This is a genomic window from Kocuria sp. CPCC 205235, assembly GCF_040980905.1.
Taxonomy (GTDB): domain Bacteria; phylum Actinomycetota; class Actinomycetes; order Actinomycetales; family Micrococcaceae; genus Kocuria; species Kocuria carniphila.
This window is the reverse complement of record NZ_JAVKPR010000006.1, coordinates 1-57,671: the sequence shown is the minus strand read 5'-3', so window position 1 is coordinate 57,671 and position 57,671 is coordinate 1. Positions and strand designations below refer to the sequence as shown.

Here is a 57,671-nt window from a genome sequence, read left to right as displayed (position 1 = left end):
TCCGGCTGTCGATCGTGGCGACCAACGCGGAGGCCGCGGAAGGGTTTTGGCGCCGGCTCGGATACGAACCCACGCGTGAGGCCAAGGAATGGGTGCGTGAGGACGGCGTGATCACCACCGCCCACATCTATGAAAAGGCGGTGTGACTCGACCCGGCCATGATCAAACCGCTACGAAGATTCCGTACCAGTCGGCACCAGTTCGTCGATCAAGTGCTCGACCCGTGCCCGGATCTCATCACGAATGGGCCGGACGGCGTTGATGCCCTGACCTGCGGGATCGTCGAGCTGCCAGTCCTCATAGCGTTTGCCGGGGAAGATCGGGCAGGCATCTCCGCAGCCCATGGTGATGACCACGTCGGACTCCTTGACGGCTTCCGTGGTGAGGATTTTCGGCTGAGCCGCGCTCATGTCGATGCCTTCTTCCGCCATGGCGTCGACGGCAACAGGATTGACCGAATCTCCCGGTGCTGATCCGGCGGAGCGAACCTCCACTCTGCCTTGAGAGAGGTGTGACAGGTACGCGGCCGCCATCTGGGAGCGACCCGCGTTGTGGACGCACACGAACAGGACGCTGGGTTTCGAGGATTCAGTGCTCACGATCCCGAGATTACGGATCACATCGACACTCGTCAATGTAAGATGAACGAATGACCGCCACATCAGAGCCCTTGGACGTCGCCTCCTCTGCGTGCTGCACACCCACCCCGGAGAGCAGCGAATGCTGCTCGCTGTCCCAGGGCGTTTTGAGCGCCCAGGATGCTCAGCGAGTGGCCGGGGTGCTCAAGGCGCTCGCGGATCCCATGCGTTTGCGGCTGCTGTCCCACATGGCGGCGCAGGGTTGCGACAGCGTGTGCTCGTGCAACTTCACGGATGAGCTGGGCATCAGCCAGCCCACGGTCAGTCACCACATGAAAAAACTCGTGGACGCGGGGTTGATCACGCGCGAGCAACGGGGGAAATGGGCGCATTACAGTGTGGTCCCGCAAGCGTTTGCGGAGGTTCGCACGCTGCTCGACCTGCGCTGAGCCACGGTGCGTGGCGTTTCCCGTGATACGCCGCGCAAGCGCCTGAACACTGGCACAATGGCGGCGTGAGCACCGAAAACGCATCTGCCACTCCGCTGATCGAAGCGCTTGAGCAGACCCGAGACCTGTTGAGCTCCACCACGTTGCCCCTCGCCACGGCCAGTGCGCCGCAGCAGCGCGAGACCGTCGGCCGGGCCGTTGCCCAGCTTGACGACTACGTGCTGCCGCGCGTTCGTTCCCTGGACGCCCCGCTGCTCGCGGTGGTCGGCGGCTCCACCGGCGCGGGTAAATCCACGCTGGTCAACGCACTCGTGGGGCACCCGGTGACCCGTTCCGGTGCCATCCGCCCCACCACGCGCCGACCGCTCCTGATCCATCATCCCAACGACGCCGCTGCGTTCACTTCCCAGCGCGTCCTCCCGCACCTGGCGCGCGTCCGCGGCAAGCTCATGGATCCCACCGTCACGGCTCCTGCCCCCAACGACGGCGATCGTCCGGTCGAGGACACCGGCTCCCTGGTGTTGCTCGCCGACGAGAAGATCCCGCAGGGCCTCGCGGTGCTCGATGCTCCGGACGTCGACTCCGTCTCGGACGACAACCGGGCGCTTGCCGCTCAACTGCTCTCCGCGGCTGACCTGTGGCTGTTCGTCACGACCGCCAATCGCTATGCGGATGCGGTGCCGTGGCAATTGCTGCGCAATGCGGCCGGCCGCGACATCACCGTGGCCGTGGTGCTGGATCGTGTGCAGGCGGCGTCGGCGGTGGAAATCCAGGATGACCTGCGCCGGATGCTGAACCAGGAAGGCCTGTCGCACGCGCCCATTTTCGTGGTGGAGGAATCTCCGCTCAACGAACTGGGCATGCTGCCGCCACACGTGGTGGCACCGTTGCGGGGCTGGCTCGAAGAGCTCGGGGCCGACGCCCAAGCACGCTCGGATATTGCGGCGCGCACCCTGGGCGGAGCCGTGCGCGAACTCGCGGACACCACCGATCGCACCGCGGACGCGGTGGAGGGCCAACAGCGCACGGAGGATCATTTGCGCCGTGAGGTGACCACCGCCTTCGATGACGCGCTGGAGGCCATTATCGACTCGACCCGTGACGGCACTCTGCTGCGCGGGGAGGTGCTCGCGCGCTGGCAGGACTTCGTGGGAACCGGTGAGTTCTTCCGAAACCTGGAGGCCGGGATCGGGCGGGTGCGCGACCGGATCACCGCGTTCTTCAAGGGCGAGCCCGCCCCGGAGGTTCAGGTCGAAGAAGCCATTGAAACCGGACTCCAGGCGGTGATCGTCGAGCATACGGCCCGGGCATCGGAGCTGGCCGAGCGGCGCTGGCGTGATGAAACCTCGGGGCAGGTTTTGCTTGCGGGTCGCGACTTGTCCGCACTGCCGGAGAACTATCCCGAGACCGCGGCCGAACACATCCGCGCGTGGCAGTCGGATGTCATGCTCATGATCCAGCAAGAAGGTGCGGGTAAGCGCACGCAGGCCCGCGCCATGTCCCTGGGCGTCAACGCGCTGGCCGTGATCCTGATGATCGGCGTGTTCTCCATGACGGGTGGCCTCACGGGCCTGGAAGTCGGCATTGCCGGTGGCTCCGGCGTGGTCGGCACCAAGCTGCTCGAGGCGGTTTTCGGCGAGGACGCCGTACGACGCATGAGCCAGAAGGCCCGCGAGAACCTGGAAACCCGCATCAAGCACCTGTTGGATCAGCGGGCCAAAGCGTTCCTGGACCGCGTGGACGAACTGGGCGAACACCCCACCGCGGGCGAGTTGCGCTCCGCTGCCCAGCACATTCGCACGGCCGGTGAAGCCCTGTGAAACTTCGCAACAAACAACCCGAGATCACACTGTCCGACCGGATCAAGGGTCTCGCGGAAGCCACGGAATTGGCCGGGGGTCGCCTCGATCAGGATGCCGTGACGGCAGCCCGTGACGCACTGGATCGTGCGGGGGAGCGGCGGGCCCTGTCCGCCGATCACACCGTGGTCGGTTTCTTCGGGGCCACCGGTTCCGGCAAATCCACGCTGTTCAACGCGGTGGTTGGACAGGAGTTGGCGCGCACCGCTGCGCGCCGGCCGACGACCTCTCAACCGCTCGCCGCCATTTGGGGTGACGAGGGTAGCGAAGCCCTGCTCGACTGGTTGGACGTCAGCGATCGCCACGTCGTGGGGCCGGCGCTGAGCATCAGCACCGGTAAGGGTCGCAAGGCCAGCACCACGAGTGGCGGACTGGTCCTGCTGGATCTGCCCGACTTCGACTCGGTCACTCGAGAACATCGGGAGATCGTGGACCGCATGGTCGGCCTGGTCGATGTGGTCGTCTGGGTGGTCGACCCGCAGAAGTACGCGGACGCCGTACTGCACCAGGATTTCGTGCAACCGCTGTCCCGCCACGGAGCGGTGACCATGGTGGTGCTCAACCAAGCCGACCGTTTGGCGCCGTCGGACCTGCCCAACGTGTTGGCCTCGCTGCGAGAACTGCTCGCCCAGGACGGACTGCCCACCTCGGGGCCCAGCACCCCGGTGGCCGTGTCCGCACTGGCCGGTGACGGTGTTCCCGAATTGCGTGAGCGCATCCACGGGATCGCCGCGCACCGGGCGGCCGCGGGACAGCGGCTCGAAGCGGACGTGGTTCACGCCGGGCAAATGCTCGCGCAAGCAGCCGGTGAAGGCGATCCGCGTGGCATCACGCGCGAGGCGAGTGAGCGTTTAACCGCGGGCCTCGTTCGGGCCGCCGGCGTGGACCTCATTGCCGACGCCGCCGCACGCTCCTATCGCTTGCGCGCGGGCAAACACACCGGCTGGATCGCCACGCGCTGGCTCGCGAAGTTCCGCAAGGACCCGCTCAAGCGGCTGCACATCGAAAGCCATGACAAGGGCTCGGACCCCTCGGTCCACCGCACCTCACTGCCTCCCATGAACGCCGCGCAGAAGGCCGCAGCGGATTCGGCGGTCCGTAACTACGCGGACGCCGTGTCCGAGGGCGCCGGGGCACCGTGGCGACGCAGCGTGCGCGTGGCCGCCCGCTCCCACGAATCGCGTCTTCCGGATGCGCTCGACCAGGCTGTGGCCCGCACCAAGTTCTCCGCACGCTCCGCGTCCTGGTGGTGGATCATTTTCGACGTGCTGCAGTGGATTGCGATGGCGATGACCGTTCTGGGACTGCTCTGGCTGCTGGGCCTGTTCGCCGCCGAATATTTCCAGATTCCGCTGCCCCCGCCACCCACGGTCGAAGGCTTCCCGCTTCCGGTGCCCACGCTCATGGTCATCACGGGCGTGGTGGTTGCGATCTTCTTGGCCATCACGGGCGGGGTGGTCGCCTCGATCGCCTCCCGCATGCGGGCCTCCCGACTACGACGCCGCCTGGGCGAGTCGGTGCGCGAGACCGCGCGCGAGCTCGTGGAGACCCCGGTGGAACGCGAACTCGAAGCGCATCGCCGCTTTGGAGACTCACTGGCCACGACCACGAGTCCCGTGGCCTAGGTGCTCATCGGAGAGGGGGACCGAGGCAGTCACTCGTCTCCGCCGTGCACTGGCCTGGCGTTCTCTGGAGGCTCTCCGACCTCGTGGACGGCATGGCCATTGCTGGCCGTCTTGGTGACGCTTGCCCGTTCGATGCGTGATACGGCGAACCATCGCATCGCGTCGCGCAAACGGCACCACCCGACCAGGTACCACCTCCCACTCGCCGAAGCGAACAGCACCGGCTCGACGTCACGAATCGTCGTGTTGCCGTCTCGTGATGTGTAGCGGATACGAATCACCCGTTGCTCGGCCATCGCCTCCTCCACTGCTGACCTGACGGCGCGAGAGGAGGCGGGAAGCGCGTCGACCCAGATTCGGTTGGCCAGCTCGTATGCATGCGCTCGGGTCCTGGAGTCGAGGACGTCCATGATCTTCCGGATGCCGGCCGCAGCCAGATCCGCGTAGGGAGCGTCGGGCGCGGCAGACACAGCCGCCATGAGCGCCACGGCCTGAGACGAGGACAGGGTGACGGGAGGCAGCGACCCGCTTTTGGCCAGCCCATACCCACCGCCCGGGCCCGGACGAGACCAGATCGGCTCACCACTGTTCTCCAGGGCACTGAGGTCTCGTTTGACAGTCCGCACCGACACCTCGAACTCTCGCGCCAACCGCTCAGCGGTGACGCCCCGCGCGCCGCTGCGACGCAACATCTCGGACAGGGCATGAAGACGTTCGGATCGCCTCACAGCTCAGGCCTTGGCCAATTCATGCCATAAATAGTGACACACTCTTGTCCATCTGGGCTGGGAGGGTAGCCACATGACAACTACTAAGAGCAGTCCAACCATCGTTCTCATCGCCGGCCATTGGCTGGGAGCGTGGGCATGGGACGAAACCCTTGAACACCTCGAAGCCGCCGACATTCGTGCAGTCGCGATGACTCTGCCTGGTCTCGACGGAGACGACAACAACCGTGCGGCTAAGACTCTCGACGACCAAGCAGCAGCGATCCGGGACGTCATCACTCGGCGAGGCGATCAGCCTGCGATTCTCGTCGCTCACAGCGGCGCCAACGCCCCCGTCAGCCTCGTCCTTGACCGGCACCCCGAGCTCGTCGCCCGGGTGATGTGGGTTGATTCCGGCCCCGTGGCGGACGGCACCGTCTTTGCCCCTGACTTCCCGGCTGAGCTCGATGAGCTACCTCTGCCGTCGTTCGATGCCCTCGGACAGCAGGCGAGTCTCGAAGGCTTGAGCGCCGAGGACCTTGAGCGATTCCGGACGAGGGCTGTCCCGGAGCCTGCCTCAGTGCTCCGTCAACCCGTCGAGCTGGTGAACGAGTCCCGCCACGGCGTCCCGACGACCTTAGTGTGCTGCTCAATCTCGGGCGAGCAGGTAACGGAACTGGTCCAGGCAGGTCACCCCATGTTTGCCGAGGTCGCGAATCTCGAACACGTCGACATCATCGACCTCCCCACGGGACACTGGCCCATGTGGAGCCGACCGCGCGACCTCGCCGAAATCATCCGATCCGCGGCATCGCAGACCAGCTGAATTGCACTCGCGACCTGATGGGACCAGCCGATTCGGCTGGTCCCTTTTCGTTTCGAGGCCGAGCGCCGCGGTGAACTCGAGGGGCGGCTGCACTATGACAACCATCACCACCGCGATACTGCCTGCGAGAATCTGCCGCCGTACTCACGATTGACCAAAGCGTCCGGTGAGTACACCTAGGCGGCGCTCACCCGCACCGCCTCGGTTAGCTGACGGGCGGCCTGCACGACTACTTCCGCGTGCTTCTGTCCAGGCTGCTTGGACAGCCGTTCAATGGGACCGGAAATCGACACGGCCGCGATGACCCGCCCGGAAGGCCCGCGCACCGGCGCCGAGACCGAGGCGATGCCCGGCTCGCGCTCGCCGATCGACTGGGCCCAGCCGCGGCGTCGTACGCCGGCCAAGGTGGTGGCCGAGAAGCGAGCGTGCGCGAGGCCCTCGATCAATCGGGCGTGGTCCTCCCATGCGATCAGAACCTGCGCGGCGGAACCGGCCTTCATGGACAGTTGAGTGCCCACAGGAATCGTGTCGCGCAGGCCGATGGGGCGTTCGGCGGAGGCCACGCACACGCGCCATTCACCCTGACGACGGAACACCTGCGACGACTCCCCGGTGGCATCGCGCAGTTGGAGCAACACCGGTGCCGAGGCGGAGATGAGACGGTCCTCGCCCGCGGCCGATGCAAGCTCGACGACGCGCGAGCCCAGGACGAACCGGCCTTGGACATCACGTCCGACGAATCGGTGATGGGCCAAGGCCACCGCCAGTCGATGCACGGTGGGGCGGGCCAGACCCGTGGCCTCCACGAGATCCGCGAGCGAAGCGGGTCCGGCTTCGAGCGCGTCCAGAATGAGAGACGCCTTGTCGATGACACCCACCCCCGACGGCGAGAAGGACGACTCCACGGGCATGCCCGCACCCGTGCCCCGTCCGCCGAGCGGAGTTCCGAGGAGTGCGCCGGTGGGATCCATCGCATCAAGATTGTCCATGCTCTAAGACTGCCGTCTCACAATGCGAGAAGCAAGCGAGTACACTGGAACTGCTCGGCGTGTCCCGTGGACCATAGAGAAAACACGGTGCCGAGCGATCCACGCGAGGTACCCCGCGACCGGTTCACCGGCGCAGCCATGATCAGGAGAGGTTTAGATGTCAGAAACCACCGGAGCCCGCACCACTGCGCAGGATTCCAGCGCCACTCCGCGCACGCTCGCCGAGAAGGTCTGGACGGATCACCTGGTGCGCCAGGGCGAGAACGGCCAGCCCGACCTGATCTACATCGATCTTCACCTCGTCCACGAGGTCACCAGCCCCCAGGCCTTCGAGGGTCTGCGCCTGGCCGGCCGTGGCCTGCGTCGCCCCGATCTGACGATTGCAACCGAGGACCACAACACGCCCACCGAAGATATTTTCTCGACCATCAAGGACGAGACTTCCCGCAAGCAGATCGACACCCTGCGTGCCAACTGTGAAGAATTCGGTGTTCGACTGCACTCCCTGGGAGACGCGGAACAGGGCATCGTGCACGTGGTGGGACCGCAGCTGGGTCTGACCCAACCGGGCATGACCGTGGTGTGCGGTGACTCCCACACCTCGACCCACGGTGCGTTCGGCGCGCTGGCTTTCGGTATCGGCACCTCCGAGGTCGAGCACGTCATGGCCACCCAGACTCTGTCGTTGGCTCCGTTCAAGACCATGGCCATCACGGTGGAAGGCACGCTCAAGCCGGGCGTGACCTCCAAGGACATCATCCTGGCGGTGATTGCCAAGATCGGCACCGGTGGTGGTCAGGGTTACGTGCTGGAATTCCGGGGCTCGGCCATTCGGTCGCTGTCGATGGAAGCCCGCATGACCATTTGCAACATGTCGATCGAGGCCGGTGCCCGCGCGGGCATGATCGCTCCGGACCAGACCACGTTCGATTACGTCCAGGGCCGACCGCATGCGCCGCAGGGCGAGGACTGGGATGCCGCGGTCGAGTACTGGAAGACCCTGCACACCGATGAGGGCGCCGAGTTCGACAACGAGGTGTTCATCGACGCGGACGAGCTGGAACCGTTCGTCACGTGGGGCACCAACCCCGGCCAGGGTGTGCCGCTGTCCGAGCCCGTGCCCAACCCGGAGGACGCGGGGGACGACAACGCCAAGGACGCCGCCCGCCGCGCCCTGGAGTACATGGGCCTGGAAGCCGGGACTCCGATGAAGGAGATCCCCGTGGACACCGTATTCCTGGGGTCGTGCACCAACTCACGCATCGAGGACCTGCGGATCGCCGCGGACATTGTGAAGGGCCGGACCAAGGCCGAGAACGTGCGCATGATGGTGGTCCCCGGTTCCGCCAAGGTCCGCTTGCAGGCCGAGGCCGAGGGCCTGGATCAGGTGTTCAAGGACTTCGGTGCGGACTGGCGCTTTGCTGGTTGCTCCATGTGCCTGGGCATGAACCCGGATCAGCTGGCACCGGGGGAGCGCTGCGCCTCGACCTCCAACCGCAACTTCGAAGGACGCCAGGGTAAGGGTGGTCGCACCCACTTGGTCTCGCCCGTGGTCGCCGCCGCGACCGCCGTGCGCGGAACCCTCAGCGCGCCGTCGGACCTGGAATCCGTGCCCGCCGTCTAAATCGATTCTCGGCGCCCGGCCGGACCGGCAGGCGGCCCAGTAACTGTAGTAAGGACCTCACCATGGAGAAATTCATTACCCACCGCGGCACGGGTGTGCCGCTCAAGCAGTCGAACGTGGACACGGACCAGATCATCCCGGCCGTCTACCTCAAGCGCATCACCAAGACCGGCTTCGACGACGCGCTCTTCGCCGGTTGGCGGAAGAACCCTGACTTCGTGCTCAACCAGGACGTCTACAAGGACGGTTCCGTGCTGGTCGCTGGGTCTGACTTCGGCACGGGTTCCTCCCGTGAGCACGCCGTGTGGGCGCTGCGCGACTACGGCTTCAACGTGGTGATTTCCTCCCGTTTCGCCGACATTTTCCGCGGTAACTCCGGCAAGCAGGGTCTGCTGGCGGCGCAGGTGGACCAGTCGGACGTGGAACTGCTGTGGAAGCTCATGGACGAACAGCCCGGCATCGAGATCGAGGTGGACCTCGAGTCCAAAACCATCACGTGCGACACCGTCACGGTCCCGTTCCAGATCGACGACTACACCCGGTGGCGTCTGATGGAAGGACTGGATGACATTGGTCTCACTCTTCAGCATGACGAAGACGTCAAGGCCTACGAAGACGGCCGACCGGCGTTCAAGCCCGTCACGCTCCCGGCAAAAAGCTGAGAACTCAGTGCGCTGATAAGTCTGTCGACTCGTTAGAATAGCCAGGTTCCGTACTGCGCTATGCGATGGAATGTTAGCTTCCCCCGAGATCGGTAGGTCATGAGTTCTTTACGAATCACCGGCGGAGTTCCGCTGTCAGGTCAGGTAACCGTCCGCGGAGCCAAGAACCTGGTTCCCAAGGCCATGGTCGCTGCGCTGCTCGGTTCCACACCGTCAGTTCTCGGCAACGTCCCCGAGATCAAGGACGTGTCCGTGGTGACCAACCTCCTTGGTCTGCACGGGGTCTCGGTCACTCGTGATGGCGCCGACGGCGTTCTCACCCTCGATCCGTCCAACGTCACCCAGGCGCGCCACGCGGACATCGACGCGCACGCGGGGGATTCTCGAATCCCGATCCTTTTGTGCGGCCCGCTGCTGCACGCGTTGGGTGAGGCGTTCATTCCCGACCTGGGTGGCTGCCGCATCGGTGACCGACCCATCAACTACCACCTGGAAGTGCTGCGCAACTTCGGTGCGCGTGTCGAGAAGCTGGAATCCGGCATCCGCATGAGTGCACCACACGGGTTGCAGGGCGCCAAGATCGATCTGCCCTACCCGTCCGTGGGCGCCACCGAACAGGTCCTGCTCACCGCGACCCGCGCCGAGGGTCACACCGAACTGCGGGGGGCCGCGACCGAACCCGAGATCATGGACCTGATCGCCATTCTGCAGAAGATGGGCGCGATCATCACGGTCCAGACCGACCGCGTGATCCGCATCGAGGGTGTTCCTGAGCTGCGCGGCTACAAGCACCGTGCCCTGCCGGACCGTATCGAGGCGGCGTCGTGGGGTTCCGCGGCACTGTCCACCGGCGGTGACATCTTTGTGGCCGGGGCCAAGCAGGCGGACATGATGGCCTTCCTCAACACCTACCGCAAGCTCGGTGGCGGCCTGGACATACAGGACGAGGGCATCCGCTTCTACCACCCGGGTGGCGATCTGAACCCGCTCATCGTGGAAACCAACGTGCACCCCGGATTCATGACCGACTGGCAGCAGCCCCTGGTGGTCGCTCTGACCCAGGCCAAGGGCGTGTCGATCGTGCACGAGACGGTCTACGAGAATCGTTTCGGTTTCACCCGCGCGCTCAACCGCATGGGTGCCGGAATCCAACTGCACCGCGAGTGCCTGGGGTCCGTGCCGTGCCGCTTCGGTCAACGCAACTTCCTGCACTCCGCCGTAATTTCCGGCCCCACGCCTCTGAAGGCCACGGACATCAACATCCCCGACCTGCGCGGTGGCTTCTCGCACCTGATCGCGGCCATGGCGGCGGACGGCGTTTCACACGTGACCGGTATCGAACTGATCAAACGAGGCTACGAGCACTTCACCGATAAGCTGGCGGGACTGGGCGCGGACTTCGATCTCGAAGAACGCTGAGCACCTGTCGGCCCAGCGAGTGTCTGTCACGAGCGGTGTAGGGAGAGAATGCTCGAGTGAGTAGAACGTCGCAGCGGTCCACGTACCGGGTCTTGGCGGGGATTGCCATTCCCCTCTACCGTTTGGTCGCCAAGATCTCCTGGAGGGGGACCGAGAACTTTCCGGACTCCGGGGGGTTCGTGGTCGCGGCCAATCACCTCACCGAGATCGACCCCATCACGGTGGCGTACCCGGTCTACAAGTCGGGCATCATGCCCAGGTTTCTGGCCAAGGAGTCCTTGTTCCGGGTCCCCGTCATTGGTCGGCTGCTCACCCACATCGGCATGGTTCCCGTGTATCGCGGGACCACGCGCGCCAAGGATTCGTTGGAAGCCGCGTTCATTGAGCTCAATGACGGTGGTGCCATCCTGGTGTATCCGGAAGGCACCGTGACTCGTGACCCCCGCATGTGGCCCATGCGCGCCCACACGGGAGCGTCGCGGCTGTCGCTGCAGGGCCAAGTTCCCGTGGTGCCCATGGCCCACTGGGGCGACCAGGAGGTGCTGTACCGGGACCCGCAGGGGAAACGGACCTTCAACCTGTTCCCGCCCAAGAAGGTCCGCGTGCTCATTGGGGAACCCCTCCTTCCGCAGGACCTCATGCGTCCCGGGAAACACTCCACGGATCAACCCACCGCGGATGACCTCAATTACGCGACCACCGTGATCATGGATCGCATCACCGATCTCCTGGCCGAGTTGCGTGCTGAAGTAGCGCCCGCGGACCGCTTCAACCCTCGCGTTCGCAAGGAATCCCGATGAACGCCTCTGCCGGCCGCCCGATCGACCGCGAGGCACCCCCGGAAGCCGCCGCGGCGTCGTCGTTGATCGCCCTGGCCGAGGAACCCAACGGGCCGAGCAAAGTCGCCGTGCTGGGCGCGGGTTCGTGGGGCACCACGTTCGCCAAGGTCCTCGCCGACGCCGCTCGCGACGCCGGTGCCGAACGCACCGTCCACTTGTGGGGCCGCAATCCCGAATCGATGGAGCGGATCCGCGAGACCGGCCGCAACGAGCGCTACGTGCCCGACATCCATCTGCCGAACCAGATTCATTTCTCCTCCGATCTGCGCGACACCCTGAGCGGGGCGCGTTTGGTCGTGGCCGCGATCCCGGCGCAGTCACTGCGCGCGCAACTGGCTGCGGTGGCCGAGCTGATCGACCCGGACGCTGTGGTGTTGTCACTGGCCAAGGGCCTGGAATCCGCGACCGGACTGCGCATGACCGAGGTGATTGCGCAGGCTCTGGCCGAGCACACCGAGAGCAGTCATGACGATTGGGCGCGCCGCTCGTGCGTGCTCTCGGGTCCGAACCTGGCCATGGAAATCGCGCGGGAAGAGCCCACCGCATCCGTGGTGGCGGCCCCGGAACTGACCACCGCCGCGTGGGTGGCCCGTTGCTGCGCCGCCCCGTACTTCCGTCCGTACACGAATACCGATGTCACCGGCACAGAGATCGGCGGCCTGGTGAAGAACGTGATCGCCCTGTGCGTCGGCATCTGTGACGGCCGCGGCTACGGCGACAATTCCAAGGCCTCCGTGATGACCCGTGGGCTGGCCGAAACCACCCGCCTGGCCCTGGCGCTGGGCGGTGACCTGACCACGCTGTCCGGGCTGTCCGGCATGGGAGACCTGGTCGCCACGTGTTCGTCTTCGCTGTCCAGGAACCACACGGCGGGTAAGCTGCTGGGTTCGGGACTGAGTATCGCTCAGGTCCAGGACGCCATGACCCAAACCGCGGAGGCCATCAGGTCGGCCCCCGCCGTGTTGGCTCTGGCCCAAGAACACGACGTGGAAATGCCCATCACGGAGGCTGTGGTGGGTGTGCTGCGCGGCGACATTCCGGTAGATCAGCTGGCACCCAAGCTGCTCGGCCGCGATCTCAAATCCGAAGGGAACAGCGCATGATGAACAGTGCGGACAACGCTCAAGCGACCGCGGAGGGGGCCGGTTCGGCCACGAAACCCTGCGTCGCCGTGGTGTTCGGGGGCCGTTCCTCCGAGCACTCGGTGTCCTTGATCACCGCGCGTTCGGTGCTGCGTGCCATTAACCGCGACCGGTGGGACGTGGTGAGCGTGGGCATCTCCACGGACGGCGCCTGGTTCCTGTACTCCCAGGACGAGTTGGAAGCACTTCTGGATCATCAGCCCCTGGCCACGTTGCCCGTGGGTGATCAGCGCGTCACCTTGCCGCTGCAGGTGGGGGAGAACGAGCTACTCGTCCACGACCTCAATTCCGAAGGCGGCACCATCACCCGGGGCCGCCACATCGACGCCGTGTTCCCGCTGCTGCACGGGCCCTTCGGTGAGGACGGAACCCTGCAGGGTCTGTTGGAGTTGGCCGACCTGCCGTACGTGGGCTGCGGTGTCTCGGCCTCTGCCATTGGCATGGACAAGCACTTCATGAAGGTCGCCTTCGAGGCCGCCGGACTGGAGGTCGGCCCGTACACGGTGGTGCACAACCGCGACTGGCTGACCAACTCGGAGCAGGTCCGGGAGAACGTGGCCGCGCTCGGGTTCCCGGTGTTCGTCAAACCCGCCCGCGCGGGTTCATCGTTCGGAATCACCCGCGTCGACAGGGCAGAGGACCTCGACGTCGCCATCGAGACAGCCCGCGAGCACGACCTCAAGCTCGTGATCGAGGCGGGGATCGAGGGCCGCGAAATCGAGTGTGCCGTGCTGGGCGGCCATGAGTGGTCCGCGCCGCGCGCGTCCCTGCCCGGCGAGATCGAGGTCCAGGGCCACGACTTCTACGACTTCGAGGCCAAGTACGTCGAGGACGACGGCGCTCGGCTGTCCTGCCCCGCGAATCTCCCGGGCGACGTGATCGAGACTCTGCGGGAGAAGGCCGTTCAGGCGTTCGATGCCATCGACGGTGAAGGTCTGTCGCGCTGCGATTTCTTCGTGACGCCCGATCACAGGGTGGTTATCAACGAGATCAACACTATGCCCGGCTTCACGCCCATTTCCATGTACCCGCGGATGTGGGCGGCGTCCGGACTGGAGTACCCGGACCTGATCGACGAGCTGATTTCGCTGGCTCTCGAACGTCCCGTGGGACTGCGCTAACTAGTCGTCGATTCGAACACCCCCTGGCCCGACTCGGGTTAGGGGGTGTTCTGCAAGTCCAGAGTGTCGGAGACGGACAGGCACGTGCTCTCCTGCGGGATCTGTGCCACGGCGCTGCCGGCCTCCACGATTGCGGTGGATGAGGGGACGCGACCGGTGTCGAAGAGCATTTCCACCGCGGGGGAGCGACCGTAACTGACGGCTCGCCACTGGTTTTCCTGGCCCTCGACCTCGGAGATGAGCCAGTCGACGCCGTTGACGTTGGTGCACGGGTCGGTGGTGGGTGCGGGCGGTTCCACACCGCAGCGCACGATCACGCCCGAGGGTTCGCCGTAGGCGGTGGTGCCCTGGCTCGTGGTGGCCCGCTGATCCAGGTCACCCATGGTCTCGGGCATGGCCAGCATGGCGGACGCGCACGCGGGGTCCGTATTGTGCGGTGCGCCTTCGACCGAGACGGGGGAGCCGCAACCGGTGAGCAACAATCCGCTCAGTGCCATGGTCGCCAGGGCCGCGCGGCGGGTGGAGATGTGGAGTCCGTGAGATCCGTCCTGGGAGCGCGCGCGGGAGAAGAACATGACCTCCACTGTAGACGTGCTGACCGGGTGGCTTCTGCGAACCAGGGTGTGCCGCTCGTTACGCTGAACCCATGACCGTTTCCCCCACACCGACCCCCGCAGCCACGGTGGAGCAGGTCTCCGAATCCGAGCTGCTGTCAGTGTTCCTGCCGCTGTCCAAAACCGCGTCCTCGTATGTCGAGGTGGGGCCTGGGGACGATTGCGCTGTGGTGGCGGTTCCGCAAGGGCGAGTCGTCATCACGACCGACACACAAGTGGTTGACCAGGATTTCCGGGTGCGCTGGCCCAACGGCTACGAAACCACGGGAGCGGATACCGCCCACAAATGCGCGGCGCAAAACCTTGCGGACATCGCCGCGATGGGCGCGGTTCCAACCTCCATGGTCGTGTCGATGACCTTGCCCGGGAACACCCCGGTGCAGTGGGTGCAGGACTTCGCCACCGGGCTGGCAGAAGCGTTCGACAGACTCGGTGCCACCGATTGTGCCCTGGTGGGCGGTGATTTGGGTCGCGGCCGTGAGTTGTCCGTGACCGCAACGGTGCTGGGCGTCATGGAGGATGGAAACCCAGTGCTGCGGTCGGGGGCCGGTGCCGGTGGGACGTTGGTGCACGTCGGCGCTCTCGGACTTGCTGCCGCGGGGCTCAGCGCTCTGGAGGCCCCGCCCGGCAGCGGCTGGGACCGGGTACCCGAGCACAATCGACGAGAACTCGAGCGCGCACAGTTGCGTCCCCTTGCACCGATTCTTACTGGGCCGAAAGCTGCCCGCGCCGGCGTGAGCGCCATGATCGACATCTCGGACGGACTGTTACGTGATGCGGGCCGTGTGGCGCGAGCGAGCGGCGTCGTCGTCGACCTGGACCCGGCTGCCCTGGAAGAGGCCGTGGCGCAGCTGGCGGAGGCCGGCAATGCCGCCGGTGTGGACCCGTGGCGCTGGGTGCTGACCGGGGGAGAGGACCACGGTTTGCTCGCTGTGCTTCCGCCCGGTGTTCAGGTTCCCCCGGGGATGCGTGCGATAGGCTCGTGTGCGCCGGCAGACCGCCGACCGGCGGATATCGGGGACACCGCCGTCACCATTGCCGGGCAGGATCCGGGCCAATGGCTCGGCTACGACGTGGGTGAAGGATGGGATCATTTTGAGCCATAAAGGAGGCTCTACGGTATCGGCCGTGCGCGATTGGTTGGACTGCGCGCACCGTGCTCTGGTCGAGCACACGGACGTCCTCAATGATCTCAATGTCTTTCCCGTGGCCGATTCCGATACCGGCGTCAATCTCAGCACCACGGTGGGCTACGCGACCGAGGCGGCCCAGCTGATCGAGGGCAACGACATTGGCGAGCTGCTGCAGCATGCCGGCCGTGCCGCCCTGGAACAGGCTCGAGGGAACTCCGGTGTGCTCGTGGCCCTGACGCTCACCGCCATGGGAACATCGCTCGAAGGTTCCACGCGCATGACGGCCGGTGAACTCCGAGATGCGTTTTCCGCCGCGCAGGTGCGTTGTTGGTCGGCACTCACCGATCCGGTGGACGGCACGTTGATTTCCGTCCTTGAGGCCGTGAGCAAGGTGTCTCTCCCGGAGAATTCCCAGGACGGCTCCAACCAACAACTCTCCGACTGGATGGACCTGGTCATCGCCCGCGGCAGCCACGCCGTGATCGAGACCGTGGACCAACTTCCGGTACTGCACGAACGCGGCACCGTGGATTCGGGTGCGCTCGGCATGTTGATCGTACTGGTCGAACTCAGGGCGGCCCTGACCGGTGACCTGACCCGGCACAATCCGGTCCCGGACATCATTCGCGACTACTCCGACCACACCGGGCACAAGGACAAACACGATTCCGTTGGCTTCGAGGTCATGTGCACGGTGGAGCTTTCCGCCCTGGACGCCGCCGAACTGCGCCACGAACTGGACAGTGCCGGGGACAGCGTCTTGGTCAGTGCAGTGAGTGAAACGGACAACGGCTACACGTGGCGCGTGCACGTGCACGTGGAAGATCCCGAGGAAGCACTGGAACTCATGCGCGCACGCGGCCAGGCGGTCAACGTGAGCGTGACGTCACTCGGTTCTGACGAGCCCCAGGTTTCTCCGTGACCACCGCGGCTCAGCCGGTCTCGGCCTTCGCCGGACTTCTGGACCAGCCACTGACCCGTTACATCCCGGGTAATTCCCCCACGAGCACGGTCAAGCTGCTCGAGAAGGATCTGGGCGTCACCACGGTGGGCGAGTTATTGGACTACGCGCCGCGCCGCTACATCCGTCGCGGCCACCTGCAACTGCTGGGCGACCTGGTCGCCGGGGAGCGCACGTCGTTCGTGGCCCGCGTGGAATCTTCGTCCACGCGGCGCATGCAGCGAGATCCGCGCCGCAGCCTGACGGACGTGATCGTTTCGGACGGCACCGGAGCCAGCCTCAAGATCACGTTCTTCAACGCGTACACGGCGCAAAAGGAACTGCCCGTGGGCACGCACGCCCTGTTCACCGGAAAACCCGAGCTCTACCGCGGGAACCTGTCCATGACGGGTGCAGACTACGCGGTGGTGGACACCCCGGACTCCGTCACGGACTTCACGTCCCAGTCCGGCGAGGTCTATCCGATCCCGGTGTATCCGGAGAGCGGCAAGCTCACCACCCCGCGCATCACGCGCGCCGTCCAGCAACTGCTGCTGACCGCGGATCTGGACTCACTGACCGATCCGATCCCGCACCACATCCTGGAACGCGAAAAACTCGTTGGCCTCGCACAGGCTTATCGTGACCTGCACCGCCCGGAGTCAGTGGACGCGTTCCAAAAGGCACAGGAGCGGTTCCGCTACCAAGAGGCCTTCGTACTCCAAACGGAACTCGCGCGGCGTCGTCATGAACACGCATCCCAACCCGTCGAGGAGCGCCCCGCCCGCGCGGACGGCCTGCTGTCCCGCTACGACGCCGCCCTGCCGTTCACCCTGACGGACGGCCAGCGAACGGTGGGCGAGCAGATCCAGGCCGAGCTGGCAGGCACCGCGCCCATGAACCGGCTGCTCCAGGGCGACGTGGGTTCCGGTAAGACCGTGGTGGCCCTGCGTGCGATGCTGCAGATCGTGGATACTGGCGGACAGGCGGCCATGCTGGCGCCCACCGAGGTGCTCGCCCAGCAGCACTACGACAAGATCGTGGCCTCACTCGGCCCTCTCGCCCGACCCGATCAGCTGGACGGCGATCCGGACGGCACCAAGGTCGTGTTGCTGACCGGCTCACTGCCCACCGCGGCCAAACGCGCCGCGTTGTTGGACATCGCGAGCGGTGCTGCCGGCATCGTGGTGGGCACACACGCGCTGATTCAGGAGAAGGTCCAGTTCGCCGATCTCGGCCTGGCGGTCGTGGACGAACAGCACCGTTTTGGCGTGGAACAGCGCGACGCCCTGCGTGACAAGGCAGGACACACGCCCCACACCCTGGTCATGACCGCGACGCCCATCCCGCGCACGGTGGCCATGACGGTCTTCGGCGACCTGGACGTCAGCACCCTGCGCGAGCTGCCCGGCGGCCGCCGCCCCATCCACACGCACGTGGTGGGCCTGGCCGAACACGGTCCCTCCTGGGAACGGCGCGTGTGGGCGCTCGCGGGCGAGCACATTTCGCGCGGCCGTCAGGTCTACGTGGTGGCGCCCAAGATCGGCGACGACGCCGCCCTCCCGCCCTTCGATTCCCTGCGAGACTCGTTGCTCGCGGCCCAGGAACAAGGCGCTGACGGGGACGGCCCCGAGCCGGCCACGGTCCAGTGGCTCGAGCGCCTGATCAGTGCGCAACCGGAGCTGCGGGATGCTCGGATCGCCGTGCTGCATGGCCGACAGGATCCGCTCGTGAAGACCGAAACGATGAACCGGTTCGCGGCTGGTGAGATCGACGTGCTGATCTCCACCACCGTAATTGAAGTGGGCGTGGACGTTGCCAACGCGTCACTCATGATCATGGTGGATCCCGAGCGGTTCGGAATTTCCCAGTTGCATCAGCTGCGCGGACGCATCGGCCGTGGCGAGCACGAAAGCACGTGCTTGTTGGTCACGCGCAGCCGTCCGGATCATCCGGGCCGGGAACGACTGGCCGCGGTCGCCTCCACCACGGACGGTTTCGAACTTGCAGAAGTGGACCTCAAACTGCGCCGCGAAGGCAACATCCTGGGGGCCTCGCAATCCGGGCGGAAGTCCGGCCTGCGCTGGATCAGCGCGCTACGCGATGAAGCCCTGGTCACCCGTGCCCGAGAGGACGCCGAAGTCGTCATTTCCGAAGACCCGCAATTGGCCCAGCACACAGAACTGCTCGCTGCCATCGGACGAGTGGTGGACGAGAACAGCCAAGCATTTTTGGAGCGCGGATGACACGCATCATTTCCGGGACCGCGGGCGGACTGCGCATCAAGTCAGTGCCCGGTTCGGCCACCCGCCCCACGACCGATCGCGTCAAGGAATCGCTGTTCGCACGCTTGGAGGCGTGGGGCATGTGCGAAGACTCCCGCGTGCTCGACCTCTTCGCCGGTTCCGGAGCCCTCGGTCTGGAGGCCGCGAGCCGGGGAGCACGAGAGGTGACCCTGGTGGAAAAGGCGGCCGGAGCGGCGTCGGTGTGCCGAGCGAACGCGCAAGTGCTTGCCGGTGCCCGACCGGATATCGAGATCACCACGGTGCAGTCCCCGGTGGCCACCTTTCTGGCCCGGCAGGGAAATCATCGTTGGGATCTGGTGTTGGTCGATCCGCCGTACCCGCTGCCCAACGAGGACCTGACCGCGCTACTGGCGCGACTGGTGGGGCACCTCGGCCCGGGGGCGGTCATTGTGGTGGAACGCTCCGCGCGCACCGAGGAACCGGTGTGGCCGGAGGGGCTGCAGCGGTTTGAACGCAGCGCCCACGGCGAGACCGTCCTGTGGTACGTGGAGGAGACCCCAAGTGAGGAGTCCGCCGCCGAGCATCCCGAGGACGCGGAATCCGCTTAGAGGCCGGTTGAGCAGTGCTCGTGGGGCGGAGGGTTCTCGTTTCCGAGCTTCCTCAGGGCTACATGGTTCTGGACCTCAGAGCGACAACGTGAGATCGGCCATCGCCTTGCGCAGCACGTCGGTGCGCTTGCAGAAAGCCAAACGAAGCCAGTCCGTGTAGAGATCCCGGTTGGCTTCACCCACGAACGCGGAGACGGGAATCCCGACCACGCCGGCGTTCTCGGCCCAGTGCTCGCCCAACTCACGGGCGTTACTCACGCCCGCCAGGGGGTAAAGATCGCTCACGTCGGTCACGGCGAAGAACGTGCCCTGCGGTTCCGGCGGGTTCAGCCCGGCCTCGCGCAGGCCGTTGATCAGGACGTCGCGGCGCGCGCGGTAATTGTCCAGCAGGTGCTCGTAGAACTCGGGCGGGAAGCCGACGGCCTCCGCAACGGCGTGCTGCAGGGGAGCGGCGGCGCTGTGGGACATGTAGGACTTCACCGCGGTCACGCCGCGGATCAGGTGCTCCGGACCGCTGACCCAGCCCACGCGCCAACCCGTGGCGGAGAACGTCTTGCCCGCCGATGACACGGTCAGGGTGCGCTCGAAGGCACCGGGCAGGGTGGCGATCGGGATGTGTTGCCCGTTGAAGCGCAAGTGTTCGTAGACCTCGTCGGTGACGATCACGGCGTCGAACTCGGTGGCCAACTCGACCAGCTGCGTGAGGAACTCGCGCGACGCCACGGTGCCCGTGGGGTTGTGCGGATCGTTGAGGATCACGGCGCGGGTGCGGGGCGAGAAGGCGGCGCGAACGTCGTCGGGATCGGGTGTGAACGCGGGCGGCAGCAGCGGAACCGGGACCGCCGTGGCGCCGGCGAAACGGACCACCGCGCCGTAGAGGTCGTAGTGGGGTTCGAACACGACCACCTCGTCTCCGGGCTCCAGGAAGGACAACAGGCTGGCCGTTAGTCCCTCGGTGGCACCGGCACTGACGATGATCTGGGACTCGGTGTCCAGCTCCTGGGCATAGAAGTGACGCTGGTGCTCGGCAATGGCGGTACGGAGCGCCGGGATGCCCTTGATGGGCGCGTACTGGTTGTGGCCGGCGGCCAGCGCCTCGGAGGCGGCGTCGACCATGCGTTCGGGTGCGGGGAAATCCGGGAAGCCCTGGCCAAGGTTCACGGCACCGGTGCGTTGGGCCAGCGCCGTCATTTCCTCGAAGACCGTGGAACGCAGCTGTCCGGACGCATCCAGGAGTCCGCCGCCGGCGGCCATGCGCTGCCAGGGTATTTCGGCCGAGCCGGTGGTGGGGGACTGGGAACCAGAGGTGTGCGCTGTCATGGACTCAGTCTAGGGAAGGCACCTCGCCTGGCCGGGCTGCGCCGTCACGATTGCTGTGCGGCACGATGGCCGGGCGGTGGGGCTGCGGCGGGGCTGGTTGGTGCGCGAGCGCCGTCGGTGTGCTCCCGGCGGTTAGGGTGGAGGAATGCGACGCGCAATCTGCCCCGGCTCCTTCGACCCGATCCACCTGGGCCACGTGGCCGTGATCCGCCGCGCTTGTCGGCTCTTCGACGAGGTGATCGTGGCGGTGTCCACGAACCCCAACAAGAAGCACCGGTTCGACGAGCAAACGCGACTGCGGCTCGTGCGCGAGGTCTTCGCGGATGAACCGTCGGTGGTCGTGGAGCCGCTGGAATCCGGTTTGATCGCAGATTATGCAGCGAGCCGTAAGGCCGTGGCGCTGGTCAAGGGGCTGCGCAACGGTGCGGACTACGACTACGAACTGCCCATGGCCACCATGAATCGCACCCTCACCGGCGTGGAGACCGTGTTCATCCCGGGGGAGCCGTCGCTGTTGCATTTATCCTCTACGCTCGTGATGGAAGTCCACGGCCTGGACGGGGACGTCAGCGGGTTCGTCTCGCCCCAGGTATTGGACGCCATCAAGGAACGCGACCGAGCGTCATAGCCGCGTTCCGCCCCACCATTCATCGGCTCGCACCGAGCTTCGTCAGTCACCGCCCAACTTGGCGACGACGTCGCTCGGCGGGCCCCGCGTGGCCCGTCACCTTGGGTGCGTGCTACCATGATCTGTCGGCCCATGTCGTCAGCCAGGAGTTTCGTGAATAACCGCAATAGTTCAGCCCTTACGCACAGCGTCCGGGATCTCGAACACCGTCCGGGGACCATGCGAAATCTGGAGATTGAGGTTCCCGCGCCAAAGGACTTTGGCACGGAGGTCATAGGTTCGCCAGAAGGCGCGCCCATGGATCTGCAGCTTCGACTCGAATCCGTGCACGACGGTATTCTGGTATCCGGAACCGTCATAGTCAGTATTCACGGTGAGTGCAGCAGATGTCTCGATCCGATTGACTATGATTTACCGGTCGACGTACAAGAACTTTTCGTGTTCGATGCCTCTCCCGAAGGTGACGAGGACATCGAGGACGAGCAAGTGTATGAAGTGCGGGACGAGGAAATCGATCTCGAACCCATGCTTCGGGACGCAGTGATCATTCAGCTGCCGTTCCAACCGGTGTGCCGGGCTGACTGCCCGGGTCTGTGTGCCCAGTGCGGTGCGCGACTCGAGAAAGACCCGGATCACCACCACGAAGTGCTTGACCCACGTTGGTCCGCTCTGGAAGGGCTGATGAGCAGCACTGACCAGGGTTCTGACACTTCGGACCAGACAACCGAGACGAGAGAAGAGAGATAGCCGTGGCTGTTCCCAAGCGGAAACTTTCCCGTGCGAATACCCGGATGCGCCGCTCCCAGTGGAAGGCTAACGCCCCCAAACTGGTGAAGACTGTCGAAAACGGCAAGGTGAGCTACAGCCTGCCGCACCAGGCTAAGGTCGTTTCCGATTCCGCCGGTACCCCCTTGTTCTACGAATACAAGGGACGCAAGGTAGCTGACGCGTAAGCGTGACTACCATGCCGGATCCCGGTGCATTGCTTGAGCGTCTCGGTGTCGATATCGACACCGAGACGCTTCGCATTGCGCTGACACATCGCTCCTACGCGTACGAACACGAGGGCGAGAAGCACAACGAACGTCTCGAGTTCCTGGGGGACGCGGTCCTTCAGCTGGCTGTGACGGACGAAATCTTTCACCGCTACGGCGACTGGAGTGAGAGCCAACTGGCCAAACTCCGTGCCTCCGTGGTTTCCTCACGCACTCTCGCGGACATTGCACGGTCCCTGGACCTCGGTCCGCACATTCGCCTGGGCAAGGGGGAGATCCGAACTCGGGGCAGCGAAAAGCCCTCGATCCTCGCGGACACCATGGAAGCCCTGATCGGTGCCACTTACGAGTCCGCCGGTGACAAACCAGCCCGGAACTTGGTGCTCCGCCTCATCATTCCGCTACTCGAAGACTCCCACGTGCTCCATGAGGGCCGTGACTGGAAGACCGAGATCAGCGAGCTCGCCGCCCACCACGGGCTGGGCCCCGTCCGCTACGACGTCGCTGGCACCGGTCCCGATCACGCGCGCCACTTCGAGGCGTCGGTGTCCCTGAACGGCAAGGTCATGGGCCACGGCGAAGGTACCTCTAAGAAGGCCTCCGAACGCTCGGCCGCTGCTGCGGCTTGCCAGGCCATCTACGACCGTTACGGACGCAAGGCCTAAGAACGTGCCCGAACTTCCCGAGGTCGAAGTAGTACGACGCGGCGTGGCCAACTGGGTGGTCGGCCGCACCATCGAACACGTCACCGTCAACGATGAGCGCTCCCTGCGCCGTCATGTGGCCGGGCCCCAGGACTTCATGGACCGGGTGACCGGTCTGACCGTCACGGACGCCCAGCGCCGCGGAAAATTCCTGTGGCTGCCAGTTAGAACTTCTGACGAAACCGAAGCGTCCCGAGCGCTGCTCGTGCATCTGGGGATGAGCGGTCAGCTCTTGGTGGCCTCCAACGGCCAGCCCGCACCCCGCCACGAGCGGTTGCGCTTCGAACTGTCTTCGGCTGTGTCCGACGAGACGGGGGAATCTCTGCCGGAGCAGCTACGCTTCGTGGATCAGCGTATCTTCGGCGGCATGCTCCTCGACCCGCTGGTGCCCAGCCCACAGGGCGGGGACCCAGTGCCCGAACATGCTGCCCACATCGCGCTGGACCCCTTGGACCCCGCCTTCGATCCAGCTGTCTTCCACGCTTCTCTGCGGCGCAAGAAGACCGGTATCAAGCGCGCCCTGCTGGACCAGGGACTGATCTCCGGGATCGGCAATATCTACGCGGACGAAACCCTGTGGGCGGCTCAGGTGCACTGGGCTACCCGCACGGAGACTATTAGCGCTGCCACAACCGAGCGGCTGGTCCAGGCGTGCAAGGACGTGATGCGTCGCGCCCTGGACGCGGGCGGGACGAGTTTTGATTCTCTCTACGTCAACGTGAACGGTGAGTCCGGGTACTTCGCTCGCTCACTGAATGCCTACGGGCGGGCGGGGGAACCGTGCGACAGGTGTGGCGCGCCCATCGAGCGGGTCAAGTTCATGAACAGGTCGAGTTACTTCTGCCCGGAGTGCCAGCGTCAACAATAGTTGAAGGTGGTATGAAAAAAGTGTGACGATAGTGCTCGCCATAACGTTCAGATAAGCCTGTTAGGCTCGCCATAGCGAAGGGGTGTCCACCATGAACGGATATCGGATCGAACGCGAGTTGACCGAGTTCGGACAGCATGTGCGTGGCTGGCGCATGGTGCTCGGTCTTACCGCGCAGCAGGTCGCCGAGCGCGCCGGAATAACACGGGACACCCTGCGGAAGATCGAGGCCGGAGACCCCGGTGTGGGATTCGGCAATGTTGCACAGGTGCTGCGCGCCCTCGGTGTTCTCGAGCAGGTCGTCAATGCCATCGACCCGCTCGGCAGTGACATTGGTCGTCTGCGCGCCGGCAACCTATCGAAGAAGCGTGCACGATGACCCCCGTCGAGGTTTTTATGGACCGAGACGGGGACCCGATCCTGGTGGGGCAGGCGCACTTCACTCGACACCGCAGTCAGATTTCCACAACGTTCCTCTATGATCCGACGTATTTGGTCCATGGCGGGACCAGTATCGACCCCGCGCTGCCCCTTGTCTCTGGGGCCCAACATCAGGTCGGTCTCGTGCGGGCCTTTGCCGATAGCGCACCCGATCGCTGGGGTAGGAATCTCATCGAGAAGGCGGAGCGCGTTCGTGCCCGCAGGGAGCACCGATCGCTGCGCAGGCTGGACGATTTGGACTTCCTCCTGGGGGTCAGCGACGACACCCGCCAGGGTGCCCTGCGGTACCGGATTGACGGCGACGGATCATTTGTCGGTGAGCCGTCGCGCGTTCCTCAACTGATCGCCCTCCCAGAGCTGCTGAGTGCCTCTGACCGGCTCTCATCGGAGGACGATCCCAGTGCGGCGGTGAAGCAACTGCTCGAGACCGGTACAACCGGCTTGGGAGGCGCACGGCCCAAGGCATCCGTGCGTCTCGAAGACGGTGCGCTGGCTATTGCCAAATTTCCTCACTCAAGTGACCGGTGGGATATGATGGCCTGGGAAATGACAGCGCTCGATTTGTTGGAAGCCGTCGGAATTCGAACGCCCGCTCGGCGTCTGACTGCGGTGGGGGATCGAAACGTGCTTATTCTGCGACGGTTCGACCGCACTGACCATGGGCACAGGATTGGGTACATCAGTGCCATGACGGCACTTGGTGCCAATGACGGCGATCATCGCGATTACGCAGAGATCGCCGAGGCCATCCGAGATCTTTCACTCTCCCCGAGGAGTGACCACCGAGAGCTCTTCGACCGCGTCGTTGCATCGGTTGTTCTGGGCAACACGGACGATCATCTCCGCAACCACGGTTTTCTTGCCGATCACGGGTCTTGGACGCTCAGCCCCGCCTTCGACGTGAACCCTAACCCTGACCCGTGGCGGCCACGCGCAACGTCGATCATGGGGGCCGAGGCGCTCACCGATGAAGCCGATGCATTGCTACCGCTGGCCGAAGAGTGTGGCATACGCGTTCACCAGGCCCGGGAGCGGATTAGAAGTATGTTGTTGGTGATGACCGACTGGCGCGATGTTGCACGTAGGCATGACATTCGCGAGCAGGAAATCGGAACAATGGAAGAGTCTATCGACTCGCGCATCGCCGCGGTGTCTGCGGCGATGCGCTGAGCCTGACTACAGGGCTGGTCCCGGGGGTCCCGCCTGACGCTGGCCCTGGGGCCGCTCAACCAGCCCCGGTCTATTCCGAACGAACGTTTTGCAAATCGTTCATCGTATCGCTGCGACCGCTGCCGGCGGCGTCCGCGGCGCGCTCGGCCCTGACGCGCTGATCGTCGGCAACCTCCAGGACCCGTTCCGCCGCCACCGAGCCGGTGTTGCGTTCCGGGCGCGGGTGGTCCTTGTAATGCTGGGACAGACGCTGCATGCCGTCGTCCAGGCTCACGGACGGCTTCCAATTGAGCAGCTCGTGAGTCTCCTTCTGATCGAACCAGTGCGCGGTAGACATCTGCTCGGCCAGGAATTCGGTCATGGGCGGCTCGGAATCGTGTCCGCGCAGCTTGGCCGGAATGTGGGGCCAGACCTTCTCGATGACCTTGCCCGCGACACGGGCGACCTTGCCGGGAACGGAGCGCGTGGGGGCATCCACTCCGGCGGCGGCGCACATGCGCGCGACCAGCTCACCCACGGGGCGGGGCTCACCGTTGGTCACCACAATGGCCTTGCCGTGGGTGAAGTCGATGCGCTCCAGGCAACGAGCAATCGCCTCGGAAGCGTTGTCGATGTAGGTCGTGTCGATCATGGCCGCACCGTGATCCAAGTTGGGCAGTCGACCAGCGGCTGCACGGTCCACGATCCGCTCCACGAGCTGGGTGTCACCCGGTCCCCACACGATGTGCGGGCGAATGGCTGCGACGCGCAGGCCGCGGCCATCGGTTTCAAGGGCGAGCAGCTCGGCGGCCGCCTTGGATCGGGCATAGTTGCCGCGGGCGGTGCGAGGGTTGGCGGGCTCCGCGCCCACACCCTCGATCGAGGTGCCGGCGTGCGCCACGGACGGCGAGGAGACGAACACGACGTTCTGCACGCCGAGTTCCTGCGCGACGGTCAGCAGCACGCGGGTGCCCGTGATGTTCACGTGCACGAAGTCTTCCCAGTCACCGGCGAACGAGACCTTGGCGGCCAGGTGCACCACGTCGTCCACGCCTTCGAGGGCCTTGGCCACGGCGTCAGGGTCGGTCACGGAGCCAAGTACCTCGTCCACGCCCTCGCGATTGGCCACGGCGGCGTGTCCGCGCTGGAACACGCGCACGCGCCAGCCCTTTTCGAGCAGGGTGCGAGCAACCTCGCCGCCCAGCATGCCGGAAGCACCGGTCACCAGAACGGTGCGGCCCTTGCCGGTCAGTTCGCCTTCGGTCGCGGTGGAGCCGATCTCGTCGCGGCGGGACGTGTTCGTCGATCCCGGGCCCGACGACGTCGCTGTCGTCGCCTTGGTCTCGCGGTCGCCCGTGACGTCCGCGGGGGTGTCCGCGCGGTGGCGGCCGGTGCGGGATACGGGGTCGGGGGTGATGTCTGGGGATTTGCTCACAGTGCGCTCATCTTTCCGCCGGAAAGTACGCGCTCAGCCCACTGGCTCAACGCGGCCCGATCAATCTTGGAATTGTGTCGGATATCGGTGGGGTGTTCGGGAATCACCATAACCGCGCTCGGGCGGATTCCGGTGGCGAATTCCACTGTGGATCGCACCCGATCCGCGAGGTCCGCCGGGGCAAGACCTGGTTTCTGGGGTGCGGGGTCGGTTTCGATCACGGCCACGGTGGTCTGCGAACCCTGCGGGCCCACTCCGACCAGTGCCGTGCGGCCCACACCCGGAACCGATTCGGCCGCGTGTTCGGCGGCCACCGGGGTGACCGGTCCGCGGGAGGTGTTGATCACGTGTGCCAGACGGCCCTCGACCCACAAACGTTCTTTGGCGTCGAAATGTCCGACGTCCCCGGTGCGGTGCCAGCCGGGTGTCTGGTCCGAGACTCGCTCGGTGATCCACAGCCGGTCGTAGTGATCCTTGGCGTGGGGAGCCCGGGCCACGATCTCACCGGTCACACCCGGTTCCGTGGTGATCTCTTCGGTCACATAACCGGCCGCGTTGAGCGGTAGGACGCCCAACTGAGCACCGTGCACGGGAGTACCCACGCACACACCGTTACCGGCACCGGGGAGGCTCATTTGGGCGTCCTCCCGTGCGGCTCGGATGACATCCAGGCTGACATCGGTGAGCGGCAGGGCCTCGGTCATACCGTACGGCGTGTGCAACTCGGCGGCGGGGAGCAATGTCTGGAGGCGCTCCAACAGTGCCTCCGGAATCGGGGCGCCGGCCGAGAGCATCAAGTTCACGCGGGACAGCGCATCGCGCTGCGCCGGCGCGAGTTCATCCGCCGTGGCCAGCACGTTGGAGATGGCCGCCGGTGAAGCGAAGATCGCGGTGGCGTCGATGGCCATGACGGCTTCGGCCAGTGCGCGTGCCGTGAGCGTCTTGGGCTGGGTCACGTCCATGTCCGGGGTGACCGAAGCGGCTCCCAGTGCGGGGCCCAGCAACGCGAACGGAGCGAATCCAGCCACTAGACCGGTCCCGGCCCGCAGCCCGTAGGTCACGCGAATGGCGTCGCGCATGCCCGCCATCTGACGGTGGGTGTACACCACACCCTTGGCGGGACCGGTGGAACCGGAAGTGAACAGCACGGCGGCCTCTGCATCGGGATCCACGAGCGGCAGTTCGCCGGTGTTCACGGTGGTGACAGAGTCCAAGAGTTCCGGAATGGTGTGCTCGACTCCTAGTGCTTTCTTGGTCACGGGGTCCAGGTTCGCGGCGGAGATCTTGCGTCCGGGCCAGCCGAGGGCCTTGGCTCCGACCAGGGCCTTGCGGATACCGATGAACCAGTCCGGGGAGGAACCCTTGAGCGCGCGGGTCAGACCCTTGCGTCCAAGCCCCTGGTCCGCGACCACGATGACGGCACCGATGCGCAGACACGAGTAGATCAGGGTGGTCAGCAGCGAACCCGGGGGAACCATGAGGTTCACACGATCACCGGGGCGCACACCGGTGCGCAACAGGGCGGCACCCAAGCGGTCGACCGCGGAGCTCAATTGCGCCCAGGACACCGTGCGTTCCACGTTCAGCTCGGGAGCGGTGCCGTCCACGGTTCCCGCAACGGGTCCCATGTCCACCACGGCTGGGGAATCGTCGCTGCGCCGGGCCTCGAGCTCGGCGAAGAACGGGGAGAAGTTGTCGGACGCATTCGCGCGCTTTTCGCGGTGCTGCTGGGTGATCGGGAGACCATCGCCGAAGTGCTCGTTGAGCCACGTGATGATGGGCGTTGCGATGTCGCGGGATTCACCGACCAGGTGCTTGGCACCCTCGAATCGGTGCACGTCCGCGTGGGGAGCTCGACGCAACAGGTCGTCCAGGTAGCGCTGCTGGAATACCGGGTCATTGGTGCCCCACAAAAGCAGCGTGGGAACCTCGCGCGCACTCATGCGACCGGCAATGCGCTCGTAGGCCGCGTGTGAGGGGTGATCCTCCGGTGCGGGGATATCCGCCACGAAATTGGCAATGGCCTGGCGGCGCTCGCGGGAACGGTACGGAGCTTTGAAAGCCTTCTTGACGTCGCTGCTCGGAGCGGGTGTGGCCAAGGCGAGCGTGGTGTCCAGGAAGGCGGTGGTCTGCTTGGTGAGCGGTTCATGCAACGCGGAGTTGAGGGCCACCTGCAGGGCGGTGGGGATGGGCTCCGACTTGTCGTGGTGAACCGCGGTGTTGGTCAGGATGGTGGCCGCGTGGATGCCCGGATGTTCCTGCGCCCACCCCTGGGAAATCAATCCGCCCCAGTCGTGAGCCAGGGTGACCACGGGGACGTCCGCGGAATCAACGCCGAGTTCGGCGGTGAGGTCGCTCAGGTCCTGGACCCGGTCCTCCAAACGGCGGAACAACCCGGTGCGTTCGGAGAAACCCATGTCCAACTGGTCCACGGCAATTACGCGCCACGGCTGGTCGGAATCGGTCGCGGCTTCAAGCACGCTGCGCCACAGGTAGGACCACGTGGGATTACCGTGCACCGCCAGGATGATGCCGCGCGGAGACTTTGCGGCCTTCTCCAGGACGGGACCGTTATCCAACAGGTGCCAGCGGCGCTTGCGACCGGGCACGGGTTCCACGGCCGCGGTGGAAGCAACCGTGACGGTGGTGGACCATGCCGGATCGACACCCGGAAGGGACACGTCACTCATTGGCAAACGAGGGCCGGTCTGGATCGATCGAGAGGTTTTCTTGCTCACGGTTGAACTCCACTTTCTCTCAGGCGTTTACCAGGCCAATTCCATCAGGGTCGTGTTCAGACCGGACCCCACACCCAAACACAGCACACGGTCACCGCGCTGCAATTTCTCGGCTTCGAGAGCCAGGGTCATGGGCAGAGCGGCCGCCGCAACGTTGCCCCAGTAAGGGAACGTCAACGGCACACGATCGGGGTCGAGTCCCATGTCCGCAATGAGCTTGTTGGTGTGCGAATTGGACACCTGGTGGGTCACGTAGCTGTCCATGTTGAGCCAGTCCCAGCCGTCCCGTTCGGCTTCCTGCATGGCCGCGACCACGAGGCCCACACCGTGGTTGAGCAGCCCGGTGGCGTTGGTGAACATACCCTCGTCACCGCCGATGCACAGTTCGTGGAACTGGGTTCCGGCGCGCGTCACGGAGCCCACGATGCGGTGGGCGTCCGGGTGCTTGTCGGCCGGCCCCACCACGGCAGCGGCAGCACCGGAGCCCAGTGTCAGGGTGGCAAATTCCTCCACGACCTGCTCGCGGGTGATGCCGGGCTTCTTCAAACGCTCGATGGCTGCGCGGTGCCAGGGGGAGGGATCCTCACCATTGACGATCAAGGCGTACTCGATGGCTCCGGAGTCGATCATCGACGAGGCCACGGTCAGCGCATTGATGAAGCCCAGGCACGCGTTGGTGATGTCGAAGTTCAAAGCGGAGCTGGGCATGCCGAGCCGATGGTGAATGCCCACGGCCACGGCGGGTTCAAAATTGTCCCGGGTCACGGACGAGTTGATGAACAACCCGATCTGTTCGGGCTTGATACCGGACTGTTCCAGCGCTGCCTGCCCGGCTTCGGTGGCGCCGTCCGAGAAGTGGCGGCCCGGGGCCCACATGCGACGTTCTTGAATTCCAGCCAGGCGTTCGAGGAGTCCGCGCGGCAAGCGCAGGCGCTTGAACGTATCGGCGAGCTCATCATCGAACCGCGTTGAGGGGACCACCTCGTCTGCTTCCACCTTGGTAATGGACAGCACGGCTGCATTGCGGTTTCTAATGGTTGAGTTTCCGATCAACGTGGCGCTTTCGAGACAGGGCTCTCCCTGCGCCGTGACGAACCGAAAGGTGATTCATCGCCGTGGGCGCTCGAGCGAGCAGGCGGGCTGGACCGACTTAGTCTATCGACCAGGTTGAACCTTGCAGCCAGCGGTTCTCGGCCGTTTCTCTGCAGGCTGACTATTGACGAGTCCCAGAACCGCAGGCCCGCACGGGTACAGTGGTGTGGTTGCGCGGGCCCGCTCACCCCCGGACGAGGGCCGCGCGGTGGTGAACATCTCACGCTAGGAGCCGTAAACGTGCACTTGAAGACCCTCACCGTGCGCGGTTTCAAGTCTTTCGCTTCGGCAACCACCTTTAATTTCGAGCCCGGTGTGACCGCGGTGGTGGGCCCCAACGGCTCCGGCAAATCCAACGTGGTGGACGCACTCTCGTGGGTCATGGGCGAGCAGGGAGCCAAGTCACTGCGCGGCGGCAAGATGGAAGACGTCATCTTCGCCGGGACCTCGGGTCGTTCCGCACTCGGGCGCGCACACGTATCGCTGACCATCGACAACGCCGACGGCGCCCTGCCGATCGAATACAGCGAAGTCACCATTTCTCGCACGCTCTTCAGGACGGGCGGTTCCGAATACGCAATCAACGGCCGCTCGTGCCGCCTGCTGGACATCCAGGAACTACTCTCCGACTCGGGTCTGGGCCGCGAGATGCATGTGATCGTGGGGCAGGGTCAGCTGGACCGGATCCTGCAGGCCACTCCCGAGGACCGCCGAGGCTTCATCGAAGAGGCCTCGGGCATTCTGAAACACCGCCGCCGCAAGGAGAAGACGCTCCGCAAACTCGATTCCCTGCAGTCCAATTTGGACCGCCTGGAGGACCTGGTGGGGGAGATCCAGCGGCAGTTGACGCCCCTCGGACGGCAGGCACGCACCGCGCGCAAGGCCCAGCGCATCCAGTACGACGTGCGCGACGCCAAATCCCGTTTGCTCGCCGATGACGTGGTGCAGGCTCGCGCCGCGCTACAGACCGACAGTGCTTCCAGCGAGAGGACGCGAACCGAAAAGCAACGCCTGGAACAACTGGTGGACCAGATTGCGGCACGCTTGCAGGAGACCGAGGCCCAGGCCGCCCGCACGGCTCCAGTCCTCAATGCCGCCCGCTCGAGCTGGTATGAACTCAGTACCGTGCGTGATCAGTTCCGTGCGCTGTCCTCGCTGGCGGGGGAGCGGCGTCGGCTCCTGGGGTCCGCCGAACCGGAACAGGACACGGGCAAGGACGCGAATCGGCTGGAGGAACAGGCCGAGCGCAGCCGGGCTGAAGCCGCCGGGCTCGAAGAACGCGTTGTCGAATCCCGGGAGCACCTGGCGTCGGTGGAGACCGCCCGGCAGGAGGCCGAGGAGGTTGCACGGGCCGCCGAGCAGCGCACCGCTCAACTTGTGCGCGAGGCCGCAGACCGCCGCGCTGGGCAAGCCAAGTTGGCCGCCGCAGTGTCATCGGCGCGGTCCGGTTTGTCCTCCGCGGAAGCCGACATCGAGCGGCTGCGCGTTGAAATCAACGATGTCATTACCCGCTCCGAAGGCGCTCGCGGCGAGCACGCCCAACTCCACGAACGAGCCGAAACACTCCGCGCGGCCGCCGCGCGCAGTGCGGAACTCGCGGAACAGGCCCGCGAGAACGCCGATCAGGCGGAAACAGCGGCTCGCCAGGCCGAGGCCGAACGCCAGCGCGTGCTGCGCGAACACCATTCCGTGACCGTTCGCTTGGACACCCTGCAGCAGTCGATGCCGCAACCCGACGGTTCGCAGGCCGTCTCGGCGAGCCACGGAGATTCCGTGCTGGGTGCGGTCTCGGACGCGGTGCGCGTGGCCGAAGGCTGGGAACGTGCGGTGGGCGCCGCGTTGGGGCCGTGGTCCGAGGCGCTCGCGGTCCGTTCCCACACCCGTGCTGCGGACATCTTTTCCTCCCTGCGCTCCGAGGACCTCGGTCGCGTCAATGTCCTGGTCGCCTCCGGGGCCGACGGCGCTGGGGAGCCGACCGCATTGAACCTGCCTGACGGGGCGGTGCGGGCGGTCGAGGTGCTCTCCGGATCGCCTGACACCTCGACCGATTCTGCGGCGCAAGCCATTCTCACCGCGGTGCGCGGATTGCTCGCCACCACGATCCTGGTTCCCGACGCCGCCGCGGCCGTCGCCGTGTTGGACGCGGCCTCGGAGGCGGGGACCACCGGCATTCGAGCGGTCACCACCAACGGTGACGTCTTCGGCGCTCATCGGGCCCAGGGCGGTGCCGCGGAGGCAGCCGGCAGTCTGGAGATTCACGCGCAGATCGACAAGGCCCGCACGGAATCCGCGCGCTGGTCACGTGAACTGGACACCGTCTCGGCCGCGGCGAAGGATGCCGAAGCCCTGCGGGTAGAGGCAACCACGAAGGCTCGCGAGGCCGGTGGCGTGGCACGTGATCAGCAGAAGGCCGCCTCGGAGGCCGCGAATGCGTTGAGCCGTGTTGAAGCTGTCTTGGCGTCCGCGGATGCGGAACTGCAGCGCCGTCGTGAGGCCGTGGCAACCGCGGAGCAGCGGCTGGGTGAGCGCGAGGCGCAACTTCAGGACGCGGTGGCCCGCGCCGAGGCCGTGGAGAGCGGCGATGATGAAACCCTCGAGCGAGATCAGTTGGAAGCGGCGTCGGCGAAGGATCGTGCCGAGCGCGCGGCCCGTGAGGCGCGCGAAACCGAGACCCAAGCCCGACTGGCCCTGCGCGGGTTGGAAGAACAACACCGATCGGTCCAGTCCCGGGCACAGTCCCAGGCACGCGCCGCTCAGGCAGAGCGGGTAGCCCAGGCCGAGGCCGCGCGGCGCGCCGAACGACGCCGCGTACAGGCCACCATTGCGCAGGCCGTGGTGCAGGCTTCGGACTACCTGCGGCTGCGCGCCGACGAGTCCGTGACCGAAGCTGCCCGGATCAGGGACGCGGCGGACGTGGAACGAGCCGGACTGGACGAGGCCGCCGGACGGCTGCGTGCGGAACGGGACGAGCTGGCCAAACAGCTCAACACCGTGACCGAACAACTGCACCGGGAAGAGCTCGACCTGGCCCAGCGGCAGGCCAAGCTGGAAGCGCTAGAGAAGTCCTCCCTCGAGGAACTCGGTATGACGCTCGACTACCTGGTGGACCGTTACGGCCCGCACCTGCCCGTGCCGGACGCCGATGACGTGTTGGAAGCCGCCCAGGACGCGGAGGAACGTGACGAGGTCCAAAACGTGGATCGCATGCCGACCATGACGGACCCGGGCGCACCGTTCCGTCGCGAGGAGCAAGAGACCCGGCTACGCCGCGCGGAGAAACAGCTCAAGGCACTGGGCAAGGTCAACCCGCTGGCGCTCGAAGAATTCGCCGCGCTGGAAGAACGCCACAGCTTCCTGGTCGAGCAGCTCGAGGACGTCAAGAACTCCCGCGCGGATCTGCGCAACATCATTCGGCAAGTCGACGAACACGTGGAACGCGTGTTCACCGAGGCCTACCAGGACACCGCCGAGCAATTCGTACAGGTCTTCGCGACCCTGTTCCCCGGAGGCGAGGGACGGCTGCGACTCACGGACCCGGACGACATGCTCACCACCGGCGTGGACGTGGAGGCACGACCGGCGGGCAAGAAGATCAAGCGGTTGTCCCTGCTGTCCGGTGGCGAGCGCTCGCTGACCGCACTGGCGTTGCTCGTGGCCATTTTCAAGGCCCGGCCCTCACCGTTCTACGTGATGGACGAGGTCGAGGCCGCCCTGGACGACCGCAACCTTGGCCGCCTGCTGACCATCTTCCAGCAGCTGCAGGAGAGCTCGCAGCTGATCATCGTGACGCACCAGAAGCGCACCATGGAGATCGCGGACGCCCTCTACGGAGTGTCGATGCGAGGGGACGGCGTCAGTCTGGTCGTGGGGCAGAAGCTCGCGGAACTGCGCTGACCCGCGGTGAACTGAAACGCGGTGGACTGGACCTTGTTACCCGAACTAGGCTCACCCACCTGCACTGGACCGACCTGGAGTCACCAGACCTGGGCGGAACCGACTCCCGCTGTCCCGGATCAGGCTCGCTGGTCCTGGCTGCCCGGGTTTTTGTTCTCGGGATTCTCTTCCGGGGGCAGGGTCTCTTTGGCGGGCAACCACGCGAGCGCGGCCAGCAGCATGAGGCCACCAGAGACACCGAAAGCCCATCCGAACCCGGCGGCGTCTGCCAACGCTCCGGCCAGGATGGGGCCCAGGATCTGACCGGCGTCCGCGCTCATCTGGTAGCGCGAGAGCACCTTGCCGCCGGCGCACTCCGGACCGATCACGTCCGCCACCGCGGCCTGCTGACCGGGGTTGAGGGTGCCGGACCCCATCCCGGAGATCAGGGACAGGATCACGAACAGGGGCACGGAAGACACCAGTCCCACACCGATGGTCGCCAGGGCACACACGACCAAACCGGTGAGGATGAGCGGTTTGCGGCCCAGCTTGTCGGTGAGTCGCCCGGTGAAAGTCAGAGCCAGTGCGTTGCCGGCCGCGAACACGGCCAGCGCCAGACCGGCGACCTGCGGACCCTCGCCCACCAACTGCACGGCCAACAGCGGGATCAGCGCAACGCGCACGCCGTAGGCGGTCCAGCCTGTCGCGAAACTGGAAACCAGGGCGGAACGGTAGGCACCGACCTCGAAGGCCTCGCGGAATTTCATGGGAGGCTGCGGATTCTTGGCCTTGCGGGCCGCCAAGGTTTCGTCCTTGAGCCGGAAATACACCACGGCGGAGGCAATCAACAGCGCCACGGCGTACACGATGAAGGGGGCCTGCATTCCGAATCCGGCCAACAGGCCGCCCACGACCGGTCCCAGAATGCCACCCAGCAGAAACGCGGTGGCGTAGTAACCAGAGATCCGCCCGCGCATCCTGGGCGGCGCCAATCGAACGATCAAGCCCATGGCCGAGACGGTGAACATGGTGGAACCGATACCGCCCAAGCCGCGGAACAGCAACAGCTGCCAATAGGTCTCGGCGAACGCCGTGGCCGCAGAGGACACAGCCACGACCAACAGGCCGATCAAATAGGTGGGCCGCTCACCCAGTTTGTTCACGACCGCGCCACTGGCCGGAGCGAACAGCAACCGGCACAGCGCGAAAGCACTCACCACGGCAGAGGCAGCGGCAACACCCACGCCGAAGCTCGAGGCGAACTGCGGCAGCACCGGAGCCACGATTCCGTATCCGATGGCGATCACGAACGCCGCCGCGATCAACACCTTGATCTGTGACGGAACCTTCTCTTTGGTGCGGTCCGAGCCACCGCCCGTGGAGTCGGCCGGGGGGACCGTGGGTTGTGGTCCGGTGGCGGGCAGATCGGAGGGATCGGTGCGCGTCGGATCTTCGTATGGGCGGGACACGTCGAACAGTTTATGGAACATTAGAAGAGTGACCACGACTCAATGGATTTGGATACTCGTTATAGCCGTCGTAGCGGTGGCGCTCATGGTGATCTTCGGCACCATGCTGCTCCGCAAGCCCAAGGCACCCAAGGGCGGCTACCAACAAACCAGGGACGTGGATGACGTCTCACCGGGCGAAGGCGACGTGCTCGTCGAGGAGCGCCCCACCACCACGCTGGAACGGCCCGAATCGGCCATGGGGCGTCTCGCCCGGTTGCGCGGTCGCCTGTCCAAGTCGAACAACGTGCTGGGCAAGGGGCTATTGGCTCTGCTGACCCGTGAGCGCATCGACCAGGACGTGTGGGACGAGATCGAGGACACGCTGCTGATGGCGGACCTCGGTACGGATGCATCCCTCGAACTGGTCGAGAACCTGCAGAAGCGCGTGCGCATCGAAGGCACTCAGGACCCTGCACACGTCAAGGCCATGCTGCGCGAAGAGCTGCTCAAGCTCGTGGATCCCACCATGGACCGCTCCATCAACTCGGTGGGCGCCCCGGGCAAGCCCGCGGTGGTTCTGGTCGTGGGAGTCAACGGGGTGGGCAAGACCACCACTGTGGGCAAGCTCGCTCGCGTTCTGGTGGCCGAGGACAAAGACGTGCTGTTAGGTGCAGCGGATACGTTCCGCGCAGCGGCTGCCGATCAGCTCGAGACCTGGGGCGCCCGGGTGGGCGTTGCCACGGTGCGTTCCGAACAGGAAGGCGCGGACCCGGCGTCGGTCGCCTTCGACGCGGTGCAGGCCGGTGTCGATCAGGAATCGGACGTGGTGCTCATCGACACCGCCGGTCGCCTGCAGAACAAGGCCGGTCTGATGGACCAGCTGGGCAAGATCAAGCGTGTGGTGACCAAGGCCGCCGAGGTGGACGAGGTCCTGCTCGTGATCGACGCGACCACCGGTCAGAACGGGATGACCCAGGCCAAGGTCTTCGCCGAGGCCGTGAACATCACCGGCATCGTGTTGACCAAGCTCGACGGCACCGCCAAGGGCGGCATCGTGGTCGCCATTCAGCGTGCGCTGGGCGTGCCGGTCAAGCTCATCGGCTTGGGCGAGGGTCCCGATGATCTCGCTCCCTTCGATGCCGAGCAGTTCGTGGACGCGCTGCTCGACTGAGGACGACACCGCTGCGGTAGTTCTCGGCGCCCGCCCCGTTTCGGGGTGGGCGCCTTTTCGTGCCCGCGCTTGTCACGCGGATGTTCGTTCGGGCGGCGCCGCGTAACCGCGGGAGTTTGAACCGTGATCTGTAACACGGTTGTCACGAACCGTGGACAAATGAAACACGTGCGAAACCAACCCTGAACCACAACCGAAACACGCGCGCTCTTTACTCATTACCAACGGACAACCGTTGTACGGAACTTTGAGATTGAGACGAGGTGAGCTCGCGTGGAATTAACGGCGGGACACGTGTGGACTTTGGTGGCGGCGGGGCTGGTGTTCTTCATGACACCGGGGCTCGCGCTTTTCTACGGAGGCATGACCCGGGCCAAGGGTGTGCTGAACATGATGATGATGAGCTTCATCTCCATTGCGATCGTGGCCGTGGTGTGGGTGTTGTGGGGAGCGTCCATGTCTTCCGGAGACGCGATCCTGGGCGGACTGGTGGCTGATCCCACCGCCAGCTTCGGCCTGAACGGCCTGGTCGGATCCGAAGACCTGCTGGGCAGTGCCTTCGGCATCACCTTCGCGATCATCACCGTGGCGCTGATCTCCGGTGCGATTGCCGACCGCACCAAGTTCGGCAGCTGGGTCGTGTTCACCCTGGTGTGGATCACCGCGGTGTACTTCCCCCTGTCCTTCATGGTGTGGGGCGGTGGCCTGTGGTCCGAGGGCGGCGCCCTGGCGGAGATGTTCGGCGAACCCATCGACTTCGCGGGTGGCTTGGTGGTGCACATCAACGCCGGCGTGGCAGCATTCGTGCTGATCCTGCTCATCGGGGCCCGCAAGGGCTTCGGCCAGGACTCCGGCCAGCGACCCCACAATCTGCCCCTGGTGATGCTGGGCGCGGCGATCCTGTGGTTCGGGTGGTTCGGCTTCAACGTGGGTGCGGCTGCAACCGCTGAACAAGCGGCGTTGATCTGGACCAACACCCTGGTCGCACCTGCTGCCGCCATGCTGACCTGGTTGCTGACCGAGAAGATTCGCGATGGTCACGCGACCTCCCTGGGCGCAGCCTCCGGCGTGGTGGCCGGTCTGGTGGCCATCACGCCCGCGTGCGCCAACGTCTCACCACTGGGTGCGATCGCCCTGGCCGCGGTGGCCGGTGTGCTGTCCGCGCTCGCGGTCGGCATGAAGTACAAGATCGGCTTGGACGACTCACTGGACGTGATCGGCGTACACCTGGTCTCGGGCATCGTCGGTACCGTGGCGCTCGGTTTCCTGGCGATTCCGTCCGAGGGCGAGGCCGGACTGTTCTACGGTGGCGGCTGGGCGCTCATGGGTGCCCAAGTGACCTCCACCGTGTTCGCTGTGCTCTACACGGGTGTGCTCACGCTGATCATCGGAATGCTCATCAAGGTCACGATGGGTCTGCGTATCTCCAGCCAGGACGAAGTGGACGGCATCGACGTCACCCAGCACGCGGAATCCGCGTACTCCCTCAAGGACGAAGCGACCGGCTACTTCGCCGGAACCTCCCCGGCGCGCCCCCTCCCGGGTACCGCTGAGGCCCCCGTCCACGCCAAGGAAGGATCTTCCCTGTGAAACTCATCACCGCCGTTGTACGGCCCGACAAGTTCAGCGACGTCAAGGACGCACTGGAGGCCTTCGGAATCCAAGGAATGACAGTGCTGACCGTGCACGGCTACGGCAGGCAGCGCGGCCACACCGAGGTCTACCGCGGAGCCGAGTACACCGTGGACCTGTTGGAGAAGGTGCGCATCGAAACACTCGTGGCGGACGACATCGCCGCGGACGTGGTCAACGTGATCGTCTCTTCCGCCCACTCCGGATCCGCCGGTGACGGCAAGGTGTGGGTCACCTCGGTGGACGAGATGGTGCGCGTGCGCACCGGCGAACGTGGGGAGTCCGCGCTCTAGCGGCGCGGCGGCGTCGACAACCGAAGAAGAGCGAACGCACCGCGGGGCAAGCAAGGAGCCCCGCGGTGCGTTCGCCTCGTTCCGGGGACCGGGCTCGGCTTGATAACCTGGGACACTGACCCCATCCGTTGACCGACGAAAGCAGCGACTGCCCCGTGTTCAACTCACTGTCCGACCGGCTTACAGCGACCTTCAAGAACCTGCGCGGCAAGGGTAGGTTGTCCGAAGCGGATGTGGACGCCACCGTTCGGGAAATCCGGCGCGCCCTTCTCGAAGCGGACGTCGCCGTTCCCGTGGTCCGGGAATTCACGGCCATCATCAAGGAACGCGCTCTGGGTTCCGAGGTCTCCGAGGCGCTGAACCCCGGCCAGCAAGTGGTCAAGATCGTCAACGAGGAACTTCAGAACGTTCTGGGTGGCGAAACCCGTCGCATCAACCTGGCCAAATCCGGTCCCACCGTGATCATGCTGGCCGGTCTGCAGGGTGCCGGTAAGACCACCTTGGCGGGCAAGCTCGGTAAGTGGCTCACGGACCAGGGGCACAAGCCCGTTCTCGTGGCCTCTGACCTTCAGCGCCCCAACGCCGTGACCCAGCTCCAGGTGGTCGGTCAGCGCGCGGGCGTTCCGGTGTTCGCCCCCGAGCCCGGTGCCACCTCGGAATTCGACGACCCCACCGGTGATCCCGTGGCGGTTGCCCGCGACGGCGTGGCGCACGCGCGCGCCAAGCTCTACGACGTGGTCATCGTTGACACCGCCGGCCGCCTGGGCATCGATGAAGCCCTCATGCGCCAGGCCCGAGACATCCGCAACGCCGTGAACCCGGACGAAGTCCTTTTCGTCATCGACGCCATGGTCGGCCAGGACGCTGTCAACACCGCCAAGGCCTTCGACGACGGCGTGGACTTCACCGGCGTGGTGCTCTCCAAGCTCGACGGCGACGCCCGCGGCGGTGCCGCACTCTCCGTTCGCTCGGTCACGGGCAAGCCCATCATGTTCGCCTCCACGGGCGAGGGCGTGCGCGACTTCGAGCAGTTCCACCCGGACCGCATGGCCTCGCGCATCCTGGACATGGGTGACGTCCTCACGCTGATCGAGCAGGCAGAGAAGCAGTGGGACAAGACCGAGGCCGAGCGCATGGCCAAGAAGTTCACCGATCAGGAGGACTTCACCTTCGAGGACTTCCTCGCGCAAATGCAGCAGCTGCGCAAGATGGGCTCGATGAAGAAGATGCTGTCCATGATGCCCGGTGCAGCCGGTATGCGTGAGCAGCTCGAGAACTTCGACGAGCGCGAGATCGACCGTGTAGAAGCCATCGTGCGGTCCATGACCCCGCACGAGCGTGTGGCACCCAAGATCATCAACGGCTCACGCCGCGCCCGTATCGCCCGCGGCTCCGGCGTGTCCGTGTCCGAGGTCAACCAGCTCATGGAGCGTTTCGCCCAGGCACAGAAGATGATGAAGCGCCTGGCCCAGGGCAAGGGAGTTCCCGGTATGCCCGGGGGTATCCCCGGTATGGGTGGCGGCGCCGGAGGCGGCGCGGGTAAGAAGAGCAAGGCCAAGAAGAAGGGGGCCAAGGGCTCGCGTTCGGGTAACCCCGCCAAGCGCGCTCAGGAGAATGCCGCGATTGCCAGCGGTCAGAAGCCCGCGGCCAAGGGCAGTGCCTTTGGGGCACAGCAGGATCAGCCGGATCTGGAGTCCTTGAACCTTCCCAAGGGCTTTGAAAAATTCCTCAGAAAGTGAGTCGGTAGTGGGTTCATACCTTTCAGACCAAGAACTGCGAGAGTTCATCGGCACGCTCCCCACGCGACGGCTAGCGGCGTCGGCCGTCATTCGTGACGAGAACGGTCGCGTGCTCACGGTGGAACCCAACTACAAGTCCGAGTGGACCCTGCCCGGCGGCACGGTAGAGGCGGGGGAGGACCCCCGCAGCGCGTGCTTCCGCGAAGTGGTCGAGGAAGTAGGGCTGCACCTGCCCGAGGGTCGCATGCTGTTGATCATGCACGGACTCAACATGGGCATGTGGGGGGACTCGGTCGCATTCCTCTACGACGGCGGTCAGATTCCCTCCGACTCGCAGATCACGGTCCAGGAGGAAGAACTGCTGTCCTACCGCTGGGTTGCTCCGCAGGATCTGGAGACCGTGCTCTCGGCCGGCATGGCACAGCGAATCCGCGACGCACTGGAGGCCCTGGAGCAGGGCACCGTGGTCGAACACGTAATTGACGGAGGAAAGCGTTCATGACAGACCAACAACTCAATCGGGTGGCGGTCCTGGTGCACGCTGACGCGCCCGAATTGCCGTTCCTGGCCAACCTCCTGGACGCGAGTTTCACCGCGGTCACCCGCAACGGGTGGGCAGTGGTGCTGCCGGACGAGAACACCGATCCCGCATTCATCGCAGCCGTCCACCCGGGCGAGATGTGCATTGCGATCTCCTCAGACGGTGCCGAGCGCAGCCTCACCGTGTACTCGCGTACGGATCCTGACCGTGACGAAGAGGCAGAGCTCAACCATCAGATCGAGATGGGACGCATTGCGACGCTGCGCTGGGAAGCCGAGCACAGTGACATCGCCGACATCCTGGGCGGCGAGGGCGATTCTGCGTCGCAACCGCAGGTGAGCACGGACGTCGAACGGGACACCAAGGTCGCCGTGGAGGCCATCGCCTCGATCTGCTCCCTGGACGCCGCAGCAACCGCTCGTCTGGAAAACTACGCAGCCACGCCCAGCTCGGGCTTGCTGTTGGAATCGGTTCTGCAGCTGCTGGGCGTGCCGGTGGTGGCCGCGAAGCTGGTGGAATCCGAACGTTCCGTGGAAGACATGGACGACGCCCACCATTACGAGCCCAAGTCCCTCGGGTTGTCCTTGGTGGATGCCATGACCACCGAGCCCTCCGGCAATGATGTGGTCTCTCGGGTTCAGCGTGCGTACTTCCGCCACCCCGAGATCCTGTTGGCAGTGGGCGGTGCCGAACTGGTCGCGGGCTCCACGTTGGCCGCCCTCGCCCGTCGTGGTGGTCGAGGTTCGCGGGTTCTCGGAACGGCATCCGCGGTGCTGCTGGCCGACGCCGCGGGGCAGGCCGCACTGTGGGCGGCGGTGCGGGCGCGTAAGAAATCCTAGTGGCTCGGTTCCCCTGGGCCCGCGGGTGGGTTGCGGCGCTGTCGGATCCGGACGAACCGGATTGGCAGCGGCCGCGTCCCACATCCCACGAACTCGTCCGGGACGTGTGGTTGGCGGCGGCGGTGGCCGCCGCCTCCGTGCTTTCCTTGGCGCTGATCGAAAGCTACACGTCGTTCTCCTCAGACCAGCCCTGGTGGCTGGGCTATCTCGTGTCGGTCCTGATCGCTGTGCCGCTGGCCTTCCGGCGCCGCTACCCGGTGGCCGGGGTCTTGGCGGCCACGGCCGTGTTCGTGTGGGCCTATTACGTTGCGCCCCACGTCAACATTCAGTTGTTCTTCCAGATCGCGTCTTTCGCGAGCCTGTACTCGATGGTCGCTTGGGCCCGTTCCCGGCAGCTCGTGACCCTCATGGTGGTGGCGATCGCGGTCTTCACCGTGGGATGGCTCATGATCGACTGGACGATCACGAACTCCTACGCTGAACTTCTGGACGATATCGAGGAGACTTCCGGTCCGTTCTCACCCGCAGTGGGCATCATGGGGTACTCCGTGATCATGAACGTCGTCTACTTCGGCGGCGCCGTCATCATGGGCAGGGCCTCGTGGCGTCGTGCACTGGACCGCCGCAGGCTCCGCGAGCAGGCCTGGCGGATCGCCCAGCAGTCCGAGCAGCTGGCCAATCGTGCGGTGGTCGAGGAGCGGTTGCGCATTGCGCGCGAACTCCACGACGTGGTCGCTCATCACGTCTCCGCGATCGGAATCCAGGCCGGTGCTGCTCGCACCGTGATGACCAAGAACCCGGAGGCCGCGGCGGCCGCGCTGACGACCGTGGAAGCCTCCAGCAGGCAAGCTGTGACGGAAATGCGTGAGTTGTTAGGCGTGTTGCGCGCCGAGGACGGCAGCGTGCTGCCCTCCCAGTCCCGCACACCCGAACCGGGATTGAGTGAGCTGGACGATCTGGTGGCTTCCCACGCCAAACATGGACTGGCGGTCACGTTCAACACTTCACTGGAACAACCCGACGATCTCACCCAGCTGCCCGGCTCTCTTCAGCTGACCGTTTACCGGTGCCTGCAGGAGGCCCTGGCCAACGTCACGCGACACTCCACAGCCCGTGAAGCAACGGCCGTGGTCCGCACCGGATCCACAACGGTCGATGCCGAGGAACCTCGAACCGAAGCTTGGGTTGAACTGGAAGTCACCGATCACGGGCAGTCCAAGCCGGGCACGGAGGGTTCGGGGTTCGGACTCAAAGGCATCACCGAGCGTGCGCGGCTGTACAACGGCGTTACCGAGATCGGCCCACGCACGCCCGGCCCGGGCTGGCGCGTTCGCGTGCGCATTCCCCGTCCCCTCACCCGCGCTACCCAGGAGGTCACCCCGTGATCCGAGTTCTGTTGGCCGACGATCACGAGCTGGTGCGATCCGGTTTCGCGCTCATGCTCACCGTCGAAGAGAACGTTGAGGTGGTCGGGCAGGTCGCCAACGGCAAGGACGCCGTGGCCCAAGTGCTCGCCGAACCGGTGGACGTGGTGCTCATGGACGTCCAGATGCCCGTGATGGACGGCATTGAAGCCACGCGCTTGATCACTGAAGCCACGGACACCAAGGTCATCATCCTCACGACCTTCGACCGCGACGACTACCTCTTCGACGCGTTGCGCGCCGGGGCCAGCGGTTTCCTGCTCAAGAACGCCTCGCCGGAGGACCTTGTCGCGGCGGTCCTCGCGGTGGTCGATGGCCACGCACTCCTCGCGCCCGAGGCCACCCTGCGAGTGGTCCAGCAACTCGCCCAGCACGACGCCGTTCGGGGACCACGCGCGGAACCGGCCGGGCCCGCGGGCGGACTGACAGCGGCGTCGTCAACCGGAACTCCCGAGCGAACAGGAGAGCAACAGCGCATCATCGACTCGCTCACGGCTCGCGAGCGAGAGGTACTCACCCTCGCGGCGGAGGGGCTGTCTAACGGGGAGATCTGCGACACGTTGGTCGTGGGACAGGCCACGGTCAAGACCCACATCTCCAATGTGCTGGCCAAGGTGGGTGCCCGGGACCGCGTGCAAGCGGTGGTTTTCGCCTATCGATCAGGCATGGTGTCCTGACCCGTCACTGGTCCCACTGCGCCACGTCTGCCACGAGTCGACTGGCCCCCAAGCCGGCTCTCGTCCGGACGACAACCGGGACAGCGACACCCCACATACACCGCAGGGTGGAGCTCAAGTTCCGCCGCCGGGCTGATCTCTTCGACTGCCGGTCCTCCTAGGCTGGAATCAGCCAGCCGCGCCGCGTCGCGCACACGCTATGGCTGCGCGAACGGCATAGATCCGAGGAGGCAGCATGAGGTTGAAAGAACCGGGGGCCGCGTACAGCTCCGTCCACTACTCACCACCGCGCGCCGGCGGCACGCTGGAGGCGCTGGACCTGACGCGACGGTTCGGGGACCGGACAGTGGTGGACGAGGTGTCGTTTCGCGTGGAGCCCGGGCAGATGACGGGGTTCGTGGGCGCCAATGGTGCGGGCAAGACCACCACCATGCGAATGATTATGGGCGTACTCAACCAGCACGGCGGCACCGTGCTGTGGAACGGCCGACCGATTGACGCCCGCGCGCGCTCGCGGTTCGGGTACATGCCCGAGGAGCGAGGTCTGTACCCCAAGCAACGGATTGCCGATCAGCTGGGTTACCTGGGGCAACTCCACGGCATGGAACGCTCCCGGGCCCTCACAGAGGCCCACCGACTGCTGGACCGCTTCGGCCTGGGGGAGCGAGCCAAGGACCGGCTCGAGACACTGTCGCTGGGTAATCAGCAGCGCGTCCAGGTCGCCGCGGCCCTGCTTCACGATCCCGTGGCCCTGGTCCTGGACGAACCGTTCTCCGGGCTGGACCCGACCGCTGTCGATGCCATGGTGGGGCTGCTGCGCGAATACATGGCTCGCGGGGTACCGGTGCTGTTTTCCTCCCACCAACTGGATTTGATCGACCGACTGTGCGACGCGCTGGTGGTCCTGGACAGTGGCACGGTGCGCCTGGCCGGGCCCGTCGAGCAATTACGCGGTGCGCGGCCCGAACAATATCGGTTGGTGTGCACCGCTGATGCGGGCTGGACCCGTGGCCAACCCGGGGTGGAGGTCGTGGACCTCGACGGCAATACGGCCATCGTTACGCCGGCGGACGCGGAAGCCCGCAATCAGCTGACCAGACAAGCGGCGGACCGCGGAATGGTGGAATTCGCTCGGCTGCGTCCTTCGCTGGGAGATCTCTATCGGGAGGCCATCTCATGAGCCACGACACGACCACCACAGCGGCCGCAGAAGAGGAACAGACCACACAGGTGTCCGCCCCGTGGCTCACCGTCATGAATCGCGAGATCGGCGTCAAACTGCGGGACCGCGCTTTCGTGCTGTCCACTGTGCTCACGGTCCTGGGCATCATCGGACTCACCGCGTTCATGTTCTTCATGGGTGAGCGCACCACCAGCTACACCGTGGCCGCCACGGACCCGCAATCGGTCACGGTGGCGGAGGCGGCCCGGGACTCGGCCGAGGACAAGACCACGCTCGAGGTGCAATCCGCCTCGCCCGAGGAGGCTCGTGAGCTCCTGCAGAACGAAGACATCGATGCCGCCGTGTCGCGCAGTGACAACGAATGGGTCCTGACGGCCCGCAACTCCATGGATGCTTCCCTGAGCGGAATGCTCTCGGACGCAGCCAAGGACGTGACCGCGCAGCAGAACGCGGCGGACGCCGGAACCACCACGGAACAGCTGACGGCCGGTTCAGAGGTGCAGACGCGCACCCTCTCGGACGAACCGGATCGCGGCGTGGCGGCCAACGTACTGGGCTTCGTCTTCGCCATGCTGTTCTACACCGCCGCCATCATCTTCGGCATGGCCATTGCCAACTCGGTGCTCGAGGAGAAGCAGAACCGGGTCGTGGAGATCCTGGCCACCGCCATCCCGGTGCGCCACATCCTCTACGGCAAGGTGGCCGGTAACTGCCTGCTGGCATACGCGCAGATCATTCTGTACGGGGCCGTGGGGTTACTGGGCGTGAATCTGCTCGGCCGGGCGGAATCGATCGGGTGGATCCTGCAGGCCTCCGGATGGTTCATCGGGTTCTTCGTGGTGGGCTTTGCCGCCCAGGCGAGCATCTGGGCGGTGCTGGGTTCGCTGGCCTCTCGCACGGAGGACCTGCAGTCCAACACCGGCCCCATCATGTCCGTGTTGATCGCGGCCCTGCTCGTGGGGTTGTTCGCCAAGGGAACCTGGCTCACCGTGGCCTCCTACGTGCCACTGGTCTCATCGGTGGCCATGCCCGTGCGGATGTTGACCGATACCGTGCAGTGGTGGGAACCGTGGCTCGCCCTGGGGCTGTGCGCCGTGTTCGGACTGATCATGTTCCGTGTGGGGGAGCGGGTCTACCAGCGCGCAGTGTTCCAGGGTGGTCAGGCGCTCACGTGGCGCAAGGCTCTCAGGCTCGAGAGGTAGACCACGTTCCATCTGCACTCACAGGTTTGACACGTGTGGCACAATAGACGGGTACTCGAACCGTGCGGACCCTCTCACCGCACGTGTGTCGCGTCCACAGGAAATCCCACCAAGACCCGCCCCACGGGTGCAAGTGTGTGCATTTCCGACCACATTCGAAACAGGAGTAACCACTCAAGTGGCAGTTAAGATTCGTCTCAAGCGCATGGGTAAAATGCGCGATCCCCGTTACCGCGTTGTCATCGTCGACTCCCGCAAGAAGCGCGATGGTCGTGTCATCGAGGAGGTCGGCGTCTACCAGCCGACCGAGCACCCCTCCTACATCAACCTGGTTTCCGACCGGATCCAGTACTGGCTCGGCGTGGGCGCACAGCCCTCTGACGCCGTGGCAGCACTGCTGAAGATCACCGGTGACTGGCAGAAGTTCAAGGGTGAGCCCGGTGCCGAGGGTACCTATAAGGCCCCCGAGACCAAGGCTGAGTTCGTGGCACCCGACAAGGGTTCCGTGATCATCCCCGAGGCCATCACCCCCAAGGCTGACAAGGCCGAGGCTTCCGAGCAGGCCGAAGCGCCCGCCGAGGAAGCTTCCACCGAGGGTGCGGCTGAGGACTCCACGGAGGACAACGCCGAGAAGGCAGAGTGAGCATGCTCGCCGAGGCTCTGGAACACCTGGTTCGCGGCATTGTGGACAGCCCCGAGGACGTCACCGTTCGCTCACGCGAAGGACGCCGCGGGCAGATCCTCGAGGTTCGGGTTCACCCCGATGACCTCGGCCGCGTGATCGGGCGTTCCGGACGCACCGCCAAGGCCTTGCGCACCGTCGTGACGGCCCTGGCACCCGGCGAAAATGTGCGCGTAGACGTGGTCGATACCGACCGTCGTCGTCGCTAAAGACCGCGCGTACGTGAACGGCCCCTGTTTCCTGCAGACGCGGGAGACGGGGGCCGTCATCATTTGGTAAAAACATCGCACTGGTCCAGATCCGGCAAAGGAGATCTCATGAGCGTTCGGATTGCACGCATCGGAAAGCCCCACGGCGTGCGCGGGGAAGTCACGGTGCAACTGTTCACCGACGATCCCGAGTCGCGTTTCGCGCCCGGGTCGAACCTGAGCATCCAGTGGCCTCAGGGGCAGGCCGACGCCGCCGCGGGACTTCCCGAGACCCTCACGACCGCGGGTTTTCGCTGGAACAAAAAAGTGCTGATTGCCCGCTTCGAGGAGATCACCGACCGCAACCGCGCAGAAGAGATGCGCGGGGCACAGCTGTATGCCGAGGCCCACGAGGTGGAACTCGAGGACGACGAATGGCACCAGGACGATCTGCTCGGTCTCATGGCCGTGGACACCACCCGAGACGATCGCGAGGTCGGAAAGGTCACCGCCCTGATCTCCGGAGCGGCTCAGGACCTGTTGGAACTCGAAATCGTGGGGGAGCGGCGTCGTATTCTGATCCCGTTCGTCGAAGAAATCGTGCCTGAGGTGGATCTGGAAACCGGCCGCGTGCTGTTGACCCCGCCCGCCGGTCTGCTGGACCTGGGCTCGGAGGAGTAGCACCGTGCGCATCGATGTGCTGAGCATCTTCCCCGAGTACCTGGCGCCGTTGGAACTGTCGTTGATCGGTAAGGCCATGACGGACGGCGTGCTGGACCTGTCCGTGACGGATCCACGGACCTTTGCCACGGACCGGCACCGCACGGTGGATGACACCCCGTACGGCGGTGGTGCCGGAATGGTGATGAAACCCGAACCGTGGGCACAGGCGCTCGAGTCCGTGACCGCGGCGTCGCCGTCGTTCCGGAAGCCCGTGCTGGTCGTGCCCTCACCGGCCGGCGAAGTCTTCACCCAGGACGTCGCGTACGAACTGGCCGACGAGGAGCACCTGGTGTTCGCGTGCGGCCGCTACGAAGGAATCGACGAACGCTTCATCGACTGGGCCTCCGAACACGCCGTGGTGCGTCCCATGAGCCTGGGTGACTACGTGCTCAACGGGGGAGAAGTGGCCGTGCTGGCCATGGTCGAGGCCGTGACCCGGCTGATCCCCGGGGTGATCGGCAACCCGGAATCCCTCGCCGAAGAATCCCACACCGGCGGGCTGCTCGAATACCCCGTGTACACCAAACCGGCCATGTGGCGAGAACGCGCCATCCCGGACATGCTGTTGTCCGGTCACCACGGGAACATTGCCCGCTGGCGCCGTGACCAGCAACTGCACCGCACTGCTCAGCGCCGCCCGGACATGATCGAACAGCTCAACCCGGCGGACCTGAACAAGGCTGATCTGGCCATCCTGCGCGAGCACGGATTCCAGGTGGTCAACGGGTCGTTCCAGGTCTGTGCCCCCGCCCCCGCTGACGGCGCACAGGGCTAGCCGAAATATGGCATAATGGGTCGCTGTGCGTGAGTTGGGCACGCCCCTGCCGCAGGGGGGAGAGCGACCAACAACCACGCATTCGAAATCACCACACCGGCCCGATTTCGACATACTTCTGCGCGTTGGCTCAAACCTTCACGGCTGAGCCGCGCGGACCACACGCGATCGACCTGCGGCAGTCGCGAGGAGAAAAAGCATGAACCTTATCGATCAGCTTGATGCCAAGTCCCTGCGTAACGACATTCCGGATTTCCGCCCCGGCGACACCCTGAATGTCCACGTGAACATCATTGAAGGCAGCCGTTCGCGTGTCCAGGTCTTCAAGGGCTACGTCATGGGCCGTCAGGGCTCCGGCGTGCGCGAGACCTTCACCGTTCGCAAGGTCAGCTTCGGTGTTGGCGTGGAACGTACCTTCCCGGTGCACTCCCCGATCATCGACAAGATCGAGCTCGTGAGCCGCGGTGACGTGCGTCGTGCCAAGCTCTACTACATGCGCGATCGCCACGGTAAGGCCGCTCGTATCCGCGAGAAGCGTGACTCGAGCGCTTCGAGCAAGTAAGCATTTTCCACGTGCATCTGCACTCGGAACGCACGGAGGGCCCGGCATCTGCCGGGTCCTCCGCTGTACGTGCACCCCTTTCCCCGCGGCGCTGGTGGCTGCGGGTCGTCACCCTTGCCGTACTGTCGGCTCTGCTCATCGCCGCCGTGGTACGTGCATTCGTGGTGGATGTCTACTGGGTGGGTTCCAACTCGATGGAGCCCACGCTGCAGGGCGGGGATCGGGTGCTGGTCAGCAAGCTCGCCGACACGGATGAGCTGCAGCGCGGAGAACTCGTGGTTTTCGACGGTCGCGGTTCCCTGGACCCGTTGCATTCCACGGACCCCTGGTACACCCAGGCGGTCAACGGTGTGGGTCGCTGGCTGGGTCTGAACGGATCGTCCACCGCGTACGTGAAGCGTGTGATGGCGGTGCCCGGAGACTCCATCGAATGCTGTGACGCTCAGGGCAAGATCACGGTCAACGGCCAGCCTCTCGAGGAGGAGTATCTGTACGCTGGCGACCGGCCCTCGGACATTCCCTTTGCCGTGCACGTTCCCGCTGATCGCGTTTGGCTCATGGGGGACCACCGCAGTGAATCTGTGGATTCGCGTTCTCTGTTGGGTGCACCCGGCGGTGGGCTGATCCGCACGGAACGCATCATCGGAACCGCAGAACGGGTGTTGTGGCCCCTGGACCGAGCCCGGGACTTGTAGTCTGCCCATGGGTGCAGACACCCACCATGTCAGGAAGGAACACGGCGTAGTGACTGAAGAACGTCCATCAGATTCCGCGGGGGAGCAGCCGGAGCAGGAGCCGTTGCGGCCCCGCCGGTCCTCGCGTTCGTCCCGTTCCTTGGCCTCGCGGAGCGCCAAGAAGGCCAATTCGGCCTGGAGCTCCGTCAAGGAAATCCTGATCGTGGTGGTCCTGGCCATCCTGATCGCCTTCATCGTCAAGACCCTGTTCGTGCGGGGTTTCTACATTCCTTCCGGCTCCATGGAGAACACTCTGGAGTTGGATGACCGAATCTTCGTGAACGTCATGAGCGCCAATCTGGGGAACATCGACCGCGGCGACATCGTGGTCTTCGATGACACCAAGAACTGGCTCCCCTCCCAGCCGCAGGGTAGCGAGGGCCTGGGCGGAGCCATCCAGAGCGCCCTGTCCTTCGTGGGAATCCTCCCGGACAGCGGTGATCAGGCCCTCGTCAAACGCGTGATCGGTCAGGGCGGTGACCATGTGGTCTGCTGCGACGCTGACGGCAAGATCAGCGTGAACGGCACGCCGCTGGACGAGACCTACGTGTACCCGGGTGCCGTGCCGTCCGAGATCCCGTTCGACGTGATCGTTCCGGACAATCATTTCTTCGTGCTCGGCGATCATCGCAACGCCTCCGCCGACTCCCGCGTGCACCTGGCCAACAACAACGCGTTCATCCACAAGGAAGACATCATTGGCACCGCGTTCGTGATCGCATGGCCGCTGGATCGCTTCCAGATCTTGCACCACCCGGAACAGGTCTTCGCGGACGTTCCGGCCACCGGCTCTTCCGACGACTGATCGTGGGCTCACGAGTCACGAGTGATCCCGGCATCGATCTGGAGCGCGAACTCGCCGCGCAGGGTCTGCGGTACGTGGGCGGCATGGACGAGGTGGGTCGCGGCGCACTGGCCGGTCCCGCGAGCGTCGGGCTCGTGGTGTTCGACGCCGCCGCCCTCGATAGCGCCGATCCTTCCGTTTGGCACGGGGTACGGGATTCCAAGGCACTGACGGCCAAGCGCCGCGAAGCACTGGCCCCGGCCATCGATTCGTGGGCCGCAGCCTGCACCGTGGGCCACGCTCAACCCTTCGAAATCGACCGACTGGGAATCAGCGCCGCCCTTCGACTGGCCGGACTCAGGGCACTGGCCCAAGCGGCGTCGTCGGGGATCAGCGTGGACGGGCTGATCCTGGACGGGTCCTACAACTGGTTGCGCACCGAACCAGTGCTGGGCCAGGAAACCGACCCGTGGGGCGTGCCCGCGGTGGTGCGCACCCTGGTCAAGGCCGACGCCCACTGCGTCTCTGTGGCGGCCGCATCGATTGCCGCCAAGGTGGAGCGCGACGCAATCATGCGCAACTACGCGGGGGAGTACCCGGCGTACGGCTGGGAGTCGAACAAGGGCTACGGGAGTGCGGTCCACCGGGCCGCGATAGTGGAGCACGGCGCGACCCCGCTGCATCGGGTGAGTTGGAACTTGGGCATTTAGCTCCGTTCGGGTCGTGGCAATGTCCGGGTCAATCGAGCATGCGCACTCCACAGGCACACGTTAGCCATGTTCATGGGAGCGCTGGATCGTCACGATGGTTCCATGAGTATTTCTCGCGTGTCCCCAGCCGCTCCGGATCCGCCCGCGACCCACATCAGTACGGGCCGCTCCGGGGAAGATCTGATTGCCGATCTGCTGACCCGCGCCGGATGGCATGTGTTGGATCGCAACTGGCGAGCCACCCCAGCAGATCACCCGGTGCGCGGTGAATTGGACATCGTGGCGGAACGCGCGGGCGCGGTCACGATCTTCGAGGTCAAGACCCGAACAGGGTCCGGCTTCGGTCACCCGGCTGAGGCCGTGGGACCCGAGAAGCTGCAACGTCTCCATCGGTTGGCCCGCGCATGGGCTCGGGAACACGGTTGGTCAGAGATCCCCAGTGTGGACGTGGTGTCGGTGCACTGGCCGGCCGGGGATGCCCCGCGCGTCGAACACATGGGGTCGCTGAGCTGGCACTGATATCCAAAGGTCACAATTTGATGGACTCCCGGCGTGCTGAGTGACATCCGCAGCCCAACGTGCCACGGTAGGTCGGGGGTCGAGAACGGCACCCTGAACAGTCGATGATCAGTGGGGGTCGCTTGGTGACATTCTTTCTGCCACGCAGGCGCGCCATGGGTGTGTTGATAGCCGCGGGACTTTCCGTGTCCCTCCTGACCGGCTGTAACGACGGGGACGAGCAAGTCCCGGAGGAATCGCCGTCGGTCTCGGCCGAAACGTCGAGCGCCGGTCTGCGTGGCGGAACGTTCAATGCCCGTTTGCCCTCGGGCGCATCCGTGCGGATCACCCTCCCCGCAACGCCGCCGCCCGACGAGGATGTCGACAAGCTCCGCAAGGACGCCGGGGTAGAGCGAGCGTTGTACGCGAAAATCAGCATCGACAATCGGAACGGCCGTCAGCCGGTCTCCGTGAGCAGGCTGGTGTTGACCGCCGAGGACGGTTCCATTTACCGACTCGACGCTCTTCCCAAGGTAGCGCCCGAATGGACATCCGAGCGGGGCGATAACGGGGAATGGACGAATGCCGGTGGTGATCGGGTCTCCGAAGAAAAGGCACGGGACATCGACCGTCGCGTGGATGACACCGTGGCCAAGTACACCGGCGACGTGCCGGTGGGTGGCCGAGGCGATGAAATTCTGGTGGGAGACCTGAGTCGTTTGCCGGCGACGTTCGCGAGCATGGAACTGATTCCGTCCATGGGCGACTCCGAGGAACGAGCTGTCAGACCCAGCCCGGACAGCCGCAACGAACCTGCCGCGCCGCGCCCCGCGTCCCCGGCGGATCCAGCCGAACCGGAAGCTCCGGAGGAAGACCCCCCTCCGGGGGATCCGGGGGATGAGACCACGGAAGAGGAACCTCCCGCCGATGGCGGCGGTTCCGAGTCGACCACCGATCCCGTTCCCGAAGAGCCCACGGATGCCCCTGCGCCGCCGCAGGAACCGGTGCCATCCGAACCCGGTACTCAGCCCACCACCGCGCCCGAGGCGGGAGCATCGGTGCCCCCTGTCGCGCCATCTGTTCCCGCTCAGGCGGTGGGGGAGCAGCAACCTGTGCAGCCGTGACGGCCTGAACTCCACTCACTGATGGACCTTTTAGTCGGCGGCTCACTGAGCTGGGCCTGTGGGCCATGGCTCGTTATCCATGGATTGCTGATTGCGTTCTCCGGTCGCCGTGCGGAGCCCACTCCAGAACTGCACAGCGGGCGGTAGGCTCTGTGCCGTGTGGGCCCGCGCCGTCATGGTGGTGTCATGCCCAGACACTCGCATTCACAGCTTGTTCGTCGCCCCCAGCGACACGTCCGCCGCCCGTACCTGCGAAGTGATGCGCGATGACCGGCTTCGCACGGACCAAGTCCGTGGCGTTGGTCGGGTTGGACGGTCACGTGGTTGACGTTGAGGCTGATATCGGCCAATCGTTGCCAGCCTTCAGCATCATCGGGCTCCCGGACCAGGCGGTGAACGAGTCACGGGAGCGTATTCGTGCGGCCGCGCGCAATGCCGGGATCAAGCTTCCCGCGCGGAAGATCACCGTCAACCTGTCGCCGGCCACGCTTCCCAAGCGCGGTTCACATTTCGACGTCGCTGTGGTCATGGCGGTGCTCACGGCGCACGGTGCCATTCGGGCTGCTTCAGACACTGTGTACCTCGCCGAACTGGGTTTGGACGGGTCATTGCGTCCCGTGCGGGGCGTGTTGCCCGCGGTGCACGCGGCGGTACTGCACGGGCATTCCACGGTTGTCGTAGCCAGGGAAAATTACGAAGAGGCGCGGCTGGTGTCCGGTGCCGAGGTCACCGCCGTCTCGCATTTGGCGGAACTGCTCGTGATGCACGGCGCCGACCCGCAGCTGTTGAACAGGGTGCCCGGGGGTAGCAAGTCACCGGACGGCTGCACGGACACGGCTGAGAATACGGAAGCTCCGGATCTTCGGGATGTGGTGGGGCAGATCGAAGGGCGGCAGGCGTTGGAAATCGCAGCCGCCGGGGGCCATCACCTGATGATGGTGGGACCACCGGGTGCCGGGAAGACAATGCTCGCCGAACGGCTGCCCGGAATCCTCCCGGATCTGGACGACCACCAGTCACTCGAGGTGACCTCGATCCATTCCCTGCGCGGTGACTCGCGCTGTTCCGAACTGATCCGCAGGCCACCCTTGCAGGCCCCCCACCACAGCATTACGACGCCCGCACTGTGTGGCGGGGGCAGTGGAATCCCTAGACCGGGCGCCATCTCACTGGCCCACCGGGGTGTGTTGTTCCTGGACGAAGCACCGGAGTTTGAACGGCGGGTGTTGGACACGCTCCGTCAGCCCCTCGAGTCCGGAACAGTGACCATTGCGCGCTCGCAGAACGTGTCCCGATATCCCGCCAAGTTCCAACTGGTTCTCGCTGCGAATCCGTGCCCGTGTGGTCAAGCAGAGGGAGTCGGGAATCGATGTACCTGTACCGCTCACCAAAGGCACCGGTATTTCAACAAGCTGTCCGGGCCACTTATCGACCGCGTGGACCTACAACTGCGGGTGCCCGCCGTGACCTATCACGAGCTGAACTCCGCGCGGGGTGAGCCTCCGGAGGACAGCGCGAGTGTGGCCGAACGGGTCGGTGCGGCAAGGGCTGCGCAACGCGAACGGTTAGCTCGCTACGGACTGCAGCTCAACAGCGATGTCCCCGGTTCTCTTCTGCGCAAAGCGTTGTCTCCCGAACGGAACACTGTTCAGTCACTGAAGAAAGCCATGGACAACCACACCCTGACCGCGCGCGGCTACATCCGGGTGCTCCGTGTCGCATGGACCCTCGCTGACTTGGCCGGTGCCGGATCTCCCAGCTCAGAGCACGTGCAACTCGCACTCTTCTTCAAGACCACGGTGACCTCATGAACCAGCCAATGGCAGACCACGAATCCCCCGCGACGTACAGCGATGAACTGCGCGGAGCCAGAACCCAACTCGCCCGCATGATCGAACCGGCCGATCGCGCGGGCATGGCCCTGTTGCACTGTCTGGGGCCCATCACCCTGCGGGACACCATCACCTCTCATCAGAGACCGCCGGGGTGGCTGCTCCAAAAAGTCCAGACCGCAATGGCCACGTGGGGACTTCGCAGTAAGCCCGCCGACCTGGGGGACCGTTTCGAGGCCTGGCGCTCCCGACTGCCGGCGGTCGACCCTGACACGGATGCTCGCCATGCTCACTCCCTGGGCGCATGGGTGGTGATTCCGGAGGATCCTGACTGGCCCGAACCACTCGATGACCTGGGTCTGAACAGACCCATTGCGCTCTGGGGGCGCGGGGATCGCAGCAAACTCCCCGGTCTCGCGCACAGCGTGGCCGTGGTCGGATCTCGTAATGCTAGTGCTTACGGCGCGGCCGTAACTCGGGACATCACGCATCACGTCAGTGGCGAGGGGTGGTGCGTGATCTCGGGCGGGGCCTACGGGATCGATGCCGCCGCGCACTCCGCGGCGCTCACCGCGGGCACTGCGGAGCCACCCACGGTCGCAGTCCTAGCCTGCGGGGTGGACAGGTTCTATCCGAGCGCCAACGCGGGCCTGCTGAGTCGTATCGAGGAACACGGGATGCTGCTCAGCGAAGTTCCACTGGGTTGCTCACCCACGCGATATCGGTTTCTGCAACGTAATCGGCTCATCGCTGCGCTGTCCCGGGCCACGGTGGTCACGGAGGCCGCCTGGCGGTCCGGATCACTCAACACCGCTCACCACGCCGAATCCCTGTCGCGGGAGGTCGCGGCCGTACCCGGTGATGTCCTGAGCGGGGGTTCGGCCGGTTGTCACAAACTGATCAGAGAAGATCACGCCATCCTGGTCAACAACGGTGCCGAAGTCTTGGAACTGCTCGGCACCCTCGGCAATGACGCAGCCCTGGGCATCCAGGCCGAGCAGGACGACGTGGCGCAGCGGCCCGAGGATTCGCTGGAGCCGCATTTGCTACGCCTCTACGACGCCCTGCCGCTGAGACAGGATGCCGATCCGTCCAATCTGTGCCGAGTGTCCGGGCTGTCACCGACGGAAGTCATGACCGGCTTGTCCACGTTGCGATCCCGGGGACTGGCAGCAGACTCCCTGTTGGGATGGCGCCGAGTAGGCTCGAAGAATGCCCCAGGAACATCCCGCGCATGAACCGGAACAGGACCACGAGACGGCAACGGCCCTCTCGGAGGAGATCGCGTTGTTTGCCCGGCACCTGCGACATGAGAAAGCCAGGAGCGAACACACCATCCGCTCGTACGTGGGGGACCTGGAGGAGTTGTCCGCATGGATGACGGCCCGCCGGCTCAAGGGACTCGAGGATCTTGACCGTGAATCCCTCCGAGGCTGGCTCGCGCAGCGGCATCAACGGGGATTGGCCCGCAGTTCGGTGTCACGGGGGATCGCTTCGGTTCACACGTTCTGTCGGTGGGCGGTGGACAACGGTCGGCTGGACCATGACCCGGCCGCGTCCGTGAAAGGGCCCAAAACAGGTCAACACCTCCCCGAGGTGGTCAACTCGACCGCGTTGTCCGACCTGCTCGACGGCTTGGCCGCCGCGGCAGAACAACCCGCTGAGGATGATCGCTCCGCGGCTCTGGCGGCCCGGGATTGGGCGCTCGTCGAACTGCTTTACGCCACGGGGGCCCGCATCAGCGAAGTCGTCAACCTCAACGATTCGGACGTAGATCGAAGCATCAAAGTGATCACCGTGACCGGCAAGGGAAACAAGCAACGGAGAGTGCCCTTCGGCGACCGGGCAGAGCAGGCTCTGGAGGTGTGGCGGCGTCGTCGTGAGGTCGTGGCCACGGAGAAGTCGGGTGCCGCAATGTTCCTGGGTGCACGCGGCGGAAGAATCGACGCCCGGGTTGCGCGACGGGTGGTCGCCGATGCCCTGCAGGCCGTGCCGGACACGCACGCGAGCGGTCCGCACAGCCTCCGGCACAGCGCGGCCACGCACCTTCTGGACGGGGGAGCGGACCTGCGGAGCGTGCAGGAACTCCTGGGACATTCCACCGTGGCCACCACCCAGATCTACACCCACGTCTCGGTCGAACGACTCAAGAATGCCTATGCTCAGGCGCATCCCAGAGCCTGACATGTTGGCGGCGCAACGGCTTTAGGCGTCTTGCCTCATGTCAAGATGTCCGGATGGTGTTCGTGCTTGCCTCAGGTGAAATGTCCGCGTAGCTCA

At 65.4% G+C, this 57,671-nt stretch carries 55 protein-coding genes and 1 pseudogene (1 of these 56 running past the window's edge); 47 read left to right on the top strand and 9 right to left on the bottom strand.

Going from position 1 to position 57,671, the window contains the following annotated elements; all coding sequences use genetic code 11:
- On the top strand, positions 1-146 hold the end of the coding sequence (locus RF638_RS06205; protein ID WP_129700496.1) for a GNAT family N-acetyltransferase. It extends 358 nt beyond the left edge of the window; the window shows 146 of its 504 coding nt (coding positions 359-504); its start codon lies off the left edge, out of view; the stop codon is at positions 144-146.
- A 24-nt stretch (positions 147-170) separates the two neighbouring features.
- Here the strand turns inward: RF638_RS06205 and RF638_RS06200 are convergent, their stop codons facing one another.
- Positions 171-599 (bottom strand): arsenate reductase ArsC, encoded by a 429-nt coding sequence (locus tag RF638_RS06200; protein ID WP_274543001.1) that lies wholly within the window; start codon positions 597-599, stop codon positions 171-173.
- A 50-nt stretch (positions 600-649) separates the two neighbouring features.
- Between RF638_RS06200 and RF638_RS06195 the strand changes: the two genes are divergently transcribed.
- The 3 genes from RF638_RS06195 (at position 650) to RF638_RS06185 (ending at position 4,511) form a co-directional block, all read left to right on the top strand.
- Positions 650-1,027, top strand: a complete 378-nt coding sequence (locus tag RF638_RS06195) for a helix-turn-helix transcriptional regulator (protein ID WP_238663098.1) — start codon at positions 650-652, stop codon at positions 1,025-1,027.
- Positions 1,028-1,092: 65 nt separating this feature from the next.
- Complete coding sequence (locus tag RF638_RS06190; RefSeq protein ID WP_095797306.1) at positions 1,093-2,847, top strand: dynamin family protein; 1,755 nt, start codon at positions 1,093-1,095, stop codon at positions 2,845-2,847.
- On the top strand, positions 2,844-4,511 hold the full coding sequence (locus RF638_RS06185; RefSeq protein ID WP_368841591.1) for a GTPase: 1,668 nt from the start codon (positions 2,844-2,846) through the stop codon (positions 4,509-4,511). The genes RF638_RS06190 and RF638_RS06185 overlap by 4 nt, the downstream gene beginning before the upstream one ends.
- Positions 4,512-4,540: 29 nt before the next feature.
- Here RF638_RS06185 and RF638_RS06180 read toward each other — a convergent pair whose 3' ends face one another.
- Positions 4,541-5,239 (bottom strand): YafY family protein, encoded by a 699-nt coding sequence (locus RF638_RS06180; protein ID WP_315278042.1) that lies wholly within the window; start codon positions 5,237-5,239, stop codon positions 4,541-4,543.
- 73 nt (positions 5,240-5,312) lie between these two features.
- Here RF638_RS06180 and RF638_RS06175 point away from each other — a divergent pair, with 73 nt between their 5' ends.
- Together RF638_RS06175 and RF638_RS06170 are read left to right on the top strand one after the other, a co-directional pair.
- Positions 5,313-6,044: an alpha/beta fold hydrolase gene (locus RF638_RS06175; protein ID WP_368841590.1), complete on the top strand. Its 732-nt coding sequence runs from the start codon at positions 5,313-5,315 to the stop codon at positions 6,042-6,044.
- A 54-nt stretch (positions 6,045-6,098) separates the two neighbouring features.
- Positions 6,099-6,224 (top strand): annotated as a pseudogene (locus RF638_RS06170) (IS481 family transposase); the annotation flags it as partial.
- On the opposite strand, the gene RF638_RS06165 reads toward RF638_RS06170, so the two are convergent.
- Complete coding sequence (locus tag RF638_RS06165; protein ID WP_158222947.1) at positions 6,221-6,955, bottom strand: IclR family transcriptional regulator; 735 nt, start codon at positions 6,953-6,955, stop codon at positions 6,221-6,223. The pseudogene RF638_RS06170 and the gene RF638_RS06165 overlap by 4 nt on opposite strands.
- A 235-nt stretch (positions 6,956-7,190) precedes the next feature.
- Here RF638_RS06165 and leuC point away from each other — a divergent pair, with 235 nt between their 5' ends.
- The 6 genes from leuC to RF638_RS06135 all read left to right on the top strand — a co-directional run bounded on the left by leuC (position 7,191) and on the right by RF638_RS06135 (position 13,840).
- Positions 7,191-8,657 carry a 3-isopropylmalate dehydratase large subunit gene (gene leuC / locus RF638_RS06160; protein WP_095798295.1) on the top strand — a complete coding sequence of 489 codons (1,467 nt, stop codon included), beginning with the start codon at positions 7,191-7,193 and terminating at the stop codon, positions 8,655-8,657.
- A 62-nt stretch (positions 8,658-8,719) separates the two neighbouring features.
- Positions 8,720-9,319, top strand: coding sequence for a 3-isopropylmalate dehydratase small subunit (gene leuD, locus RF638_RS06155; protein ID WP_095798294.1), 600 nt, complete (start codon positions 8,720-8,722; stop codon positions 9,317-9,319).
- A gap of 99 nt (positions 9,320-9,418) precedes the next feature.
- Positions 9,419-10,738: a UDP-N-acetylglucosamine 1-carboxyvinyltransferase gene (murA, locus tag RF638_RS06150; protein ID WP_095798293.1), complete on the top strand. Its 1,320-nt coding sequence runs from the start codon at positions 9,419-9,421 to the stop codon at positions 10,736-10,738.
- A 56-nt stretch (positions 10,739-10,794) separates the two neighbouring features.
- Positions 10,795-11,538 (top strand): 1-acyl-sn-glycerol-3-phosphate acyltransferase, encoded by a 744-nt coding sequence (locus RF638_RS06145; RefSeq protein WP_095798292.1) that lies wholly within the window; start codon positions 10,795-10,797, stop codon positions 11,536-11,538.
- Positions 11,535-12,680 (top strand): NAD(P)H-dependent glycerol-3-phosphate dehydrogenase, encoded by a 1,146-nt coding sequence (locus RF638_RS06140; protein WP_095798291.1) that lies wholly within the window; start codon positions 11,535-11,537, stop codon positions 12,678-12,680. The genes RF638_RS06145 and RF638_RS06140 overlap by 4 nt, the downstream gene beginning before the upstream one ends.
- Positions 12,680-13,840, top strand: a complete 1,161-nt coding sequence (locus tag RF638_RS06135; RefSeq protein WP_315278143.1) for a D-alanine--D-alanine ligase family protein — start codon at positions 12,680-12,682, stop codon at positions 13,838-13,840. The genes RF638_RS06140 and RF638_RS06135 overlap by 1 nt, the downstream gene beginning before the upstream one ends.
- A 38-nt stretch (positions 13,841-13,878) precedes the next feature.
- Here the strand turns inward: RF638_RS06135 and RF638_RS06130 are convergent, their stop codons facing one another.
- Positions 13,879-14,415: a DUF3515 domain-containing protein gene (locus RF638_RS06130; protein WP_095798290.1), complete on the bottom strand. Its 537-nt coding sequence runs from the start codon at positions 14,413-14,415 to the stop codon at positions 13,879-13,881.
- A gap of 71 nt (positions 14,416-14,486) precedes the next feature.
- Between RF638_RS06130 and thiL the strand changes: the two genes are divergently transcribed.
- From thiL to rsmD, 4 genes are read left to right on the top strand one after another with little or no spacing between them, the layout of a single operon-like run.
- Complete coding sequence (thiL, locus tag RF638_RS06125) at positions 14,487-15,560, top strand: thiamine-phosphate kinase (protein ID WP_095798289.1); 1,074 nt, start codon at positions 14,487-14,489, stop codon at positions 15,558-15,560.
- Between the two features lie 22 nt (positions 15,561-15,582).
- Positions 15,583-16,509: a DAK2 domain-containing protein gene (locus RF638_RS06120; RefSeq protein ID WP_129700512.1), complete on the top strand. Its 927-nt coding sequence runs from the start codon at positions 15,583-15,585 to the stop codon at positions 16,507-16,509.
- On the top strand, positions 16,506-18,773 hold the full coding sequence (locus RF638_RS06115) for an ATP-dependent DNA helicase RecG (protein ID WP_173674311.1): 2,268 nt from the start codon (positions 16,506-16,508) through the stop codon (positions 18,771-18,773). The genes RF638_RS06120 and RF638_RS06115 overlap by 4 nt, the downstream gene beginning before the upstream one ends.
- Entirely contained in the window at positions 18,770-19,381 is a 612-nt protein-coding gene (gene rsmD / locus RF638_RS06110) for a 16S rRNA (guanine(966)-N(2))-methyltransferase RsmD (RefSeq protein WP_095798287.1), read from the top strand. The genes RF638_RS06115 and rsmD overlap by 4 nt, the downstream gene beginning before the upstream one ends.
- Before the next feature lie 75 nt (positions 19,382-19,456).
- Here rsmD and RF638_RS06105 read toward each other — a convergent pair whose 3' ends face one another.
- Positions 19,457-20,701 carry an aminotransferase class I/II-fold pyridoxal phosphate-dependent enzyme gene (locus RF638_RS06105; RefSeq protein WP_259914903.1) on the bottom strand — a complete coding sequence of 415 codons (1,245 nt, stop codon included), beginning with the start codon at positions 20,699-20,701 and terminating at the stop codon, positions 19,457-19,459.
- Positions 20,702-20,846: 145 nt separating this feature from the next.
- Between RF638_RS06105 and coaD the strand changes: the two genes are divergently transcribed.
- From coaD to RF638_RS06070, 7 genes are all read left to right on the top strand, one after another.
- The gene (gene coaD / locus RF638_RS06100) at positions 20,847-21,329 is read left to right on the top strand and encodes a pantetheine-phosphate adenylyltransferase (protein WP_095798285.1); all 483 of its coding nucleotides are present in this window, start codon (positions 20,847-20,849) and stop codon (positions 21,327-21,329) included.
- 153 nt (positions 21,330-21,482) lie between these two features.
- A complete protein-coding gene (locus RF638_RS06095; RefSeq protein ID WP_259914900.1) occupies positions 21,483-22,076 on the top strand; it encodes a DUF177 domain-containing protein in 594 nt (197 codons plus the stop codon).
- A 2-nt stretch (positions 22,077-22,078) separates the two neighbouring features.
- On the top strand, positions 22,079-22,282 hold the full coding sequence (rpmF, locus tag RF638_RS06090; RefSeq protein ID WP_031273047.1) for a 50S ribosomal protein L32: 204 nt from the start codon (positions 22,079-22,081) through the stop codon (positions 22,280-22,282).
- Positions 22,283-22,284: 2 nt separating this feature from the next.
- Positions 22,285-22,989, top strand: coding sequence for a ribonuclease III (gene rnc / locus RF638_RS06085; RefSeq protein WP_095798283.1), 705 nt, complete (start codon positions 22,285-22,287; stop codon positions 22,987-22,989).
- A gap of 4 nt (positions 22,990-22,993) precedes the next feature.
- Positions 22,994-23,896, top strand: coding sequence for a bifunctional DNA-formamidopyrimidine glycosylase/DNA-(apurinic or apyrimidinic site) lyase (mutM, locus tag RF638_RS06080; protein ID WP_095798282.1), 903 nt, complete (start codon positions 22,994-22,996; stop codon positions 23,894-23,896).
- 91 nt (positions 23,897-23,987) lie between these two features.
- Positions 23,988-24,275, top strand: coding sequence for a helix-turn-helix domain-containing protein (locus RF638_RS06075; protein ID WP_259914894.1), 288 nt, complete (start codon positions 23,988-23,990; stop codon positions 24,273-24,275).
- The gene (locus RF638_RS06070) at positions 24,272-25,507 is read left to right on the top strand and encodes a type II toxin-antitoxin system HipA family toxin (RefSeq protein ID WP_259914891.1); all 1,236 of its coding nucleotides are present in this window, start codon (positions 24,272-24,274) and stop codon (positions 25,505-25,507) included. Before RF638_RS06075 ends, RF638_RS06070 begins: the two co-directional genes overlap by 4 nt.
- Before the next feature lie 70 nt (positions 25,508-25,577).
- Here the strand turns inward: RF638_RS06070 and RF638_RS06065 are convergent, their stop codons facing one another.
- From RF638_RS06065 to RF638_RS06055, 3 genes are all read right to left on the bottom strand, one after another.
- Positions 25,578-26,765: an NAD(P)-dependent oxidoreductase gene (locus RF638_RS06065; RefSeq protein WP_256382231.1), complete on the bottom strand. Its 1,188-nt coding sequence runs from the start codon at positions 26,763-26,765 to the stop codon at positions 25,578-25,580.
- Between the two features lie 152 nt (positions 26,766-26,917).
- Complete coding sequence (locus RF638_RS06060; RefSeq protein ID WP_368841635.1) at positions 26,918-29,611, bottom strand: alpha/beta fold hydrolase; 2,694 nt, start codon at positions 29,609-29,611, stop codon at positions 26,918-26,920.
- A gap of 75 nt (positions 29,612-29,686) precedes the next feature.
- Positions 29,687-30,712, bottom strand: coding sequence for a 3-oxoacyl-ACP synthase III (locus tag RF638_RS06055; RefSeq protein ID WP_095798280.1), 1,026 nt, complete (start codon positions 30,710-30,712; stop codon positions 29,687-29,689).
- Positions 30,713-30,991: 279 nt separating this feature from the next.
- Here RF638_RS06055 and smc point away from each other — a divergent pair, with 279 nt between their 5' ends.
- The gene (gene smc / locus RF638_RS06050; RefSeq protein ID WP_368841589.1) at positions 30,992-34,645 is read left to right on the top strand and encodes a chromosome segregation protein SMC; all 3,654 of its coding nucleotides are present in this window, start codon (positions 30,992-30,994) and stop codon (positions 34,643-34,645) included.
- Positions 34,646-34,764: 119 nt separating this feature from the next.
- On the opposite strand, the gene RF638_RS06045 is transcribed toward smc, so the two are convergent.
- The gene (locus RF638_RS06045) at positions 34,765-36,096 is read right to left on the bottom strand and encodes an MFS transporter (protein ID WP_368629282.1); all 1,332 of its coding nucleotides are present in this window, start codon (positions 36,094-36,096) and stop codon (positions 34,765-34,767) included.
- A gap of 85 nt (positions 36,097-36,181) precedes the next feature.
- Here RF638_RS06045 and ftsY point away from each other — a divergent pair, with 85 nt between their 5' ends.
- The 23 genes from ftsY to RF638_RS05930 all read left to right on the top strand — a co-directional run bounded on the left by ftsY (position 36,182) and on the right by RF638_RS05930 (position 57,575).
- Positions 36,182-37,249, top strand: a complete 1,068-nt coding sequence (gene ftsY / locus RF638_RS06040) for a signal recognition particle-docking protein FtsY (protein ID WP_368841634.1) — start codon at positions 36,182-36,184, stop codon at positions 37,247-37,249.
- A gap of 273 nt (positions 37,250-37,522) precedes the next feature.
- A complete protein-coding gene (locus tag RF638_RS06035; RefSeq protein WP_368841588.1) occupies positions 37,523-38,839 on the top strand; it encodes an ammonium transporter in 1,317 nt (438 codons plus the stop codon).
- Complete coding sequence (locus tag RF638_RS06030) at positions 38,836-39,174, top strand: P-II family nitrogen regulator (RefSeq protein WP_095798276.1); 339 nt, start codon at positions 38,836-38,838, stop codon at positions 39,172-39,174. The genes RF638_RS06035 and RF638_RS06030 overlap by 4 nt, the downstream gene beginning before the upstream one ends.
- Before the next feature lie 155 nt (positions 39,175-39,329).
- Positions 39,330-40,913 carry a signal recognition particle protein gene (gene ffh / locus RF638_RS06025; protein WP_129700526.1) on the top strand — a complete coding sequence of 528 codons (1,584 nt, stop codon included), beginning with the start codon at positions 39,330-39,332 and terminating at the stop codon, positions 40,911-40,913.
- A 7-nt stretch (positions 40,914-40,920) separates the two neighbouring features.
- Entirely contained in the window at positions 40,921-41,415 is a 495-nt protein-coding gene (locus RF638_RS06020) for an NUDIX hydrolase (protein WP_095798274.1), read from the top strand.
- Positions 41,412-42,293, top strand: a complete 882-nt coding sequence (locus RF638_RS06015) for a hypothetical protein (RefSeq protein WP_095798273.1) — start codon at positions 41,412-41,414, stop codon at positions 42,291-42,293. The genes RF638_RS06020 and RF638_RS06015 overlap by 4 nt, the downstream gene beginning before the upstream one ends.
- On the top strand, positions 42,293-43,678 hold the full coding sequence (locus RF638_RS06010; protein WP_129700529.1) for a sensor histidine kinase: 1,386 nt from the start codon (positions 42,293-42,295) through the stop codon (positions 43,676-43,678). Before RF638_RS06015 ends, RF638_RS06010 begins: the two co-directional genes overlap by 1 nt.
- The gene (locus RF638_RS06005; RefSeq protein WP_095798271.1) at positions 43,675-44,394 is read left to right on the top strand and encodes a response regulator transcription factor; all 720 of its coding nucleotides are present in this window, start codon (positions 43,675-43,677) and stop codon (positions 44,392-44,394) included. The genes RF638_RS06010 and RF638_RS06005 overlap by 4 nt, the downstream gene beginning before the upstream one ends.
- Before the next feature lie 235 nt (positions 44,395-44,629).
- Positions 44,630-45,574, top strand: coding sequence for an ABC transporter ATP-binding protein (locus RF638_RS06000; RefSeq protein WP_095798270.1), 945 nt, complete (start codon positions 44,630-44,632; stop codon positions 45,572-45,574).
- Positions 45,571-46,779 carry an ABC transporter permease gene (locus RF638_RS05995; protein ID WP_129700535.1) on the top strand — a complete coding sequence of 403 codons (1,209 nt, stop codon included), beginning with the start codon at positions 45,571-45,573 and terminating at the stop codon, positions 46,777-46,779. The genes RF638_RS06000 and RF638_RS05995 overlap by 4 nt, the downstream gene beginning before the upstream one ends.
- A gap of 178 nt (positions 46,780-46,957) precedes the next feature.
- The gene (gene rpsP, locus RF638_RS05990) at positions 46,958-47,422 is read left to right on the top strand and encodes a 30S ribosomal protein S16 (RefSeq protein ID WP_129700537.1); all 465 of its coding nucleotides are present in this window, start codon (positions 46,958-46,960) and stop codon (positions 47,420-47,422) included.
- A 2-nt stretch (positions 47,423-47,424) separates the two neighbouring features.
- A complete protein-coding gene (locus RF638_RS05985) occupies positions 47,425-47,670 on the top strand; it encodes an RNA-binding protein (protein ID WP_031273282.1) in 246 nt (81 codons plus the stop codon).
- Between the two features lie 108 nt (positions 47,671-47,778).
- On the top strand, positions 47,779-48,330 hold the full coding sequence (rimM, locus tag RF638_RS05980) for a ribosome maturation factor RimM (RefSeq protein WP_368630499.1): 552 nt from the start codon (positions 47,779-47,781) through the stop codon (positions 48,328-48,330).
- A gap of 4 nt (positions 48,331-48,334) precedes the next feature.
- Positions 48,335-49,147, top strand: coding sequence for a tRNA (guanosine(37)-N1)-methyltransferase TrmD (gene trmD / locus RF638_RS05975; RefSeq protein WP_095798266.1), 813 nt, complete (start codon positions 48,335-48,337; stop codon positions 49,145-49,147).
- Between the two features lie 199 nt (positions 49,148-49,346).
- Entirely contained in the window at positions 49,347-49,709 is a 363-nt protein-coding gene (rplS, locus tag RF638_RS05970) for a 50S ribosomal protein L19 (RefSeq protein ID WP_095798265.1), read from the top strand.
- Between the two features lie 11 nt (positions 49,710-49,720).
- On the top strand, positions 49,721-50,404 hold the full coding sequence (gene lepB / locus RF638_RS05965; protein ID WP_368629277.1) for a S26 family signal peptidase: 684 nt from the start codon (positions 49,721-49,723) through the stop codon (positions 50,402-50,404).
- A gap of 49 nt (positions 50,405-50,453) precedes the next feature.
- Positions 50,454-51,248 (top strand): signal peptidase I, encoded by a 795-nt coding sequence (gene lepB, locus RF638_RS05960; RefSeq protein WP_238663099.1) that lies wholly within the window; start codon positions 50,454-50,456, stop codon positions 51,246-51,248.
- Positions 51,249-51,250: 2 nt separating this feature from the next.
- Positions 51,251-51,937, top strand: coding sequence for a ribonuclease HII (locus RF638_RS05955; protein ID WP_238663100.1), 687 nt, complete (start codon positions 51,251-51,253; stop codon positions 51,935-51,937).
- Positions 51,938-52,039: 102 nt separating this feature from the next.
- On the top strand, positions 52,040-52,456 hold the full coding sequence (locus tag RF638_RS05950; protein ID WP_238663101.1) for a YraN family protein: 417 nt from the start codon (positions 52,040-52,042) through the stop codon (positions 52,454-52,456).
- A 185-nt stretch (positions 52,457-52,641) separates the two neighbouring features.
- The gene (locus tag RF638_RS05945; RefSeq protein ID WP_368841587.1) at positions 52,642-53,559 is read left to right on the top strand and encodes a hypothetical protein; all 918 of its coding nucleotides are present in this window, start codon (positions 52,642-52,644) and stop codon (positions 53,557-53,559) included.
- Between the two features lie 266 nt (positions 53,560-53,825).
- Entirely contained in the window at positions 53,826-55,370 is a 1,545-nt protein-coding gene (locus RF638_RS05940; RefSeq protein ID WP_368841586.1) for a YifB family Mg chelatase-like AAA ATPase, read from the top strand.
- On the top strand, positions 55,367-56,629 hold the full coding sequence (gene dprA / locus RF638_RS05935) for a DNA-processing protein DprA (RefSeq protein WP_368841585.1): 1,263 nt from the start codon (positions 55,367-55,369) through the stop codon (positions 56,627-56,629). Before RF638_RS05940 ends, dprA begins: the two co-directional genes overlap by 4 nt.
- The gene (locus RF638_RS05930) at positions 56,604-57,575 is read left to right on the top strand and encodes a tyrosine recombinase XerC (RefSeq protein WP_368630495.1); all 972 of its coding nucleotides are present in this window, start codon (positions 56,604-56,606) and stop codon (positions 57,573-57,575) included. The genes dprA and RF638_RS05930 overlap by 26 nt, the downstream gene beginning before the upstream one ends.
- Positions 57,576-57,671 lie beyond the last annotated feature (96 nt).

Coding starts and splice junctions, on each gene's coding strand:
- RF638_RS06195 (WP_238663098.1), top strand. CDS start 650: ATGACCGCCACATCAGAGCCCTTGGACGTCGCCTCCTCTGCGTGCTGC.
- RF638_RS06175 (WP_368841590.1), top strand. CDS start 5,313: ATGACAACTACTAAGAGCAGTCCAACCATCGTTCTCATCGCCGGCCAT.
- RF638_RS06165 (WP_158222947.1), bottom strand. CDS start 6,955: ATGCCCGTGGAGTCGTCCTTCTCGCCGTCGGGGGTGGGTGTCATCGAC.
- leuC (WP_095798295.1), top strand. CDS start 7,191: ATGTCAGAAACCACCGGAGCCCGCACCACTGCGCAGGATTCCAGCGCC.
- leuD (WP_095798294.1), top strand. CDS start 8,720: ATGGAGAAATTCATTACCCACCGCGGCACGGGTGTGCCGCTCAAGCAG.
- murA (WP_095798293.1), top strand. CDS start 9,419: ATGAGTTCTTTACGAATCACCGGCGGAGTTCCGCTGTCAGGTCAGGTA.
- RF638_RS06140 (WP_095798291.1), top strand. CDS start 11,535: ATGAACGCCTCTGCCGGCCGCCCGATCGACCGCGAGGCACCCCCGGAA.
- RF638_RS06135 (WP_315278143.1), top strand. CDS start 12,680: ATGAACAGTGCGGACAACGCTCAAGCGACCGCGGAGGGGGCCGGTTCG.
- RF638_RS06130 (WP_095798290.1), bottom strand. CDS start 14,415: ATGTTCTTCTCCCGCGCGCGCTCCCAGGACGGATCTCACGGACTCCAC.
- thiL (WP_095798289.1), top strand. CDS start 14,487: ATGACCGTTTCCCCCACACCGACCCCCGCAGCCACGGTGGAGCAGGTC.
- rsmD (WP_095798287.1), top strand. CDS start 18,770: ATGACACGCATCATTTCCGGGACCGCGGGCGGACTGCGCATCAAGTCA.
- RF638_RS06105 (WP_259914903.1), bottom strand. CDS start 20,701: ATGACAGCGCACACCTCTGGTTCCCAGTCCCCCACCACCGGCTCGGCC.
- coaD (WP_095798285.1), top strand. CDS start 20,847: ATGCGACGCGCAATCTGCCCCGGCTCCTTCGACCCGATCCACCTGGGC.
- RF638_RS06075 (WP_259914894.1), top strand. CDS start 23,988: ATGAACGGATATCGGATCGAACGCGAGTTGACCGAGTTCGGACAGCAT.
- RF638_RS06070 (WP_259914891.1), top strand. CDS start 24,272: ATGACCCCCGTCGAGGTTTTTATGGACCGAGACGGGGACCCGATCCTG.
- RF638_RS06060 (WP_368841635.1), bottom strand. CDS start 29,611: ATGAGTGACGTGTCCCTTCCGGGTGTCGATCCGGCATGGTCCACCACC.
- ftsY (WP_368841634.1), top strand. CDS start 36,182: ATGGTGATCTTCGGCACCATGCTGCTCCGCAAGCCCAAGGCACCCAAG.
- RF638_RS06015 (WP_095798273.1), top strand. CDS start 41,412: ATGACAGACCAACAACTCAATCGGGTGGCGGTCCTGGTGCACGCTGAC.
- RF638_RS06000 (WP_095798270.1), top strand. CDS start 44,630: ATGAGGTTGAAAGAACCGGGGGCCGCGTACAGCTCCGTCCACTACTCA.
- RF638_RS05995 (WP_129700535.1), top strand. CDS start 45,571: ATGAGCCACGACACGACCACCACAGCGGCCGCAGAAGAGGAACAGACC.
- RF638_RS05985 (WP_031273282.1), top strand. CDS start 47,425: ATGCTCGCCGAGGCTCTGGAACACCTGGTTCGCGGCATTGTGGACAGC.
- rimM (WP_368630499.1), top strand. CDS start 47,779: ATGAGCGTTCGGATTGCACGCATCGGAAAGCCCCACGGCGTGCGCGGG.
- rplS (WP_095798265.1), top strand. CDS start 49,347: ATGAACCTTATCGATCAGCTTGATGCCAAGTCCCTGCGTAACGACATT.
- RF638_RS05950 (WP_238663101.1), top strand. CDS start 52,040: ATGAGTATTTCTCGCGTGTCCCCAGCCGCTCCGGATCCGCCCGCGACC.
- RF638_RS05940 (WP_368841586.1), top strand. CDS start 53,826: ATGACCGGCTTCGCACGGACCAAGTCCGTGGCGTTGGTCGGGTTGGAC.
- dprA (WP_368841585.1), top strand. CDS start 55,367: ATGAACCAGCCAATGGCAGACCACGAATCCCCCGCGACGTACAGCGAT.
- RF638_RS05930 (WP_368630495.1), top strand. CDS start 56,604: ATGCCCCAGGAACATCCCGCGCATGAACCGGAACAGGACCACGAGACG.